The following is a 56,406-nucleotide window of genomic DNA, read 5'->3' as shown; positions in this document are numbered from 1 at the left end:
ACACCACCGGGGTGGGCTACCTGCTGAAGGACCGGGTGGCGCAGGTCGACGAGTTCCTGGACGCCCTGGACCGGGTGGGGGCGGGCGGCGCCGCGTTCGACCCGGAGGTGGTGCGGCAGCTGCTGACGCGCAGCTCGCACGCCGATCCGCTGAGCCGGCTGACGCCCCGCGAGCGCGACGTCCTGGGGCACATGGCGCAGGGCCGGACCAACGCGGCGATCGCCGAGCAGCTGTACATCTCGCAGAGCGCGGTGGAGAAGCACGCCAACGCGATCTTCGACAAGCTGGATCTGTCGCACGCGGCCGGCTACAGCCGCCGCGTGCTGGCAGTCCTCCGCTATCTGGGCTCCTGAGGGCTCCCGAAGCGCCCCTCCGGCCGAACGCGCAGCCGTTCTCGGCAATGCGTTTTCACTGAGCGGAAGGCGCGGATTGCCGCAGCCGGTGATTCATGTCACGGTGAGTGGTGAAACGGGGGGCGTACCGGCGGGCGCGGAGGCCACCATGGCGAAGCGTGAGAAGCTCATCGACCCGGGCAACTGGGCGAGCCTGAAGCCGTTCGGGATCGGCGAGAACCGGCCCAACAACTACGCCGAGCTGTGGCGCGCGGCCAAGGAGAACCGCGGCCGGCTGCGGTACGCGTGGCGGATCCTCAGGCAGGGCACCTGCGACGGCTGCGCGCTGGGCACCAAGGGCATGCACGACTGGACGATGGACGAGATCCATCTGTGCAACATCCGGCTGCGGCTGCTGCGGCTCAACACCATGCCCGCGCTCGACCCGGCGCTGCTCGCCGACGCCGCGGCGCTGTCCCGCAAGAGCGGCGCGGAGCTGCGCGAGCTGGGCCGCCTCCCGTACCCGATGGTCCGCCGCCGCGGCGAGCCCGGCTTCACCCGGATCGGGTGGGAGGAGGCGCTCGACCTGGCGGGCGGCGCGCTGCGCGAGGCGGCGCCCGGGAGGTTCGGCTTCTACATGACCAGCCGCGGCGAGCCGAACGAGAACTACTTCGCCGCGCAGAAGGCGGTGCGCGCGCTCGGCTCCAACTCCATCGACAACGCCGCGCGCGTCTGCCACTCGCCGAGCACGGTCATGCTCAAGGAGACGCTCGGGGTGGCGGCGACGACCTGCTCCTACGAGGACTGGATCGGCACCGACCTGATCGTCTTCATCGGCTCGAACGTGGCCAACAACCAGCCCGTCGCGATGAAGTACCTCTACCACGCCAAGAAGGCCGGCACCCGCATCGCGGTGGTCAACCCGTACCGCGAGCCGGGCATGGAGAAGTACTGGGTGCCCTCCAACGTCGAGAGCGCGGTGTTCGGCACCCGGATCGCCGACGCGTACTTCCAGATCCACACGGGCGGCGACGTGGCGTTCCTGACCGGCGTGCTCAAGCACCTGGTGGAGCGCGGCTGGGCGGACGAGTCGTTCGTCGCCGACCACACCACCGGCTTCGGCGAGACCCGCGACCTGCTCGGCAGGCTGTCGTGGGAGGAGCTGGAGACCGGCTGCGGCCTGGACTCGGCGGAGATGCTGCGGCTGGCGACGATGATCGGGCAGGCGCGCGGTGCGGTGTTCGTGTGGAGCATGGGCATCACCCAGCACGAGTTCGGCGAGGACAACGTCCGTGCGATCGTCAACCTGGGCCTGTCCAAGGGCTTCGTGGGCCGCGAGGGCTGCGGGCTGATGCCGATCCGCGGCCACTCGGGCGTGCAGGGCGGCGCCGAGATGGGCGCGTACGCGACGGTGCTGCCCGGCGGCAGCCCGCTCGCCGACGCGGCGCGCTTCTCGGAGCTGTGGGGCTTCGAGGTGCCCACGGCCAAGGGGCGGACCGCCCCCGAGATGATCGACGCGGCCCACGACGGCGAGCTGGACGTGCTGGTCAGCTCCGGCGGCAACTTCCTGGAGGTGCTGCCCGACCCCGCGTACACCCGCGCCGCGCTCTCCCGCGCACGGCTGCGCGTGCACATCGACATCTGCGTGTCCGGCCAGATGCTGGTCGACCCCGCCGAGACCGTGCTGCTGCTGCCCGCGCAGACCCGGTACGAGATGGTCGGCGGCGTCACCGAGACCTCCACCGAACGCCGCGTCATCTTCAGCCCCGAGGTCGAGGGCCCGCGGATCGAGGGGGCCTGGCCGGAGTGGAGGATCTTCACCGAGCTGGCGGCGCGGGCCCGTCCCGAGATCGCGGACAAGGTGCGCTACGAGGGGACTCCGCAGATCCGCGCCGAGATCGCCGCGGCCGCGCCCGCCTACGACGGCATCCAGAACCTGGCGCGCTTCGGCGACCAGTTCCAGTACGGCGGGCCGCGCCTGTGCGCCGGCTGGACGTTCCCGACGCCCGACGGCAAGGCCCGTTTCAGCGCCGTCAGCCCGCCGCCGCTCCGGCGCGCCGACGGCTCGTACACGGTGGCCACCCGGCGCGGCAAGCAGTTCAACTCCATGGTGCACGAGCGCAAGGACTCCCTGACCGGGGCCGTGCGCGACGCCGTCCTGATGAACCCCGCCGACGCCGACCGGGAGGGGTACTCCGACGGCGACCCGGTGGTGCTGAGCAGCGCGACCGGGGAGATGCGCGGCCGGGTGCTGCGCGCCCCGATCGCCCCCGGAAACCTGCAGGTCCACTGGCCGGAGGGCGAGGTCCTGCTGGACCGCTCCCGCCGCTCTCCGCAGGCCGGCATCCCCGACTACAAGAGCGCCGAGGTGATGATCAAGCACCCGAGCGACTGACCGGCGCCGGGCGCCGGGGGAGGGGGGCCGTACGGCCGTCCGCCCGGCCCCCGCCGGGGAGCGGCGGGAACCGGGCGGTTCCGTTAGTCCGGGCGGTCGTCGCGGGGCCGGCCCGCGGCGCCGCCCGGTGCCGGTTGCCTGCCGGTGCCGTGCGGCCCGGCGGCGTCGGGCGGCGTTCAGGAGGCGTCAGGCGGCGCGGCCCCGCGGCCTGCGGCTGCGCCTGGCCGGCGCCGCGCCGCCACCGCCGATCAGGCGGGACAGCACGCGGAAGGGCAGGGTGATGACGTTGACGATGGTCGCGATCACGGCCTGAAGCGCGGCGGCGATGCGTCGCATCCTTCTCAACTCCTCGTCTGTCGTGTTCGCGGTTCTTCGTGGTCGTTCGAGGTCTCCCTCACGCCGACTTCTACCCCGGGTCACGTTTCTACACATCGACGAAGATTTTCGGTGGCTTCCCGGGGTCAGGCGTACTGGAGGTCGGCCCTGGTGATCAGCCCGCGGGCGAGGGTGAAGTCGTAGTGGGCGCGCCAACCCGGCGAGCCGGACGGGGCCCAGTGGACCAGCAGCCGCTGCCCGTCCGGCCGGCGCTCGGCGATGGACAGCACGCGCAGCGCGCCGCCGATGACCTCGTCGCGCGCCCAGGCGCGGATGGCCTCGCGACCGGAGATCGTGCGCGAGACGTCGACGATCCGCGCGTCCGATGCGAAGGCCGCCGCCAGCGCGTCCAGGTCGCGCGCGCCGACGGCCGCGACGTACGCGCCGATCGCGGGGTCGACGCCCGCGACGGCCGGCGAGCCCGTCGTCCCCGGGCCCGCGCTCCCGCCGGGGGACGGGGCGGACGCGGGGCGGGCGCCCTCCTCGGCGCCGCCGCCGCATCCGCCCGCGAGCATCCCCGCCGCGAGGACCAGGGGCAGGACGGCGACCGGGCCCGGACGGGCCGGAAATAGAGGCATGTGTCCACGTTCGCCGGACCCGGCGCGCCCTGTCCAAGACATCTTGGTATAACCAGGGGTTATGGACGCGCATCTACGGGAGCTGCGCTATTTCGCCGCGGTCGCCGATGAGTTGAGCTTCACCCGGGCGGCGGCCCGGCTCTTCGTGTCGCAGCCCGCGCTGTCCAAGCAGATCCGCGCCCTGGAACGGCGGCTCGGTTTCGAGCTGTTCGAGCGCCGGTCGCGGGAGGTCGTCCTGACCGGGCAGGGCGCGGAGCTGCTCCCGGCCGCGCGGGAGGTCCTGGAGACCTGGGACGGCGCGTACGCGCGGGCGCGGGCCCTGGACCGGCCGCCGACGCTGACCGTCGGGATGCAGACCGCCGTCGGCCGCGACCTGCAGCGCAGGGCGCTGGCCCGGTTCCGCGAGCTGGCGCCGGGCTGGTCGGTGTCGCTGCGCCTGGTCGGCTGGGACGATCCCACCGCCGGGCTCGCCGACGGCTCCAGCGACGTGGCGTTCGTGTGGCTGCCCGTGACGTCCGCGGGGATCAGCGCCCGCACGCTGGCCCGGGAGCGCCGCTGGGTGGCGCTGCCCGACGACCACCCGCTGGCCGGGCGGACCGAGATCGCCTTCGCCGACCTGCTGGACGAGCCGTTCATCGCGCTGCCCCGCGAGGCCGGGCCGCTGCGCGACTTCTGGCTGGCCACCCCCGCCCGCGGCGGCCGTCCGCCGCGGATCGGCGCCGAGGCCGCCGCGCCCGACGAGGTGTTCGAGGCCGTGGTCTCCGGCCTCGGCGTGGTCCTGCTGGCCGAGGGGAACGCCGGTCTGTACCGGCGGCCGGGCGTGACGTGCCGTCCCGTGCTCGGGCTGGAGCCCGCCGAGCTGGCCGTGGCCTGGCGCGGCGCCGACGGGCGGGCGGCGCCGCGGCTGTTCATGGAGGGCCTGGAGTCCGTGGATCGTTTGTGACCTGTGCGGCGGTGCCCGTGGCGGGCCGCCGCGACGATGGCGGCGAGAGCCGTGTTCCGCGAGGGAGCGGAATCTTCCGGAAAGGGGAGGGACGCCCATGGTGGGGAGCCTGGAGTGGGGACCGGCGGCGGAGCGGCCCGGACTGCTCGCCGGGCCGGTCGCCGCGGTGATCGGCGCGCGGCCCGAGGCCCGGGTCGCCGAGATCGATCCCGAACTGGCCGACACGGCGGCGTTCTGCGAGCGGTACGGGGTGCCGCCGGAGGCCAGCGCCAACTGCGTGGTCGTCGCGGCCAAGCGCGGCGGCGAGGTGACCTACGCCGCCTGCATGGTCCCGGCCACCGGCCGGGCCGACGTGAACGGCGTCGTGCGGCGGCATCTGGGGGCCCGCAAGGTCTCGTTCGCGCCGATGGCGGAGGCGACCTCCCTCACCTCGATGGAGTACGGCGGGATCACCCCGGTGGGGCTGCCGTCCGGCTGGCCGATCCTGGTGGACGAGGCGGTCGCCGCCACCCCCGAGGTGGTGATCGGCAGCGGCGTGCGGCGCTCCAAGCTGCTGCTGCCGGGCAAGGCCGTCGCCGACCTGCCCGGCGCGGAGGTGCTGGCGCTGGCCCTGGGCGGGACGCGGTGACGGCCACCGAGGGGCTCCGCCGGGCCCTGGACGAGCCCGGTTTCCGCCCCCTCCCCGGACCGGTCACCGTGCTGCTGGAGGCCGTCGAGGCACCGCCCCGGCTGGCCGCCCACCTGCGGATCGTGCACGACGTGGCCTGCGACCTGGCCGGCTGGGTCGACGGGCGCTACCCGGCGGCGGGCGCCGACCCGGCCGCGGTGGCGTTCGGCGCGGCCACCCACGACATCGGCAAGGCACTGCACCCGGACGAGCTGTCGGGGCCGGGCGCCGAGCACGAGCCCGCCGGCTACGAGCTGCTGCTCTCCTACGGCGTGGACGAGCGGCTGGCCCGTTTCGCCCGTACCCACGCCGCCTGGCACGAGGACGGCATCGGCATCGACGACCTGCTGGTCAGCCTCGCCGACAAGGTGTGGAAGGCCAAGCGGGTGCGCGACCTTGAGCAGCTCCTCGTCGACCGGCTGGCGGTGGCGGCGGGGGAGGCGCCCTGGCAGGCGTTCCTGATGCTGGACGACGTGCTCGGCGGCATCGCCGAGGGCGCCGACCGGCGGATCGCCTACCAGTCGACTCATCCGGTGGCGGCCGCCTGACCGTCCCGCGGCGCGGTGGGCCGGCCGTCCTCCGGGTAGGGGCGGCCGCCCGCGGCGCGGGCGCGGGCAAGGAAGACCCGGTTGGCCTCGATCATCTCCTCGGTCGAGGCACAGCCGGGTGAGGCGGTGCGCAGCAGCCCGAACAGCACGGGATCGGGCACGCCGTCGATGCCGGTCAACGCCTTGACCAGCACGATCCCGCTGAGTCCGAGATCGGCCGGGCCCATGGCGGCCAGCGTGTCCTCGATGAGGCGGGCCGCCGCGGCTCCGGGCAGGAACGCCATCGCCCACGGGTGCGGCCGCGCCCACTCCCCGAGCACGATCAGCTCCTGCACATCGGGACGCATCCGGTCGGCGAAGCCGGGGTAGGGGAGCGCCTCGGCCTCGGTGCACTCCAGGCCCGGCGGCGGCTCGTCGGCGTCGTACAGGACGGCCTTCGCCTCGAACCGCCAGCCGCCGCCCTCCGACGGCCTGGCCTGCCCGGAGATGTGATCGGCGCGGGTCCGGGTCTGGACGGCCAGCAGCCCGGCGGCGTCGCGGCACGGCACCGTGCACGCCAGCACGCGCCGCGGCGCGGGCACCAGCCGCAGCGTGGCGGCGGTGATGACGCCGTGCCGGCCCATCCCGCCCCGCACCGCGCCGAACAGCGTCCGGTTCTCCGACGCCGAGCACCGGACGACCGCGCCCTCCCGGGTGACCACCTCCAGGTCGATCACGTTGGCGGTCTGCGGCCCGTGGACGTGGGAGGCACCGCCCACGCCGCCCGCCGAGAGGGTGCCGCCGACGGTCAGGTCGAGCAGGTCGGTGAGGACGGGCGGGGTCAGCCCGTGCGGGAGCGCGGCGTCCAGGACCTCCCGCCAGGTCGCGCCCGCCTCCACGCGCACCCGGTCGCCGCGGACCTCGCCGATCGCGGCGAGGGCGCGCATGTCGAGCGAGACGCCGCCGGTCAGGGAGCTCCCGTCGGTGGAGTGCCCGCAGCCGCGCGGCACCACGGCCTGGGCGCCCTGCCGGCCTCCCGGAGAGGGGCCGTGCCCGTCCCCGGAAAGCGGCCGCGCCGGGCCGTGCCGCAGCATCACGTCCGCGACCTCGCGGGCGGACGCGGGCCGCACCACCTCGACCGGGGTCCTCCGCACCATGTCGCCGAAGTCGCCCAGTGCCACCGGGCCGGTCACCGGGCCCGGAGCCGGTCGGCGACCCGGCCGAGGGCGTCGCCGAGCGTGTCGAGCTCGGCGGGGGTGAGCGGGCCGACCTCGTGCTCGACCAGAGGGGCGGCCTCCAGGAACGCGACCCGGGCGCGTGGTTCCCGGGCGTGTAGGGGACCGTCATCCATGCGTTGAGAGTAGTTGGTTTGTCTTTGAACCGGCCACTGGTACGGTCTCAAGAAGTTGAGCGCTCAAGCAACCGCGCATGCCCGTCCCGCCACGGAACGGAACCGGACGCCGGATGCGCGAACGGCGACAGCCGCCCTATCCAGACCTGGAGGACACATGCTCCCCGCCCGCCGCATCCCGTACCTGGCCGACGTGGGCCTGCTGGTCGGCCGTGTCGCACTCGGCGCGATCTTCATCGCGCACGGTTGGCAGAAGCTCATAGGAACCGGGCACGAGGGCGTCACCAAGGGCTTCGAGGGCATGGGCATCCCGCTGCCCGGCCTGGCCGCCCACTACGCCACCTGGGTCGAACTGGTCGGGGGGATCGCCCTGGTGGCCGGCCTCCTGGTGCCGGTGGCCGGGCTGCTGCTGGCGCTCGACATGATCGGCGCGTTCTGGTTCGCGCACATGGGCAAGGGCCTCTTCGCCTCGGAGGGCGGTTACGAACTGGTGCTCATCCTGGGCGCCACGGCCTTCCTGCTCGCCTGCACCGGCTCGGGCCGCTTCGGCCTCGACGCCGTCCTGTTCGGCCGGAGCGAGGCCCGAGACCGCTCCGGCCGGGACCACGCCCACGTCTGAACCCGCCTCCCGCCTCCCGCCTTCACGCGAGCCCCCGTGCGCCGGGGGCTCGCGTGCTTTCATGGACGGATGGACGAGGCGCTGGCCGAGGCGGTGTTCGCCGAGCACGCGCGCCTCGAGGAACGCCTCACCGACCCGGCCGTCCTCCGCGACCACCGGCTCGCCCGGCGCATGCGCCGCGCCGTGGCCGCCCTGGAGAACCTCCTGGACGACATCCAGGACGGCGAGACCGAGTGGGACCGCTACGACCCGTACGACGTGGTCCTCGCCATCGAGGCCGAGCCCGCGGACGTGGAGCTGCTCTGGCACCGCTACCGCGACCTGGCCGCGCGACGCCCGGAAGGCTGGCGGGCCGAGCCCCTCGACGGCGAGCCCGGCGGGCGGCGCCGGGCGGTCCTGGCGATCACCGCCGGGGAGGGCGGCCCGGGCGCATGGTCACTCCTCAAGACCCACAACGGCCTGCACCCCCTGACCCCCCATCCGGTTCCAGGCTCGGACGCCGGCCCGGACGCCGGCCCGGACGCCGGCCCGGGCGTCCGGTCGGCGCGGGTGACGGTGCTTCCTCATGCGGACGAGGGCGTGGCGCTGCCGGGCTCGGAGCGGGACTGGCGCATCGACCTCTACTGCACGCGCTCGCCGGAGCCGCCGTCCTCGATCACCATCACCCACCTGACGTCGGGCGCGCGCTTCCACGGTCAGGCGGCGACGCCTCGCGAGGCGCATGCCAACGCGGTGCGGCAGGCGCTCGCCCGCGCCCTGGCCGACTCGATCACGGCGGACGAGCCGGCGCACCGCCACCTCCACCCGGGACAAGAGCCGAAAAGGCATCCGAAACCGATCGAGCCCGCCTAATCCTGCCTACATCACCAACTTCACCAACTTTCTCCAGATCGGGTCGCCTCAAATTACATATCTCGCCTGTCCGTAATTGGGGGTGCGGCGAGATGGTGCGTCACTCTCCGTAGATGGCCGATGGGCTCACCGTGGCCCGGTATGGAGGGTGAATGCCGGTGACGTGCGCATTTGCGGCATCGGGGCCGTTCCGCCCGAGATCGGGGCGGAACGGGTCTCCGAGGCGCCGCGACACGCCGACCAGGCGATAACCGAAAACAAGCCGGCGAATCCCCTCTTCGGGGCGACCGAATCGAGATATCCGGTATAGGTCCAGGTCAGCGCCGTCATCGGCGTCGGTCGGCCGTCCCTGGTCCCGTCTTCCTGCTCGACCGTAATGGGTGGCCGCCGGTCCGGTGGCGGGGCGTCGATGACCGAGCCCGTGTCATGGGCGCAGTCAGAGAGCGCCGCTCCCGTCCGCGGGCCTCCGGTCACCCGATCGCTACAGTGCGAAACCGGGCCCGCGCCGCGTTCCCCGCACCGGGCCTGGAGCGGACGTCCGTCAGGTCTCGGTCAGGTCTCGGCCGGGCCGGACGACACCGGCCCGCTTCGCCGGCGCCGTCCCGCCCGAACGGCCGCGGGCCCGGCTCATGGCCGGGCTCCTGACTTCGGGGCGGCGGCCTGTCCCCGCCGGACGTGGCGTTGATCGAAATGAGGCGACCGATCCCTCTTTGCCCCACTACCGTGGGCGTTCCGTCATGACGAGGAGGTCGGATGGAGATCAACGCGGCCGAGGTCGCGGCCTTCGTGGCGCGCCTGCTCGGCGAGGGGCACGCCCTGGAGACGCGGGTCGAGGGCGCGGTCGTCCACCTGCCCGAGTCCGGGCTGCGCGTCGCCGTGGACGCCCCGGACCCCGAGTCGCATGGCAAGGTCATCCGGATCCCGATCGGGGTCAACCATCCGGCGTGGGGCGAGGCGTTCGCCTGGGACCAGGCCGTGGGCGTCGCCTCCGGTGAGCGCCATCCGGTCGCCGACGCCGTCGACGGCTGGGTGCACAACGTCTTCCCCGTCTTCGCCGCGATGGCGATGCCCGGCAGCGAGCTGGCGGGGCGGGCGCATCCGTTCGTCATCGCCAGCGGCGACCGCACCGCCGACGTCTACTGCGGGCCGCTGGCGATCCGCGACTTCGGCGGGCTGGCGGAGAGGCTGTGGCAGGCCGCCGCCGAACGGCCCCCCGCGATGGCCCTCGTCCAGGAGCTGTTCACCGGGTACGCGATCCCCGAGCGGCCGCTGTGGGCGTACGTGTACGCGGCCCGGATGCCCGACGGCCCCCGCACCGAGGTCACGCTGCTCAACGGCGACAGCAGCGAGGCGTTCGCGCACATCGCCGACTACCTCCCCTGGGAAGGCCACGGTTCCGTCAAATCCTGGGTGCTCGCCGTGCCGCACGCCTGAGGCGTCCCGTCCCGAATAACGCCGGAAAACGCGCTCTGGCCTGCGTGGACGCCTCGAGCAGGGGCGTCGGCCGGGACCGCGCGGCCGGTACCGCGCAACCGCCAGTTAACGTCAACCTGACACAATGGGCTAACAACGGCATTTCTGGGCACATGGTGATCGTTAACGCTCTCGGGAGGCTGGTCGCTCGTGTCGCAAGTCAGTGAGTTCGTGGTGGTCGCCAACCGGCTTCCGGTGGATCGGGTGCCGGGCACCGGGACGGGTGACGGGGCGGCGTGGCGGCGCAGTCCGGGCGGCCTGGTCAGCGCGATCGCCCCGGTCATGCGGCGCCGCGAGGGCACCTGGGTGGGCTGGCACGGGGCGCCCGACGAGGTCCTCGAGCCGTTCGAGACCGACGGCATGAAGCTGGTCCCCGTCCCGCAGTCCGCCCAGGACGTCGAGCTCTACTACGAGGGCTTCTCCAACGCGACCCTGTGGCCGCTCTACCACGACGTGGTCGCGCCCCCCGTGTACAGCCGCGAGATGTGGGACGCCTACGTCCGCGTCAACGAGAGGTTCGCGAAGGCGGCGTCGGAGGTGGCCGCCGAGGGCGCCATCGTCTGGGTGCAGGACTACCAGCTCCAGCTCGTCCCGGCGATGCTGCGCGGGCTCCGCCCCGACCTGCGCATCGGGTTCTTCCTGCACATCCCGTTCCCGCCGCTGGAGCTGTTCTGGCAGATGCCGTGGCGGCGGCAGATCCTGGAGGGGCTGCTGGGCGCCGACCTGGTCGGGTTCCAGCTCCCGGGGGCGGCGTCCAACTTCGTGCGGCTGTGCCGCCGGCTGCTGGACGCGCGCTACAACAAGCAGGACGTGTACTGGGACGACCGGGTCGTGCGGGCCCGCGCGTTCCCCATCTCCGTGGACGTGGACGAGCTGAACGAGCTCATCGCCCGGCCCTCGGTGCGGGAGCGGGCCGAGGAGATCCGCACCGACCTGGGGGACTCCACCGTCCTGCTGGGCGTGGACCGGCTCGACTACACCAAGGGGATCACCCAGCGGCTGGAGGCGTTCGGGGAGCTGTTCGGCGACGGGCACCTCAAGCCCGGCCAGGCGGTCTTCGTCCAGATCGCCACGCCGAGCCGGGAGCGGGTCGAGCAGTACCAGCTGCTGCGCGACCAGATCGAGCAGCAGGTCGGCCGGATCAACGGCGAGTACGGGGAGATCGGCTTCCCGGTGGTGCACTACATGCACACCTCCTACAACCGGGACGAGCTCGCAGCGCTCTACCTCGCCGCCGACGTCATGGTGGTGACGCCGCTGCGGGACGGGATGAACCTGGTCGCCAAGGAGTACGTGGCGTGCCGGTCCGACCTGCGCGGCACCCTGGTGCTCAGCGAGTTCGCCGGGGCGGCCGCCGAGCTGCGCCGCGCGTACCAGGTCAACCCGTACGACATCGACGGCCTCAAGGAGACCCTGCTGCGGGCGCTGAGCGCCGAGCCCGCCGAGCAGGCGCGGCGGATGCGGGCCATGCGCAAGCGGGTCATCGAGCACGACGTGGACCGCTGGGCCCGGGACTTCCTGAGCGCGCTGGAGGAGTCACGGCACCGTCCCGAGACCCTGGGCGCGGCAATGGGCTAACCGCCGGGTCACTGCATTAAGACCCTTTGGCGGGCCGTCTGGGCCGTCTGCGGCCGTCCCAAATCCGCCATTTGAGCCCGCCGGTGGCGCCGCTCGGCGCCCCCGGCGGGCCGGTCGGCCGCCGCCGACCACCTCTGTGGGGTTCTGGTTCCGCCTGGGCGGTGCTCAGGCCGCCCTGGAGCCGTTCCGCAGGTCGAAGGCCGCCCAGACCGCCTTGCCGCCGGTGGTGAGCGGAGCCCAGCCCCAGGCGCCGCTGACGGCGCCCACGACCAGCAGGCCGCGGCCGCCCTCGCCGAACCGGCCCGGCTCGATGTCGAGGGGCTCGGGCGCGCGCACCCCGGGGTCGGTGACGGTCACCAGCAGGCGCCGCGGGTGGCCCAGCAGCACCAGCTGGATCGGGCCGGCGGGCAGCGGCTTGGGCAGTCCGCGCAGACCGTGCTGGAGCGCGTTGGTCACCAGCTCGGAGACGGCGATGAGCACGTCGTCGGCGGTGTCGTCCAGGCCCCATTCGCGCAGCGTGGCGCTGGTGAAGGAGCGGGCCTCCTTCGGTGCGGTGTTCTCGGCCGGCAGGACCCGCCGCGCGGTGCGCGGGCTGCCCGCCGCGGGGGCGGGCCACAGCCCCGCCAGCCCCGGGACCGGCACCGGCGCGCCGGTGGCGTGCTGCGCCGCCGGCGGAGTGCGGAGGGCCGGGCGGGACGGGTGGTCCTGCGGCTGGTGATGGCGCGGGTGCCGGCGTCCGCGCGGGGCGGCCGGGGCCGCCACGTCGTCTGCCTGGTCAACGATCATTGTCAAACCCCAGAGGCGTGCGGGTCGGTACGGGCCGAGCGTTCGCTATCTTGCTCCCCATGTCGTGCAGATGCAAGACCGTCTGCATGAACCGATGCAAGAACGAATGCACGTGCATCTCGTACCATGACGTTGGGGTGGGGCGAGATCGCGGCCTCCCGCTGGGAGGCAGTACGCCTAGAGGGGGCAGAAGATGGACGGCGCCGAGCTGTCGGACGTCCGGCGAGCCGAACTCGCCTGGCAGAAGAGCCGCCGGAGCAACCCGAGCGGCAACTGCGTCGAGATGGCGGAGCTCCCGACCGGGGAGATCGCCGTGCGCAACTCCCGGTATCCGGAAGGGCCGGTCCTCATCTACACGCGAGAGGAGGTCGAGGCCTTCGTCGGCGGCGCCAAGGACGGTGATTTCGATCACATGCTGGTCTGAACCGTCCCGGGCCCGAGTAAACCGAATCCCATTCCAAATCAGTGTTCGGCCCGGTAGCGTGCGGTTTCATGCACCTGGGGCAGATCGCTGAACGGACCCCCGGCAAGCCCGCCGTCATCATGGCGGGCTCCGGGCTGGTCATCACCTACCGTGAGCTGAACGAGGCCTCCAACCGCCTCGCCCACCTCCTGCGCGCCGAGGGGCTGCGTCCCGGCGACCACATCGCCTTCATGCTGGAGAACCACCCGCTGTTCCTGGCGATCGCCTGGGCGGCCCAGCGGTCCGGGCTGTACTACACCGCCATCAGCTCCCGCCTCCAGGCCGACGAACTCGCCTACATCGTCGACAACTGCGAGGCCAAGGTCTTCATCGCCGGCCACGCGCTCGCCGAGACGGCCGGGGCCATCACCGAGCAGACCCCCGGGGTGCGGCTGCGCCTCATGCTGGACGGCACCGCGCCCGGCTTCCAGCCGTACGAGGACGCGGTGGCCGAGTACCCGGCGACCCCCATCGACGACGAGTGCGAGGGGGTGGACATGCTCTACTCCTCAGGCACCACGGGCCGCCCCAAGGGCATCAAGCCGAACCTGTCGCTCGCCCCCATGGGAACTCCCGGCCCGCTCTTCCAGCTCATCTCGCTGCTCTTCCAGCCGGACGAGAACTCGGTCTACCTCTCGCCCGCGCCGCTCTACCACGCCGCCCCGCTGCGCTACTGCCTCACCTTCCAGCGGTTCGGCGCCACGGTCGTGGTGATGGACAAGTTCGATCCCGAGCGCGCGCTGGAGGCCGTCGAGAAGTACGGGGTCACCCACAGCCAGTGGGTGCCGACCATGTTCATCCGCATGCTCAAGCTGCCCGAGGAGACGCGCTCCAGGTACGACCTGTCGACGCTGCGCTGCGCCGTCCACGCCGCCGCGCCCTGCCCCGTGCCGGTGAAGGAGCGGATGATCGACTGGTGGGGCCCGGTGCTCCACGAGTACTACGCCGGAACCGAGGGCAACTGCTTCGTCTACACCAACTCCGAGGACTGGCTCGCCCACAAGGGCACCGTGGGGCGCCCCCTGCTCGGCCAGATCCACGTGTGCGACGAGGAGGGCAGGGAGGTGCCGCCGGGCACCGCCGGCACCCTCTACTTCGGCGAGGGGCCCGTCTTCGAGTACCACGGGGACGAGGCCAAGACCAAGGCGTCCCGCGACCCCTGGGGACACGGCTGGAGCACGCTGGGCGACGTCGGCTACGTCGACGGGGACGGCTTCCTCTACCTCACCGACCGCCGCTCCTACATGATCATCAGCGGCGGGGTGAACATCTACCCGCAGGAGGCCGAGAACGTCCTGGCCGTCCACCCCAAGGTCGCCGACGTGGCCGTGTTCGGGGTGCCGGACACCGAGATGGGCGAGGCGGTCAAGGCCGTCGTGCAGCCCCAGGACCCCGCCGGGGCCGGTCCGGAGCTGGAGGCGGAGCTGATCGCCTACGCGCGCGAGCACCTCGCGCACTACAAGTGCCCCCGCACGGTCGACTTCCGGTCCGAGCTGCCCCGCCACCCCACCGGCAAGCTCTACAAGCGCCTCCTGCGCGACGAGTACTGGAAGGACCACAAGGGCACGCTGACGGCCTAGCGAGCCCCTCACGGCCGGTTGAGGGCCGTCCTGGACGTGACACGGAGCGCGAGGACCCCGCGGCCGGACCGGGCGGGCCCGGCGTTCACCCCGAGCTCCAAGCCCCGAGGCTCGACGCGGCGTTGAGACGGGAACGCCCCGTCCCGGAAACCCGGGACGGGGCGTCACGCGCCGTGCGGTCAGTGCATGACCATGGGCTTCTCGAGCGGGACGGCGTCGTCGGAGTCGGCGACCGGCTTCTTGCGCGGCAGCAGCAGCGCCGGCAGGAACGCCAGGACCAGCAGGCCCAGCGACCACCAGTAGGTGGTCTGGAACGCGTCCGCCATCTTGTCCATGATCTGCGCCATGATGTTCGGCGGGACCTGGGCGCCGGCGGGCGCCTCCGCGCCGAGGCCGCCGCCCATGTCCAGCCCCCGGTCGCGCAGCTGGGTGGCCAGCATGACCGCGATGAACGCGGTGCCGATGGAACCCGCGACCTGCTGGATGATGTTCAGCGAGGTGCTGGCCCGCGGGACCTCGTCGTGCTGCAGGGTCTGCATGGCCGCCGACATGGTCGGCATCATCGTCATGCCCATGCCCAGGCCCATCACGAACAGCGCCCCGCCCAGGGCCCAGTACGAGGAGTCCGGGGTGAGCTGGGTGGCGAAGCCCGCCACGCCCGCGACCACGAGCGTGAGGCCGACCAGGACCACCTTGCCCGGGCCCAGCCGGTCGGTCAGCCTGCCGCCGATCGGCATCGTGACCATCGCGCCGAAGCCCTGCGGCGCCAGTAGCAGGCCCGCGGCGAACGCGCTCTCGCCCCGGACCGTCTGGTAGTACAGCGGCAGGATCAGCATCGCGCCGAAGAACGCGCACGCGAACAGCACCAGCGTGCCGGACGCGGCGGCCACCGAGCGGCGCCGGAACAGCCGCAGGTCGATCAGCGGGTTGGTGTTGGAGCGGCGCAGCGCGTGCGCGATGAAGCCCAGCACCAGCAGCGCGCCGCCGATCGTGGTGATCAGCACGTCGGTGCGGCCGAAGTCCTGCTTCTCGGCGCCGGTGGCCAGTCCGTACAGCAGCGCGGCCAGGCCGGGCGACAGCAGCACCAGGCCCAGGAAGTCCAGCCGCTCGGCCGGACGGGGCTCGTCGCGCTTGAGGATCCGCGCCGCCAGCACCAGCGCCACCGCGCCGATCGGCACGTTGATGTAGAAGATCCAGCGCCAGGACACGTCGTCCACGAGCCAGCCGCCCAGGATCGGACCCGCGATCGGGCCGAGCAGCATCGGGATCCCCACGACGCTCATCACCTGGCCGACCCGCTGGGGTCCGGCGGCCTGGGTCAGGATCGTCATGCCGGCCGGCATGATCATGCCGCCGCCCAGCCCCTGCAGGATCCGGAAGGCGATCAGCGACTCGGCGCTCCACGCCATCCCGGCCAGTGCCGAGCCGATGACGAACAGGCCGATCGAGACCATGTAGAGGCGCTTGGTGCCGAACCGGGCCGAGGCCCAGCCGGTCACCGGGATCACCGTGGCCAGCGCGAGGGTGTAGCCGGTCGCCACCCACTGGATGGTCGCCAGCGGGGCGTTGAAGTCCTCGGTCAGATGCTTGAGCGCGACGTTGACGACCGTGACGTCCAGGATGGACATGATCGCGCCGAGCACCACGACCATGGCCACTGCCAGTACGCCGCGGTCAAGCCCTCCATCTGAGTCCGCGGTCTTTGGAGACGCGGTAGCGGTCAACTGTGCCTTCCAATCATCGGGCCCGGGCGTGCGGGCACGCGGGCAGCGTCAAGGGGGTCAAGAGGGCTGGGGAGGTATGCGCAGAAAATACTGCAGTGACTGACACTTTTGCGAACCATTAAACTTCCAGGGGTCAGGGAGTATTCCACCGGGGTCCGACAAAACCCCCGTGTCACCTCGCCACCCTCGAACCTCCAGTCGAGTGGAGGTCAAGCGCGTGTGACACAGGCGACACCGTCCCCCGGCGTCACCAGGGCAGACCCCGCGCGGCGCCGGGACTCATCGCCCGCCTCCGCGATGTGGCCCACCCCACACCTCCCGGTTCGTCCCGGTTTCAGCTCGGCTTCCGGTCGCGCGCCCGGAACCGGCACCGAGGCGCGCCCCGCGGCCGCCCGCCCTCGGGACGCCGATCAGAGGGCTGATACCGTTCCAGTTCAAGCGCGTCATGGAGCGAAGTCCGGTGCGATCCCGGCGCTGTCCCGCAACTGTGATGCCCCTCCGAGAACCTCCTCCGATGGGCGAGCCAGGTCGCCTCCCCGCGCGCCGACGATCATCGACCTCGCGGAGGGGCGATCCGTCCCCCCAATGGCGGCGGCTCCCTGCCCCCCCCGCGGCCATGGAGGCCCCCTTGAGACCCCTACGTGCCCTGGGCGCGGCCCTGCTGATCGGTGTCGTGACGCTCGCGGCCGGCTGCGGCTCCGGTGACGGAGACGACGGCGGCCAGGCCGGGGCGGGAGGCGGCGCGGTCACCGTCCAGGCCGCCAACGGCGCCGTCACCATCCCCGCCACCCCCAAGCGGATCGTGTCGCTGTCGCCCACCCACACCGAGACGCTCTTCGCCATCGGCGCGGGCCCGCAGGTGGTCGCGGTGGACGAGTACTCCAACCACCCCGCCAACGCGCCCAAGACGAAGCTGTCGGGGTTCAAGCCGAACGCCGAGGCGATCATCGGGCACAAGCCCGACCTGGTGGTGCTGTCGGACGACATGGACGGCATCGTCAAGGCCCTGGAGAAGGTCAAGGTGCCCGTGCTCCTGGAGCCCTCGGCCACCAAGCTGGACGAGGCGTACGACGAGATCCTCGACCTCGGCGCCGCCACCGGCCGCTCCGCCGAGGCCAAGCGCCTCACCGACGACATGCGGACCCGCATCCAGCGGACCGTCGCCGCCTCGTCCAAGGGCAAGGGGCTCACCTACTACCACGAGCTGGACAACCAGCTGCACACGGTGACGTCCAAGACCTTCATCGGGCAGGTCTACGGCCTGTTCGGCCTGGAGAACATCGCCGACAAGGCCGAGAAGGCCGCGGGAGGCTACCCGCAGCTGTCCCGCGAGTACCTCGTCAAGAGCGACCCCGACCTGGTGTTCCTGGGCGACACCAAGTGCTGCGGCCAGAACGCCGCCGCCGTCGCCAAGCGTCCCGGCTGGCAGGACCTCACCTCGGTGAAGAAGGGCGGCGTCATCGAGCTGGACGACGACATCGCCTCCCGCTGGGGCCCCCGCCTGCCCGAGTTCGTCCAGGCCATCGGCGACGCGGTGCAGAAGTCCCCGGCCGCCCAGTGACCGACCGCCGCCCCACGGGCGAACCGTCCGCGGCGGAGGTGGCCGCGGGGCCGATGCCCGCGCGGCTGCGGCCCCTGCCCCTGGCGGTGACGCTGCTCCTGCTGCTGGCCACCCTCGTGGCCGGGCTGCTGGTCGGCGCGGCGGAACTGCCCGCGGGCGGGGTGCTCAAGGCGCTGCTCGACCGGCTGCCGTTCGTGGACGTCGCGTCCGGACTGAGCGTCGTGGAGCAGAACGTGCTGTTCGAGCTGCGCCTCCCGCGCGTGCTGATGGCCGCGATGGTCGGCGGGATGCTCGCCCTGGCCGGCGCGGGCTACCAGGGCGTCTTCCGCAACCCCCTCGCCGACCCGTACCTGCTCGGCGCCGCCGCCGGAGCCGGGGTGGGCGCGACGCTCGTCATCGTCCTGATGCCCGGGGACCCGGGCTACAGCGTGCCGGTGGCGGCGTTCGCGGGCGCGATCGGCGGGGTGCTCCTGGCGTACGCGCTGGGCAACATGGCCGGGGGCGGCGGATCCGGCGCGGCCACGCTCGTCCTGGCGGGCGTGGCCGTCTCCAGCTTCCTCGCCGCGGTCCAGACTTTCCTCCAGCAGGCGCGGGCGCAGGAACTCCAGCGGATCTACTCGTGGATCCTCGGCGGCGTCGGCTCGGCCGACTGGCGGCAACTCGGCCTGGTCGCCCCGTACGCGCTGGTCTCCACCCTGGTGCTGCTCCTGCACGGCAGGCTCCTGGACGTGCTGGGCGTGGGCGACGAGGAGGCGTCGTCGCTCGGGGTGGCGGCCGCGCGCGTACGCCTGGTCGTGCTGGTCGCCGCGTCGCTGGCCACGGCCTGCGCGGTGGCGGTCAGCGGGCTGATCGGCTTCGTCGGGATCGTGGTGCCGCACATCGTGCGGCGCCTCGCCGGCGGCTCCTACCGGATCGTGCTGCCACTGTCGCTGCTGGGCGGGGCCGCCTTCCTCGGCCTGGCGGACCTGGTCGCGCGGAGCGCGGTCGCCCCCGGCGAGCTGCCGCTCGGCGTGGTGACGGCGTTCGTCGGCGGGCCCTTCTTCGTGGTGGTGCTGCGCGCCGTCCGCAGGGAGGTCGGGACGTGACGATCGAGGTGCGCGACCTCAGCGTCACCCTGGGCGGGCGGAAGGTCCTGGACGGCGTGTCCCTGGAGGCCCCGCCGGGCTCCTGGACGGCGATCATCGGCCCGAACGGCGCGGGCAAGTCCACGCTGCTGCGCGCCGTCCTCGGCCTGCGCCCCGGACCCGGCCGGATCACGGTCGCCGGCACCGACCCCCGCACCCTCAAGCCCCGGCAGCGCGCCCGGCTCCTCGCCTACGCGCCCCAGAACCCCCAGCTGCCCGTCGGGATGACGGTGTTCGACTACACGCTGCTGGGCCGTTCCCCCTACATCCCGCACCTGGGACGGGAGAGCACCGGTGACCGTGAGATCGCCCGGGACGTCCTGGAACGGCTGGACCTGACCGGGCTGGCGGCCCGCCCCCTCGACCAGCTCTCGGGCGGCGAACGGCAGCGCGTCGTCCTGGCCCGGGCCCTCGCCCAGCAGACCTCGGTCCTGCTGCTGGACGAGCCCACGACCGCGCTGGACATCGGGCATCAGCAGCAGGTGCTGGAGCTGATCGACCGGCTGCGGATCGCCGACCGGCTCACCGTGGTGACCACGATCCACGACCTGACGCTGGCCGGGCAGTACGCTGACCGGTTGCTGCTGTTGTCCTCGGGACGGGTGGCGGCGGCCGGGCCGCCCGCGCAGGTGCTCACGCGGGAGGCCGTCGCGGCGCACTTCGACGCCCGCGTCCAGGTCACGTCGGGCGCCGACGGCCGTCCCATCCTCTCCCCGGAGCGTCCATGAGACTGCAGACCACGTGGCGTGCCGAAGACGGCACCAGGCTCGCGTCCACCGTGTGGCGCGCGGGCCCGGGCATGCGCATGATCTCCTCGGCGATGCTGGGCGGTGGGATCGCCCCGGGCGGCTGGGTCCTCAACGCCCAGGTCGCGGGGGAGTACGCGCGGCTGGACCCCGCCGAGCACCTGCGCGAACTGGCCGCCGCGTCGGGACTGCGAGGTCCCGGCGTCGGCCTGCTCACCGCCGCCGCGGTGGACCGTACGGCGCGCGCTTCCGACGGCGGCGTACAGGCCGCGGCCACGGTAGGCCTCCGCGTCCCCACCTGGGCCGCCGCACCACCCGATGCCCGAGACCCGGAACTGGCCCCGATCAGCGCCCCCGCGACCGCCCCAACATCGAGCACCACCCCGCAACCAGTCCCAACCAGCGGCGCGGTCGCCAGAACACAACCGCTCCCGAGCGGCATGACCCGAACGAGCCAGGTTGAACGGACACAACCTGTTCCCAGCGGAAGAGCGGGGACGGAGCAGAGCCGAGGCGGCAGGACGCAACCAGACCAAGGCACCAGGGCACAGCCTGGCGGGTCGCAAATGAGCCAGCCAGGCGACCGGGCGCAAACCACCCCGAGCAGCGCTACAGGCCAGGGCGCCCGGATGGAGCCAGTCCCAAGTAGCGGAACACAGCCGAGCCGGCCTCAACGGACGCAACCCTCCCCGAGCAGCGTTACGGGCCAGGACGGCCAGGGGGAGCCCGTCAGCGGGGCGGATGGTGTGGCGGTGCCACGGTGGCGGCCGGGGACGGTGAACGTCGTGGTCGAGGTCCCGGTGGCGCTGTCGGACGCGGCGCTGGTGAACGCCGTCATGACAGCGACGGAGGCCAAAACACAGGCGCTCCTCGAAGCGGGCTACTCCTGCACGGGCACCGCCTCGGACGCAGTCTGCATCGCCGCGCCGATTCCCGCCGAGGTCGATGCGGAACCGTTCGCGGGGCCGCGTTCTCTGTGGGGCGCGCGCATCGCCCGGGCCGTACACGCCGCCGTCTATGAGGGCGCGCTTGACTACACCGAGTGGCTCAAAAACCGGAACGGCGAGACTGTCTAGAAGAGGCGCCTCCCAAGCCGAGCGCTGCCCGAGGCGGGCGTTGCCCGAGGCGAGCGCTCAAGGCAGGGGCGTCCCCAGGCGGGCGTTGCCCGAGGCGGGCGTTGTCTGAGGCGGGGGCTTCCCCAGGCGTGCTGCCCGAGGCGAGCGGCTCTCGAGGCGAGCGCTTCTCAAAGTGGGCGCTGCCCGAGCCGAGCTGCCCGAGCCGGGGAGGTGCTTCCCGAGGTGAGCGGCTCCCAAGGTGGGTGTTTCCCGAGGCGAGCAGTTCCCAAGGCGGGTGCTTCCCGAGGCAGGCGCTGCCCGAGGCGAGCGCCTCCCAAGAGAAGTGGCTCCCGAGGCGAGGTGGTGGGGCTGCCCGAGCCGAGGTGGGCGTGAGGTGGGCGCTTCCCCAGGCGAGTGTTTCCCAAGACGAGCGCTGCCCGAGGTGGGCGCTGTTCAAGGACCACGGAGCAAGGACCACGGACCAACGACCGAGGACCGAGGACCAACGACCGAGGACCGAGGACAGGCCCTTCCAGAACGCGCGCTTCTAGGGCGGAGGCGTCTTCCAAAGCAACGGCTTCCACGAGCAAGGGGCTTCTAGGGACGGAGGCGGGCACGCGCGTTGGTTTCGGCCTGGGCGTGGCAGGCGGGGCCGCCGCGCCACCCCGGTGCGGCGCGGCGGCCCACCAGGGCCGATGCTGTGTGTGGGAAGAGACCACCTCCTCTACGCCGACTCGGCCGGCATTGGGGACTCAGCCGGCGTGGGGGAGGCGCATGCCGTTCAGCCGGTGCAGGCCGGTGGGCGGCTCCTGCTCGGTCGGCGGGCGGGCGCCGTCGCGCGGGGTGTTCAGCTGGACGAGGGCGTCCACACGTCGGCGCGCGCGCTCGGCCTCGGCCCGTGCCGCGTCCCGTTCGCCGGTGAGCGCCGACACGGCGGCGCGCAACTCGTCGACGGTGTGGGACAACTGCCAGTTGTGCTGCTCGAATTCGTGCAGCCGCGCCTGCATCTGGTCGCGGTCGGCGACCGCGTGCCCGCGCTTGGTCTCGGCCTCCCGGATCTGGGAGCGCAGGTCCTCGGAGGCGCGGTGCGCGGCGGCGGCCTCGATGCGCTGGCCTTCCACGATGGTTTCCGACTCCGACAGCCGCGCGTGCAGGCTGACGAGCTCCGATCGTGCGTTCTCCAGGGCGGCCAGCAGTTCGCCCTCGCGTCCCCGCACGTGGTCGCGTTCGCTTTCGGCGGCGAGCCGCGCCGCTCCCGCCTGTTCGGCGGACTCCTTGGCCTGGACGGCTTCACGGACCGCGGCGTCCCGGTCCGCGACCGCCTTCTCCGCCTCGGCACGGGCCGCCGCCGCATCACGTTCGGCGTTCTCCGCACGCGCACGGGCCGAATTCGTCTCCCGCCATGCCGTTTCGACGTGGCGTTGGGAGGCGTCGCGTTCCTCTTGGGCGATGGCCACCTGCATGGCGGCTTCTGCGCGCGCGCTGGACACCTGGCGTTCGACGCCGGCGACGCTCAGCTCCGAGGACAGGGAACCGGCGAGCCGTTCCGTCATGGTCTGCAGCCGGTCGACCATCTCTCCGACCCAGGCGACCTGGCCGGTGAGGCTGGACGGATCGTGCCCGCGTTCGCGCCAGCGCTGTGCCTCGTCGCTGCACGCGCCGCCGTTGTCCTGGCAGTAGCGCACCGCGTGCGAGCCGTCCAGGGGCTGCTGTACGGGACGCCCACACGTGGCGCAGGGCCGGAACCGAAAGGCTACGGTCTCCTCCCCCGGCAGGCGGCAGGTGTCGATGGGCGTTGGAGCGGTCTCACGCGAACGCGTCGTCTCCAGATCGGTGACGGTCGCCCGTACGTTCTGCTGCTCGAAGCCCAGGATCGGCAGGTCTCGATGGGTGTCGTCAGGATCGCCCGCCGCCGGCCCTGCCCGTCCAAGACCCGCGTCGCTCGGCGAAGGCGCGGGCTCTGGACGGGACGAGCCGGGGGCCAGGGTCGGGAGGGGCATGGTGGTAGTGGACGTGAGGGAGGGCGAGGCGGCGCCTGAGGGACCGTTCGGCGGGGCGGCCGCCGAATGGCGGGCATGCCGGGCCGATGTCGCCGCCTCGCCGCGTGCGGTCCGGCAGGTGAGCGCGTCATCGCCGAGTGGAGCGACCTTCTGGTCCGTCATGTGCCGTTGTACGCAGGCGCGTCCCGAATCGTTCGACGCATCGCCCGACGAATTCGCCACTGCCGTCCCAATTCGCCGGCCGAACCGGGCCGTTATCCCCGCTCGCTCTGTTCCCGCAGGTAGTCCTCCCTGACCCGGCCGCGGCTCAGCTTGCCGGAAGGGGTGCGCGGCAGCGACGCCCGGAACTCGATCCGCCGCGGGTGCTTGAGCCGTGCCAGCCGCGGCTCGCAGTGCGCCAGCAGCGCCGCCGCGAGGTCCCCGCCCGGTGCGGCCCCGTTCGCCGGTTCGACCAAGGCGACGACGCTCTGCCCCCAGTCCTCGTCCGGGACGCCGATGACGGCGACGTCGCCCACCGCCGGGTGCTGCAGCAGGGCCGCCTCGATCTCCGCCGGGTAGATGTTCACACCCCCGGAGATGATGAGGTCGGTGCGGCGGTCGCTCATGTAGAGCCAGCCGTCCTCGTCCAGGTGGCCGATGTCGCCGGGGGTGTAGAAGTCGCCGAGCATGCTGGAGGCGGTCTTGGCCGGGTCCCCGTGGTACTCGAAGCCCGCCTGCCCGCGGGCGTAGATCAGGCCGGGCTCGCCGGGCGGCAGTTCCTCGCCCGCCTCGTCGAAGATCTTGACCTCGACGCCCTCGACCGCGCGGCCGACCGTGCCGGGGTGGGCGAGCCACTCCTCCGGCCGCGCCACCACCACGGGCCCGCTCTCGGTGGAGCCGTAGTACTCGTACAGCACCGGGCCCCACCAGTCGAGCATGCGCCGCTTGGTGTCCACCGGGACCGGCGCGGCGCTGTGGTACACCTGCCGCAGCGACGACACGTCGTACCGGTCGCGGACCTCGGCGGGCAGGTTCAGCATGCGGTGGAACATCGTCGGCACCATGAACGCGTTGGTGACGCCGTGCCGCTGGATCAGCTCCAGGGTGTCCTCCGGCTCGAAGTGCTCGCCGACGACCACCGCGTGCCCCAGATTGAGCGCGAGCAGCGCGTGCACGCACGGCGCCGAGTGGTAGAGCGGCCCGATGGCCAGGTGCACCTCGTCGCCCGGTTCGAGGGCCAGGTGCTGGGCGAGGGTTTGCCTCAACACGCTCATCGGCAGCTCGGGTGGGAAGTCGAGCTGCGGGCGCCGTACGCCCTTGGGCCTGCCGGTCGTCCCGGAGGTGTAGAGCATTATCGAGCCCATCGTGCGCTCGGCCGGCGGCTCACCCGACCCGCCCCGCACAAGCTCGGCAAGGCTCGTGTACCCGTCAGGCGCTTCGGTGGACGGACCGAGCGTGATCAGCACCCGCGAGGAACCCCCCACCCCACCACCCCCCGTCCCAGCACCAACCCCAACCCCACCGACCACATCCGCAGCACCCCCCGCCCCCATGCCACTTCCCGTGCCGCCCCCGGTGCCCGTGCTGCTCCCCGTCCCCGTGCCGGCCCCCGTCTCCGTGCTGCTTCCTGCACCCGTATTGATTGCCAAGCCGGTCTCCGCGCCCGTGCCGGTCCCCGTGCGCAGGCCAGTCTCGGTGTCTGGGGCAGTCGCCGTGCCTGTGATCGTCTTTGTGGCGCTTCCGGTGCCGGTTGCCGTGGCTGGGGCGGTTCCTGCGGTCGATTTGGTGGTCGCGTGCGGGCTGGGTTCCGTCACCGCGCCGGTCACGGTGTCCGTGTACGCGGGTTCGGTGATCACGGCCTTGGCGCCGCTGTCGGCGAGGATGTAGCCGATCTCGGGGGCGGTGAGGTGTCGGCTCACCGGGACCAGGTAGAGGCCGGTCTGCATGGCCGCCAGCAGCACGGTCAGGAACTCGGGCCGGTTGCCCAGGACGGTGGCCACCGTGTCGCCCTTGCCGAGTCCGAGGGCGCGCAGGCCGTGTGAGAGGCGGTTGACCTCGGCGTGCAGTTCTCCGTAGGTGACCGTTCCGGCGGGGGTGCCCAGGAACGCGGGCCGGTCGGGATGCGCGGCGGCGATCTCGTAGAAGCTGACGCCTTCGATTCCCATGCGGTGCTCCTCCGGCGGGGTGGGTGGTCCGTCCATGGAGCTACGCCACCGCCGGGAAGTCAAGGCTTGGATCGGTCCAAAGTAAGTGGCCGATTACCTCTCGGTCGACGATGGCGTCGGAGCGGCCGACGAGGAGGCGGCGGCGGACGCCGTGCCTGGTGCCGGGTGGCGAGACCGTCGGATGGGCGCCGGTGCTCAGTGAGAGGGGGGAGTGGCGCACAAGGCGGCGTGGGCCATGGTGTGGAGCAGGGACGCCATGGCCTCGCGGTCCAGGCCGCTGGCGCTGTGCGGGGTGGAGTTGATCAGCCCGAAGCAGGCGTGGACGGCGGCGCGGGCGCGGTCCACGGGCTCGTCCGGGCGCAGCCGTCGCAGGACGCCCACCCACTCCTCGACGTAGGCCCGCTGCAACCGCCGGACGCGATGGCGTTCGGCCTCGGGGACGTTGTCCAGTTCCCGCCCGTGCACGGTGATCAGCGCGGGCTCGTCGAGCGCGAACGCGATGTGCCCGCGCAGCAGGGCGTCCAGCGCCTCGGCCGGGTCGCCGGAGGCAGCCCGGCGGGCGCCCTCCGCGAGCAGCCGCTCGCTGATGTCCAGCAGCATCTCCGCCAGCACCGTCTCCTTGCTCCGGAAGTGCCGGTAGAGCGCGGGCCCGGTCAGGCCGACCGCGCGTCCTAGTTCCCCGATCGACACGCCGTGGTAGCCGCGCCGGGCGAACAGTTCGGCCGCCGCTCCCAGGATCTCGGTCCGCCGCGGATTCGCCGGGGCGGCCCGTCGCGTGCCGCCTCCGTCCGCAGGTGAGTCCGGTGCGCCCGGGGCAGGGTCGGGGCGCCCCTGGGCTGGGGTGGAGCCGCCTCTGGGGGAGCGGGCGGGGTCGCTGGTGGCCCGGGTCATGGGGACAGTCTAGACTGGCGTTGTTAATAGTGGTTAACATCGGCTTTGTTAATGACCATTAACTGTCGCGCCAGAGAACGAGGACGGGCGAGGACGGACGATGAGCGGACCACCTGAGCTGGGCACCCGCGCCGATCCCGGCGACGAGGCGTTCAAGCGCAACGTCGAGCACAACGAGGCCCTGGTCGCCGAGTTGCGCGAGAACATCGACCGGGCCGGGCAGGGCGGGCCGCCGCGCTCCCGCGAGCGGCACGTGGCGCGCGGAAAGCTCCTGCCGCGCGACCGCGTCGACACGCTGCTCGACCCCGGCTCGCCGTTTCTGGAGCTGTCCCCGCTCGCGGCGCACGGCATGTACGACGACGAGGCCCCCGGCGCCGGGATCATCACCGGGATCGGGCGGATCGCGGGCCGCGAATGCGTCGTGGTCGCCAACGACGCCACGGTCAAGGGCGGCACCTACTATCCGGTCACGGTGAAGAAGCACCTGCGCGCTCAGGAGGCGGCCCTCCACAACCGGCTCCCGTGCGTGTACCTGGTCGACTCGGGCGGAGCCTTCCTGCCCCGCCAGGACGAGGTCTTCCCCGACCGCGAGCACTTCGGGCGCATCTTCTACAACCAGGCCACCATGTCGCGCGAGGGCATCCCGCAGATCGCGGCGGTGCTGGGCTCGTGCACGGCCGGCGGCGCGTACGTCCCGGCGATGAGCGACGAGGCCGTGATCGTGCGCGGCCAGGGCACGATCTTCCTGGGCGGCCCGCCGCTGGTGAAGGCCGCCACCGGCGAGGTCGTCACCGCCGAGGAGCTCGGCGGCGGCGAACTGCACTCCCGCACCTCCGGCGTCACCGACCATCTGGCCGAGAACGACGCGCACGCGCTGGCGATCGTCCGCGACATCGTCGGCACGTTCGGCCCGCGCGAGCCGCGCCCCTGGGACGTCGCCGCCCCCGAGGAGCCCGCATACGACCCCGGGGAGCTGTACGGCGTCGTCCCGTCCGACGCCCGCACCCCCTACGACGTGCGCGAGGTCATCGCCCGGGTCGTCGACGGGAGCCGTTTCCAGGAGTTCAAGAAGGAGTACGGGACGACGCTCGTCACCGGCTTCGCCCGCATCCACGGCCACCCGGTCGGGATCATCGCCAACAACGGGATCCTGTTCAGCGAGTCGGCGCTGAAGGGCGCCCACTTCATCGAGCTGTGCGACCGCCGCTCGATCCCGCTGGTGTTCCTGCAGAACATCACCGGCTTCATGGTCGGCCGCGAGTACGAGGCGGGCGGCATCGCCAAGAACGGCGCGAAGATGGTCACGGCGGTGTCGTGCGCGCGCGTCCCGAAGTTCACGGTGGTGATCGGCGGGTCGTTCGGCGCCGGGAACTACGCCATGTGCGGCCGCGCCTACTCGCCCCGCTTCCTGTGGATGTGGCCGAACGCCCGGATCTCGGTCATGGGAGGCGAGCAGGCCGCCAGCGTCCTGGCCACGGTGCGCCGCGACCAGCTCGGCGACTCCTGGACGGCCGAGGCCGAGGAGGAGTTCAAGGCGCCGATCCGCGAGCAGTACGAGCACCAGGGCAACCCGTACTACTCCACCGCCCGGCTCTGGGACGACGGCGTCATCGACCCCCGCGACACCCGCCGCGTCCTCGGCCTGGGCCTGTCCGCCGCCGCCAACGCGCCGCTGGAGCCTGTCGGCTACGGCGTCTTCCGCATGTGAGGCGGCCCGGGATGCCGAGAAATCAACCCGACCTGCCGTGCACGGCCGTGAAGACCACGGCGTCCACGTCCGCGTTCGTGCGGAGGGTGTCGGGACGGAGCGTGCGGGCGGGATCGCCGGTATCGGGGAATGTGGAGGCCTGAGGGTGTGGGGAGCGTGATGTTCGAAAGCGTCCTGGTCGCCAACCGGGGAGAGATCGCGGTCCGGGTGTTCCGGACGCTGCGCCGCCTCGGAATCCGGTCCGTGGCCGTGCACACCGACGCCGACGCCGGGGCACCGCATGTGCGGGACTCCGACGAGGCGGTGCGGATCGCGTCCTACCTGGACATCGAGGCGATCATCGAGGCGGCCCGCGACGCCGGGGCCGAGGCGATCCATCCGGGATACGGGTTCCTCGCCGAGAACGCCGCGTTCGCGCGGGCCTGCTCGGCCGCCGGGATCGCCTTCGTCGGACCGCCCGCCGAGGCGATCGAGACGATGGGCGACAAGATCCGCGCCAAGCGGACCGTGGCCGCGGCCGGGGTCCCGGTCGTGCCCGGACGGGACGAACCGGGCCTGTCCGACGAGCAACTCGCCGAGGCCGCCCTCGCCATCGGGCTGCCCGTGCTGCTCAAGCCCTCCGCGGGCGGCGGCGGCAAGGGCATGCGGCTGGTCCGGGAGGAGGGCGAACTGACCGACGCGATCGCCTCCGCCCGCCGCGAGGCGCGCGCGTCGTTCGGCGACGCCACCCTGCTGGCCGAGCGGTACGTCGGCAACCCCCGGCACATCGAGATCCAGATCTTCGCCGACGCGCACGGCGGCGCGGTCCACCTCGGTGAGCGCGAGTGCAGCCTGCAGCGCCGCCACCAGAAGATCGTCGAGGAGGCCCCGTCGCCGCTGCTGGACGAGGCCGCCCGGGAGCGCATGGGCGCCGCCGCCGTCGCCGCGGCCCGCGCGGTCGGCTACACCGGCGCCGGAACGGTGGAGTACATCGTCTCCGCCGACCGGCCCGACGAGTACTTCTTCATGGAGATGAACACCCGCCTCCAGGTGGAGCACCCCGTCACCGAGCTGGTCACCGGCCTCGACCTGGTCGAACTCCAGCTCCGCGTCGCCGCGGGGGAGCCCCTCCCGATCACCCAGGACGAGGTCGCGCTGCGCGGGCACGCGGTCGAGGCCCGTGTCTACGCCGAGGACCCCGCCCGCGGCTTCCTGCCGACGGGCGGCCGCGTGCTGTCGCTGGACGAGCCGGCGGGCGAACACGTCCGCGTCGACTCCGGGCTCGCCGAGGGCACCGAGGTCGGCGGCTCCTACGACCCCATGCTCGCCAAGGTCATCACCTGGGGCGCGGACCGCGCCGAGGCCCTCGGCCGGCTCGACCGCGCGCTGGCCTCGTACACGCTGCTGGGCGTCCCCACCAACGTCGCCTTCCTGCGGGCCCTCGTGCGGCATCCCGAGGTGGCCGCGGGACGCCTCGACACCGGGCTGGTCGAACGCTCCCTCGACGACCTCACCGGGACCGCCGCCTCCGCGTCCGCCCCGCCCGAGGTCCTGGCCACCGCGGCCCTCGAACGGATGCTCGCGCTGGAGACCGGGGACCCCGACCCGTGGGCCGTACCGGACGGCTGGCGCCCCGGCGCGCCCGCCTGGACCCCGTGGATCATCACCCCGTCCGGCGGCGACCCGGTCGAGGTGCGCGTGCAGGGCCGCGCGCACGACGCCCGCGTGGCCGTCGGCGGTGACGCGCCCGTGCCCGCGTCCCTGCGGGCGGACGGACCGGCGCTGATCCTCGGCTTCGGAGGCAGGACGACCGTGTTCACCGCCGCCCGCGAGGACCACACGCTGTGGCTCGGCCGGGGCGGGCGCACCTGGGCGCTGGCCGAGCACGTCAGGGCGGAGACCGGCGCCGCCGCGTCCACCGCAGGCGACGGCGTGCTGCGCAGCCCCATGCCCGGGACCGTCCTGGCCGTCAAGGCCGCCGAGGGCGACCACGTCACCGAGGGCCAGCCGCTGGTCGTCGTGGAGGCGATGAAGATGGAGCACACGGTCACCGCGCCGGTCACCGGCGTCGTCGCGCAGCTGCCCGCCCGCACCGGGGCCCAGGTGGCCCTGGACGCCGTCCTCGCCGTGATCGAGAGCGCGGACCGATGACGCGCACCCGCCACCGGGCGGCCCCGCCGCGGGCGGCGGACGCCGGGACGCGACGACCGAGCCGGCCCGATCCGACCGGCGGCCGGAGAACGACATATGGAGGCGTGGGCGATGCAGGTTCCGCTTGACGGGCTCCCCGAACGGGTGACGATCTACGAGGTCGGCCCCCGCGACGGGCTGCAGAACGAGAAGGCGATCATCCCGGTCGCCGACAAGGCCGAGTTCATCGTGCGGCTCGCCGACGCCGGGCTGCGGACCATCGAGACCACCAGCTTCGTCCACCCCAAGTGGGTCCCGCAGCTCGCCGACGCGGAGGAACTCATCGGCGCGCTGCCCGGCACGGACGCGGTGCGGAGGCCCGTCCTGGTCCCCAACGAGCGCGGGCTCGACCGCGCGCTCGCCAACGGCGTCACCGACATCGCCATCTTCGCCAGCGCCACCGAGTCGTTCGCCCGCCGCAACCTCAACCGCACGGTCGACGAGTCCCTGGCCATGTTCGCGCCCGTGGTCGAGCGGGCCCGGGCCGAGGGGCTGTGGGTCCGCGTGTACGTCTCGATGGCCTGCGGCGACCCGTGGGAGGGCGACGTGCCGATCGAGCAGGTCGTCTCCGTGGCCAGGCGCGTGATGGACCTGGGCTGCTCCCAGCTCAGCCTGGGCGACACCATCGGCGTCGGCACGCCGGGCCAGGTCACCGCGCTCATCACCGCGCTCGCCGAGGCCGGGATCGGCCCCGACCGGCTCGCCGTCCACTTCCACGACACCTACGGCCAGGCCCTCGCCAACACCCTCGCCGCGCTCCGTGCGGGAGTGACCGTCGTGGACGCCTCCGCCGGCGGCATCGGCGGCTGCCCGTACGCGGAGAGCTCCACCGGCAACCTCGCCACCGAGGACCTGGTGTGGATGCTGCACGGGCTGGGCATCGAGACCGGTGTCGACCTGGAGAAACTCGCCGCCACCAGCCGCTGGATGGCGGGCCGTCTGGGACGTCCCAGCCCCTCCCGCGTGGTGCAGGCCCTGTCCCCCTGACCGCACCGAGTGAAGACCCCCGCCGCGACGACCCGCCCCGCGCGGGGCCGTGACACCGCTGAACGGGGAGCGCCCAGGGCGCGACCATCGACGACGAAGGAGTGACCCCCGATGATCGACTTCACGCTCACCGACGAGCAGGAAGAGCTGCGGCGCACCGTCGAACGGTTCGCCCGTGAGAGTGTCGCCCCCGTCATCGGGGACCTGTACGAGCGGGGCGAGTTCCCGTACGAGATCGTCGCCGCCATGGGCAAGATGGGGCTGTTCGGCCTGCCGTTCCCGGAGGAGCACGGCGGCATGGGCGGCGACTACTTCGCGCTCTGCCTCGCCCTGGAGGAGCTCGCCCGCGTCGACTCCTCCGTCGCCATCACCCTGGAGGCGGGGGTGTCCCTGGGGGCGATGCCCATCTACCGGTTCGGCTCCGACGCGCAGAAGGCCGAGTGGCTGCCCCGCCTGACCTCCGCCGAGCGGCTCGCCGCGTTCGGGCTCACGGAACCGGGCGGGGGCTCGGACGTCCCCGGTGGCATGCGCACCACCGCGCGGCTCGACGGGGACCAGTGGATCATCAACGGGACGAAGTCGTTCATCACCAACTCCGGCACCGACATCACCGCGTTCGTCACCGTCACGGCCCTCACCGGGGAACGCGAGATCTCCACGATCATCGTGCCGAACGGGACCCCGGGCTTCACCGTGGGGAAGAAGTACTCCAAGGTCGGCTGGTCGGCGTCCGACACCCGCGAGCTGTCGTTCGACGACGTCCGCGTACCGGCGGCGAACCTCGTCGGCGAGCGCGGCCGGGGCTACGCCCAGTTCCTGCGCATCCTGGACGAGGGCCGGATCGCGATCGCCGCCCTGTCGGTCGGGCTGGCCCAGGGCTGCGTGGACGAGTGCCTCCGCTACGTCCGGGAGCGCGAGGCGTTCGGCAAGGAGATCGGCCGCTACCAGGCCATCCAGTTCAAGATCGCCGACATGGAGCTGCGCGCCCACACCGCCCGTCTCGCCTACTACGCCGCGGCCGCGAAGCTGCTGGCCGGGCAGCCGTTCAAGAAGGAGGCCGCCATCGCCAAGCTCGCCGCCTCCAACGCCGCGATGGACAACGCGCGGGAGGCCACCCAGATCTTCGGCGGCTACGGCTTCATGAACGAGTACGCCGTCGGCCGGTTCTACCGGGACGCCAAGATCCTCGAGGTGGGGGAGGGGACGTCGGAGGTGCAGCGCATGCTCATCGCCCGAGCCCTGGGCCTCCCCGCCTCCTGACTCACGCCGAGGCCGACCCGCCGGGCGACTGGTCAGGTGGAGGAGTCCGGTGTGGCCGGCGCACTCGAACGCGGCTACCTCGCCACCGGGGCCGCGTCGCCGGCGGCGGGCGCGCGCCGGCTGTGCGGCAGTATGCGGCGCGGTCGGATGCGTCGCGGTCCGCAGCTCACCGCGGCCCCCCGCAGCGATCTCGGCCCGGTCGCGGGCCGAGATCGGGCTCGCGGGGGCGGTCACTCGCTTCCCAGGTAGAAGCGGCTGCCCTGGTCGTCGACGCATTCGGCGAGGGTGCCGTAGGGCCGCCGTTCCGGCTCGGTGGCGGTGCCGCCGGCGGCCCGGACGCGGGAGACGGCGGCGTCGATGTCGTCGACCGCGTACACGGGGACGATGGTGGGACGGTCGTGGCCGCCGTGCATGCCCGTCATGGGGTGGAGCTCACCGTCGTCGATCTGCACCGACCAGCCGTCGGGGACGCGGCCCGGGGAGAAGTTCCAGTCGAGCACCGTCCCGAAGAAGGCCCGGGCGCGCGCGGAGTCGGGGACTTGCAGGGTCAGGTAGGAGATCTCCCCCTGGGACGCGCTCACGGGCGGGGAGGGCCGGCCGGCGCCGGTGGAGGATGCCGGGGCGCTTCCGGGCTCGTTGAAGAGGGCGAAGTCCATTCCCTGGTCGTCGGTGCACTTCGAGACCCGCCCGAACGGCTCGTCGTGCGGCTCCTCGGCTGCTCCGCCGGCTGAGCGGACGCGCTCTGCGGCCGCGTGGACGTCGTCGACCGCGAAGTACAGGAACAGGGTGCGGTGGCCCTGGCCGCCCCACAGCCCGATGCGCTGGTGGGGGAGCCCCTGGACCCGGCGGCCCTGCGCGGCGCTGCCGGGGGCGAAGCGCCAGCCCAGGACGGAGCCGTAGAAGTCGGTGGCCCGTTCGACGTCGGGCAGCAACAGCGAGGCGTAGGCGATGTCGCCGTGCCGGGGACCGGGCGTGGGCGCGGGCGGGGAGGTGACCATCCAGCGGTGACCGAAGGGGTCGACGATCACGCCGTTGCGGCCGTGGGGGTAGTCGGCGACCGGCCGGGCGAGCTCGGCGCCCTCCTCGACGGCGCGGGCGACGACCGTGTCGACGTCGGGCACGGTGAGGTAGACGGACTGGCTGGGGCCGCCGCGCGTCTTGGGCCCCAGCAGCTCCAGCTCGGGCCATTCGTCGGCCAGCATCAGCACCGAGTCGCCGATCTCCAGCTCGGCGTGGCCGACGCGGCCGTCCTCCATCATCACCGGCTCGCCGCGCCGCCGGGCGCCGAGCACCCGGGCGTACCACTCGAGGGCGCGCGGGGCGTCGTCGACGCACAGATAGGGCGTGAGCGAGTGCACCCGGGCCTCGGGCTCCGCGGGCTCGGCCGGGGTCGCGGGGCCCGAGGCCCCGCCCGTGCGGGCGGTCGTGGTGGGCATGATGCCTCCCGTGTCGGCGCCCGTGGGGCGCAGGAGTTCCCGGCGCAGCCGCTCGCGCAGCCGGGCGGCGAAGACCGGATCGGGGTCGGCCGGGGTGATCGAGGCGCGGAGGGCCTCCAACGGGTCAGCCATCGCGGCCCTCCTCTCCGTGGCAGCGTTCGTTGTAGGCGCGCCGGAACGCGGCTCTCGCCCGTACCAGCAGCGCCTCGGTGGCGTGCAGGGTGCGGCCCAGGTGGTCGGCGACCTGCGGGACCGGGAGCCCGTCGAGGTAGCGCAGGGTCAGCGCCGCCTGATGGTGCGGGCCCAGCGCGGCCAGGACGTCCCGGGCCACCAGCGCGTCCAGCCGCTCCTCCCAGGGGTCGTCGGTGTCCGGGCGGCCGGCGTCGGCCTCGCGCAGCCCGCGCTCCTCGCGCGCCGCGCGCCGCCAGTGGTCGGCCAGCTTGTGCCGGGCCACCCCCACCAGCCAGGCCGCCGACAGGTCGGGCGGCGGCTCCTTGCGCACCGCCTCGACCGCGGCCAGGAACGTCTCCGCGGTCAGATCCTCGGCGAGGGCCCGCCGACCGCACCGGGACAGCAGGTAGCCGTAGACCTCGGGCAGCGCCTTGTCGTAGAGGGAGAGCAGCGCTGGGCCCGGGTCCGGTTCCACCTCCTGCCTCGGTCGTCCCATACCCCTCCATCGCTCGACGCCCGGGATCTCCGACGCCCGGACGCGGAAAAAATCCCATCACTCAGCGTAATCGATCAGCGCTTGATCGTGACCGGGCGTATTGTCGACGATGTCCGGGCCTCCGGACCGCCGCGACGGCCCGCACCGCTGCGACCGCCCGGCCCAGCCCGGCGATGTCGGGCGCGGGCCAGGCGGTCCCGTACGAGGCGTTAGGCGGGCTCGTTCGAGGCGTTCGGTTCGGGCTCGAAGACGGTGTTGCGGGGGCGGGGCAGGTCGTAGTGGTCGCGCAGCGTCGTGCCCGTGTACTCCTTGCGGAAGAGGCCGCGGCGCTGGAGTTCGGGCACCACGTGGTCGATGAAGTCGTCCAGGCCCCCCGGCAGGTACGGGGGCATGACGTTGAAGCCGTCGGCGGCGCCCGCCTCGGCCCATTCCTCGATCCGGTCGGCGATCTGCTCGGGCGTCCCGGTCACGACCAGGTGGCCGCGGCCCCCGGCGAGGCGGTACAGGAGCTCGCGCAGGGTGGGACGTTCCCGCTGGACGAGCTCGGTGATGAGCGCGGCCCGGCTCTGCGGCCCCTGCACGTCGCCGGGCTGTGGGAGCGCGTCGAGGGGGACGGGCTCGTCCAGCGGCAGGCCCGACAGGTCCACGCCGTCGAAGCGGGCCGACAGGTGGCGCAGCCCCACCTCGGGGACGGTCAGCTCGTTCAGTTCCCGCTCAAGCCGCCGGGCCTCCTCCTCGGTCGAGCCGATGATGGGGCTGATCCCCGGCAGGATCTTGATGTGCCGGGGGTCGCGGCCCGCGGCGGACGCACGGCGCCGGACGTCGGCGGCGAAGTCGCGCGCCGCGGCCAGATCCTGCTGCGCGGTGAAGATCGCCTCCGCGTACCGCGCGGCGAACTGGCGGCCCTCCTCCGACGACCCGGCCTGCACGAGGACGGGATCCCCTGCGGCGGCCGCGGGACGGTCAGCGCGCCGTTCACCCGGTAGTAGCGGCCCTCGAACCCGGCCCCCTTGATCCTGCCGGGGTCGGCGAAGCGCCCGGACTCCCGGTCGTGCAGGATCGCGTCGTCGGTCCAGCTGTCCCACAGCCTGGTGACGACCTCCATGTACTCGAACGCGCGGGCGTACCGCTCGTCGTGCGGGATGGGCCGGTCCAGCCCGAAGTTGCGCGCGGCGCCCCGCGCCCACGAGGTGACGATGTTCCACCCGATCCGGCCATGGCTGATGTGGTCGAGCGAGGCGAACTGCCGGGCGAGGTTGTACGGCTCGGTGTAGGTGGTGGACGCCGTCGCGATCAGCCCGATCCGCTCGGTCGCGGTGGCGAGCGCGGCCAGCAGCGTCAGCGGTTCCAGGCCGCTGCGGGGGCGGTGCTCGGTGTCGCCGCCCACGATGAGCTGGTCGGCGAAGAACACCGAGTCGAGCAGGCCCTCCTCGGCGCGTTGCGCCAGCCGCCTGTAGTGGGTGACATCGGTGATGGCGGCGGTGGTGGAACGCGGATGGCGCCAGGCCGCCTCGTGGTGGCCGTGGCCCATCACGAAAACGTTAAGGTGCAGTCGGTCCGGCGCCATCGCGGGCGTCCTCCTTCGTGATGCCCAGCCCTTGCAGCAGGGTCCTTCTCGTGGCCAGGAAGTCGGGGTGCTCGTGGTCCCTTGGCCGCGCCAGGCCGATCTGCAGGTCGACGGCGATGCGCTCCTCGTCCAGTACCAGGACGCGGTCGGCCAGGGTGATGGCCTCGTCCACGTCGTGTGTCACCAGAAGCACTGCGGGACGGTGCTTTGCGCAGTTGGTCAGTGCGTCCAGGGCGCCGAACGGCTCGTCGGCCAGGAGCAGTGCCGGTTCGCGCACCAGGGAACGTGCCAGCGCGACGCGCTGCTGCTCGCCGCCCGACAGTGCGTTGGGCCAGGCGCGTTCCCGTCCGGCCAGGCCCACGTCCGCCAACGCCTCGCGGCCCCGCACGGTGGAGTCGGGGGCGTCCAGGCCCAGGACGACGTTGTCGAGTGCCCGTGCCCAGGGAAGCAGGCGGGAGTCCTGGAACATCACTGAACGGTTCTCGGGGACCTCTAGGTGCCCGGAGCCCTTCACGTCCGGATCGAGCCGTGCCAGGGCCCGCAGCAGCGTGCTCTTGCCCGATCCGCTCCGGACCGCACGTCGGTCAGCCGCGCCGGGTCGGTCTCCGGATGCCGCCATGCCGCCTCGTGATGCCCGACGCCCTGGATGAAGGCGTTCAGATGCAGCCCCCGGCCGCTCGCCGCCGTCACATGCCCTCCTTCTTGCAGCCATATCCCTGGCTAGCTGACTATACATACCGTTTTTATAAGAAATTATCCGAGGTGGGCGGTTCGTACGCGTGGGCATCCTCTGGGCGAATCATGCGGAGGCCGATCACCCGCGTGCCGTCACCCGGCACAATCGACGCCATGGCGAGCGTCAGGTGTCAGCCCTGCGGCTGAAATCGCAGGACACGGCCGCTTGCGCGGGATGATCGCGCGCCCCAGAGGGGATGCTTGGGGCTGCGGGTTCTGAACGGGGGCGGGGATGGGCGGGTGGAAGCCGGACGATGGCGAGGCCGCCGAGGCGAAGCGGCATGCGGCATCGGGACCCGCTAATCGGACAAATCCGGAAGTTCGCGATGATACGGATGTGAGGGAAACCGAGCCGCTGACCCTGTTCACCCGCGACGGCGTTCGCATCGACGCGGGTCACACCCCGGGCGACCCCAGACTGTGCATCGTCCTGGCCCACGGGTTCACCTGCTCCTGGCGGCAGCCCCCACTGCGCCGGATCGCCGTCGTGCTCAGCGCCCACGGCGGCGTGCTCGGCCTCGATCTTCGCGGTCATGGACGGTCCGGCGGCCGCTCCACGGTGGGCGACAGGGAGGTCTTCGACATCGAGGCCGCCGTCGCCGCGGCCCGCCGCCGCGGATACGAACGCGTCGCCGTGGCGGGCTTCTCCCTGGGCGGAGCCGTGGCCGTACGGCACGCGGCCCTGTACGGCGGCGTCGATGCCGTCGTCTCCGTGAGCGCACCCGCACGCTGGTACTACCGCGACACGGTTCCCATGCGGCGCGTTCACTGGGTGATCGAACGTCGCGTGGGCCGACTCGCGGTGCGCCTGGCCCGGGGTACGCGCGTCGCCGCGAATGGCTGGAACCCTGAACCGGAGGCGCCGCACATGGTCGCCTCACGCATCGCCCCGACTCCGCTGCTGGTCGTCCACGGCGACGCCGACCCGTTCCTACCCCTGGAGCACGCCCACCAGTTGTACGACGCGGCGCGTGACCCACGTGAGCTGTGGATCGAACCCGGATTCGGGCACGCCGAGGTGGCGGCGACCCCAGACCTCATCAAGCGCATAGGCAAGTGGGCCCTCGCGCAACGCTAGGCCAAGCCACCCAAAGCCCCATCCCTGCACGGCCGCGTACTCGCCAAGGCGCAACGCCCAAGAGGAAGTGCCTTCCTCCAGACGCGACAGCCGCCCGGGGCACGGTCACTCAGGGCGCATCGTCAACAAGACGTGCATTCGGCCCACCTGTATGCAGACCGCGGTGTGCCAGGCGCGTCATTCAACGAGCCGGTCGTGCCTATGAGCCGCGTAATAGTCGACCTGGCGCGCCATCACCTCGCGCATGGACGAACCCCTGGGAAGCCCATATACCGTGCCGGGGAAGTCCATCTCGCGTTGGACCTCCCACAGCTCCTCATGCCGGTCCGGTGAGAACAGCTCCGCGGGGTCCCCTGCAGCGATCCACCCAATGGGCAGCACCGTCTCAGGGGCCAGCCGCGAATTGACGTGCAGCACGCTATTGATGCGCAGCTCCGATCCGGCCCCGGCGACCGCTCCGGGGAACACCGACACTCCTGTCGCGAGGAAGACCTCGTCCTCGATCGTCGCCCCGTTCACGTGCGCGTGAGGACCGACGAGCACCGCGTCGCCCACCGTTGCCGCATGCGCCGCCCGTCCCCTGACGAGCGCGTTCTCCATCACCACGACGTCCGAGCCGATCCGCACCTCGCCGTCCTCGGCCGTCAACACGGCCCCGTGCAAAACGCGGACGCGTTCGCCCAGTACCACCGCCCCGCACAACACCGCCGAGGGCGCAACGTACGCCGACTCCGGCACCACCGGCCGCCGTCCCCGATGCTCCATGATCATGCTTGTAGTCTCCCCGGTTATCCACAGTTCGCGGACCTTCTTCCGATCACCCGGCCCGGTCGGCAGCATCGACGTCATGACCACGACGAACCTCAGCTGGCGGTTCGCCGGCACCACCGTCGGTCCGCTCGACCACGACCAGGCGACCTCCACCGCAGCTCGTGCGGCCCTGATCGGCAGGCTCCGTCCGCCCAAGGTCGTCGCGCGCCGTACCGCCGCGTGGATCTGGGGCCTGGACGTCTTACCGCCCGGCCCGCCCGAGCCGGATCGGGAGATCGACATGACCTCCGGCGAGGATCTGCCGCCGTCCCACATCGTCGAGGAGGCGGGAGTACGGCTGACGTCCGTGTCCCGGACGGCCCTCGACTGCGCCCGCTGGCTTCCCCGCCTCGAAGCGATCGCGGCCCTCGACCAGTTCCTGCGCGCGGGAGTCGAGCCGGCCACGCTCAAACGCATGGCCCAAGATCTGAAAGGGCTTCCCCATTCCTCCCGTCTGTGCGAAATGCTCCGCTTGGGCGATCCGGGCGCCGCGTCCCCAGGTGAAAGCTGGACCCGTTTCGTCCTCGTCGACACGGGTTTTCCGAGGCCCCAGACGCAGATTCCCGTCATGGGCCCGCGCGGTGACCCTTTCTACATCGACCTCGGCTACGAGGAGTTCCGCGTCGGCATGGAGTACGACGGCGAACCGCACCACATCGGCCCCCGGGCGAGGGCCAGGGACGAGGGACGCCGCCGCTGGCTCGCCCGCCAGAAGGGATGGGAGATCATCCCCGTCACCAGGGACTTCCTCCCACGCCCGGGCCCCTACCTCGAGGCCCTGCTCACGGCTCTCCTCCACCGCGGCTGGAACCCGAACGACAAGACCATGGACCGCATAGCCGACCGCCTGGCCCGCCTCCACAGAGGCTTGGGGAGCAACGGATGAACCCCGCGTCCACGCTCCCACCCAACCAATGCGATCTCGCCCGTAGCGGACTCAGAAGGAGATCACGTGCGCGCTGCTGAACCGCCAACGCCTCCAGCATCGAGGAGGGACGAGGCCCCGCCGATGCTCTCCCTGCCGTCACACCATGACCTGCAGTTGGTGGCCGACGACGAACCAATACTCCACCAAATCGCCGTTCCAGACGCCAGCCCTCATTTGCAGACCGCCACCGATCAACGGGCGCTGGCCCGTTCAATGGAGTTTCCATCCAGCGGTGTGGTCGCCGGTGCAGGGGCCATCCCCGCTTTGACCTTGTTCTGCGAGCCGCAATCTCGTTCAGCGAGGCAACGGGCTGCGCCGTGATCGGCGGGCCCCTGGCGGCACGGGCCGCTCGACAGTCCAGGGGCCATGCTTCGGCCGCTGTCGGAGCCGGGAGTGTCTAATGAACGGCGGATCCGATGATCAAGGAGACGCCAGGTGACCGACACCGCCGCCGAGAACGAGTCCGCCGAGCAGCCGGTCCAGACGCCGCCGGGTGCGGGGTTGGGCGGTGGTGGTTGGCGGCTGGGATGGTCCTCGAGGGGGAGGCGGCCAGTGCTCGCGAGGGAAGCCGACCCGGTAGTGGGTGGCAGAGGGTGACGGAGCGAAGAGAGGAGCTTCATGTCGAACGAACTTGTCGTTGCCCCGTCACCGCCCAAGAGGATCGTGTGGGCGGCCTACGCCGTGCCGCTGTGCGTGTTGCCGTCGGCTCTGTGGCGGCTCGCACTGGTGGCCGGGCTCTTCGACGAAGACGAGGTGCACCCGATCGGCGGGTCGTTGGCGGAGCAGATCTACGTGCCGTCGCTCAGCGTCGTTTCCATGGTGCTGGCCCTGCTCACGTTGGGACTCGTCCAGCCGTGGGGAGAGGCGTTGCCGCGATGGATCCCGTTGCTCGGAGGCAGGCGGGTCCCCCCGATGGCGGCGGTTGTTCCCGCCGTCGCCGGAAGCATCTGCATCTTCGGGCTCTACGCCTACCTCTTGTTGAACAACATCTTCGACTGGGTGGACCAGGGCCCCGTTGTGATAGGTGGGGAGCAGCCCATCCCGCCGCCATCGGGGCTCGCCGGGCAACTGGAGGTGATCTGCTATGCCCCGCTGCTGGCTTGGGCGCCGCTCCTGATGGTCGTCACTGTCGACTACCACAGGCGCCGTTCCTGCGACCGTCGCGTCGCCCCGGCCGGTGTTTAGAGCCTGTCTCGGTGCGTCCTCGGTACCGCGCAAGCGCGATACCTGGGTGAGGCGGTGCCGGAGGCGAGCGTCACCGTCCAGATCGCGAAGCAAAACCGAGCCCGCCAAGACCCGGTAGGCGGCTGCCAGTGAGGTGAGCGCCGCCAGGCGTGCCGCCGCAGGTCAGGGCTTTGGCGCACGGTGAGCCCCTGGGCCGCGGGTGCGTCCTCGTCAAGGCTGGCGCTGCGGTCGGTGGAAGCGTCTCGCGGCCTTCTGCGGTTAGGGAGGTGGCCGGGCGGCCGTGGTGAGGGGGAGGGGTACCGACTGGGGGCTTCTCTAGGGTTGTAGAAGAATGTTCTAGTAGAACAGAATTCAGCTCTATGGGACGGGAGCGGATTCTTCGGGCCGCGCTGGAGCTGTTCGGGCGGGACGGGGTGAACGGGACGACGCTGAGCCGGTTGCGGGAGGCCGGCGGTGTCAGCGTCGGGAGCTTCTACCACCACTTCGCGTCCAAGGAGCAGGTCGCCGAAGCGCTGTTCGTGGAGTGCATCGAGTTCTACCAGGCCGACTTCCTGGTGGAACTGCGTGAGCATGCGGATCCGCATGAGGGTGTCGCCAGCGTGGTGGCGTTCCACGTGCGGTGGTGCATGGAGCATCCGGAACGGGCCAGGTTCCTGTTCACCGAACGGCCGCCTGGGGGGAACGTCCTGCGGGGGCGCAACCGGTCGTTCTACGGGGAGGTGCAGGGCTGGTGGCGGGCGCACGCACACCATGGCGCCTTGCCCGAGCTGGATCTGGTGACCGCCTTCGTGCTGTGGCTGGGGCCGGCCCAGGAACTGTGCCGGCTCTGGCTCAACGGGGAGATTCCCGCACCGGACGACCGGCAGATCGCGCGGCTGGGGCAGGCCGCCTGGAGGTCTCTGGAAGGAGACAAGGATGATCGTTGACGCGTGGATGCAGCACGGCACGGTCCGGTTCCTGCAGCACGAGATGCTCGACTCGCTGTGGCGGTGGATCGGGCGGAAGCCTTCGGACGAAGAGGTCCCGGTCGATGTCACCGTGGCCGCGATGGACTCCGGGGGCGTTGACGTCGGGCTCATCAGCGCCTGGTACGGGCCCGAGGGCGACCTCGTGAGCAACGACGAGGTGGCCGGGTTCGTGGCGGTGGCGCCGGACCGGCTGGTGGGAGTTGCCTCGGTCGACCTGCGGAAACCCATGGAGGCCGTACGGGAATTGCGGCGTTGCGTGAATGAGCTCGGTTTCAAGGCGCTGCGCGTGGTGCCCTGGCTGTGGGAGCGGCCGCCCACCGACCGGCTCTTCTACCCGTTGTACGCGGAATGCGTCGAGCTGGGCATTCCGTTCTGCACGCAGGTGGGCCACACCGGGCCGTTGCGCCCGAGCGAAGTTGGACGGCCCATTCCGTACATCGATCAAGTCGCGCTGGACTTTCCCGAGCTGGTCATCGTCGGGGGCCACATCGGCTACCCGTGGACGGAGGAGATGGTCGCGGTATGCCGCAAGCATCCGAACGTCTACATCGACACTTCGGCGTACACCGTGGAGCGCTATCCACCTGAGCTGGTGCGCTACATGAAGCAGCGCGGCCACAAGGTCATGTTCGGCACCAACTTCCCGATGATCACCGCGGAGCGGGCACTGCGCGGTTTGGACGACCTGGGGCTGGAGGACGGGCAGCGAGAGGCGTTCCTGGCAGGGAACGCGCAAAAGGTTTTCAGCTTGTGATCTACAATGTAAAGGCACCGGCCGGAGACGAACCCTTCGAGCATGTGCGCCGATCCGTGTGGAAGGTACCCGCGGAACAGTCTGATCGTCGGTGAGTCGGCACTTCAGAGCTTCCCGAGAAGGGGAAGTGCCGTGGCGGCATACTCGGAGAGCGCTCCTGCGCTGTTGGGTGTGCTTCCTGGTGAACGGCTGGGGTTCGATGAGGTCGGGTGGGACTGATTGGCGTTTCGGTGGGTGCGAAATCGACTGAAGTGCTATATGCCCTCAGTGGAGATGGCCATGAAGTGGCGATTCGGTGGCTTCGTGGCTCGGACGAGGGACGTTCCTCGTTGCCCAGCCGTTCTTGCCTGGCTCGTTCAAACGAATCGGGGGGTGGGGAGACTGGAACACTCGAGCGTTCGGCCTTGTAGCGAGTCCTTCAATGCGCCAGGGAGTCGGTACATGATAGGCGCCGGATCGATCCGAGGTCGCTGGCCCTGGTTGAAGGAGGGTTTCCCTCTCGGGGGAGGCGATGAAAGCGGTGCCCTCTCGTTGAAAGGGTGGAAGGTGCCGGGCCGAGTTGTAGTGAAGACTGGTTTGCGTCGGCCGCGTGGGTGAGTGCGGCGAACGGGCTTCTGTATGGCTTGTACCGATGCACGGGTAGTTGATGTGGGTCGGCCATCAGGCTCATCGTCTCGGTGGGTCGCACGGGCCGGGCATGGTTTGAGAGGCAGCGGTCTCTGGCGGCGTGGTGTCAAGTGGGAATGGCCTCGTGACCTCCATTCGCATGATGTTTGCAGGCTTCCCGGGAATGTCGGAGGGGGCCCCTAGGCTGAGCCCGTCCGGTGGACGACAAGCGCCGAAGGGCGGAGAACATGAAGTGGTTCGGCAGGCGCGACTCGGCCCGAGGTGGAGCAGGAAATGCCGGTGACGGCCGTGACGGTGACGTCGGGGGAGGGGCCGTGGTGGACGTCACCAATGATCCGCTCGTCGGGTTGGTGTGCGCGGTGGTCGAGCACCACGGGTACGGGTTCACGGTCGTCGACGGTGACGAGCTGGAACTCCGGCGGCAGGGGCGTGAGGAGCCGGTGCGCATGTACCTCACCAACCTGCGGCAGTGGGTCGCGCGAGAGCCCGAGGGCCAGTGGCCCGCGATCGTGGCCGACTTCGTGGGGACGCTGATCGCCACGACCGAGGTCGAGGGCGACGACGCGCTCGACCTGGGCGACTACGCGCTGGTTCGTCCCCTGCTGCGGATGCGGCTGTACGCCGACGACTTCCAGGCCGGTCTGGAGATCGTGCAGCGATCGGTGGCGCCCGGCCTGGTGGAGGTGCTGGTCATCGACAAGCCGACCTCATTGCTGATCGTGAGTACCGACATGGCGGCGGAGTGGGAGACCGAGTCGGACGAGCTGTTCCGCGTCGCACGTGACAACGTGCGGGCCGACGGCCCGCTGGAGATGGAGGACGGCGACTTCGACGGGGTGCGGTTGTGCTCGCTCGGCGGGGAGACCGCATACGTCACGGCGCATGCGCTGTGGGCGGGCGACTATTCGGTGACCGGTCCGCACGGGGCGCTGGTCGTCGTGCCCGCGCAGGGCGTGGTGCACGCCGCTCCGGTGCGCGGCGACGACGTGCCGGGCGCCATGAACATGCTGATCAGGCTGGCGTGGGCGGGCTTCCAGGAGGGTCCGCGTTCGGTCAGCCCGAACGTCTACTGGTGGCAGGAGGGGGAACTGCGGCTGGCGGGCGCGGTCGAGGAGCAGGACGACACCCTGGCCGTGTCGATCAGCGCGGAGTTCCAGTCGCTTCTGGAGCAGCTGGTTCGGGACTGATCCGGGTGCGGAGCGTGCGCCAGGTGAGCAGCCCGACCGGCACCGGTGCCCAATAGGTGATGGCGCGGAAGAGCAGCACGGCCTGCAGGGCCGTACCGGCGCCGATGCCCACCGCGGCGAGCGCGCCGACCAGCGCGGCCTCGGTCGAGCCGAGCCCCCCGGGTGCGGGCAGTGCCGCGCCGGCGGCGGCGCCCACCAGGTAGGCGGCCAGCAGCGGCAGGATGTCGTTCGGTGTGGCGGTTCCCGGGACGGCCAGGACGCTGAGCGCGAAGGCCAGCCCGAGCACGAACGTGGTCGCGGCGGAGGCCGTGAGGGTGAGGGCAAGGTCTCCGGGGCGGCGGCACAGGTCGGTCATCCCGGTGAGCGCCTGGCCGACCGCGGGGGAGCGCATGGCCCGTCGGACGAGGAGGACGGTCACGGGCAGCAGCAGGGCAGCGGCGAGCAGCGCCGGGAGGGGAGGGAGGAGGTCGACGATCTTGGCGGCCTGGCCGGCCACCGTCTCCAGCATGCGCGAGTCCTGGGCGATCAGCAGCACGATGATCAGCAGGATGAGGTCGGCCGGTGCTCCGGCCACCTGGAGGGAGGCGACGCTCACGGCCGCCTTGCGGAGGGGCATGCCCCTGCACACCAGGTAGCGCGTGTTGACGGCCACGGCTCCCAGACCGCTGGGCGTGACGCGGTTGGCGGCGGCCGCTGTGAACTGGGTCAGGGTCGTCTCGTACAGCGGGAGCCTGTGCCCGGCTGCGCCGCGCAACGCGATGGCGGCCAGCACGTAGTGCAGGACCGACAGCACCGCCAACGCGGGCACGAACTCCCAGCGGACGTTGCGAAACGCCGCCGCCATGGAACGCCAGGGGTCGTCGCCATAGAGCGCGAACAGTGCGGCGAGCAACCCGAGCACGACCGCTGCGCCCAGCACGCAGTGCAGGACCCAGTTCCAGCGGCGGAGTGGGCGGGAGGGCGACTTGGAACGCCTCTGCCCGCTTGTCGCGATGCGCTCGTAGCCACGTGCAAAGGGTCCTGGTAGGAGCCGGGCAAGCATCGTGCGCGGGTGCACGCGGCTGGCCACAGTTCGCAGGCGACCCGAGGCGGCTGGTGAACTTGCGGTGCCATCTTGCGGGCACACGGAGGCGCCTTGCATCTGCACCTCACCAACCTGCGGGTGTTCGCAGGTGGCCGGCGGAGGTTCACAGGTCTCCGGCTGGCATGCGGTGGAGTTGTGCAGACCCGTGGTGGGCACCTGTGGCCCCGAAAGTTCACCTTGCGCAGGTGCCGGGGTGGGCTCTGCGGTTGCCAGGACGCCCGCCGTTGCCGGGCTGTGTTGCGTTGTTGTCGGGGTGCCCTGCGCGGTTGTTGGGCCGCTTTGCGTCCTTGCCGAGGCGCGTTGCGCCGTTGTCAGGGCGCGTTGCGCGGTTTCGGGACCGTCTTGCGTTGTCGGCGGGGTGGCCTGTGCGGTTGCTGGGTTGCGTTGCGCGGTTGTTGGGACGTCTTGCGTGGTTGTCGGGGCGGCCTCTGCGCTTGCTGGGCAGCCTTGCGCGGTTGCCGCGGCGCTCTGCGCGGTTGTGGGGGCGGCCTGTGCGGTTGCTGGGTTGCGTTGTGCGGTTGCCGGGGCGGCCTGCGTGGTTGTGGGGGTGGTCTGTGCGGTTGTCGGGGTGTGTTGCGCGGTTGGTGGGTCGCTTTGCGCCGTTGCCTGAGTGCTTTGCGCAGTTGCCGAGGTGTCCTGTGTGGTTGCTGCGCCGCCTTGCGCGGTTCCCGGGGGACCTTGCGCGGTTGTGGGGGCGGCTTGCGCGGTTTCAAGGGCGTCTTGCGCCGTTGGCGGGGCGGCCTGCGCGCTTGCTGGGCAGCCTTGCGCGGTTGCCGGGGCGCTCTCCGTGGTTGTTGGGGCGCCTCGCGGCTGTGCGGTGCCTTGTGCATGCCTGCGTGCGTCGTGTGGACGTGCGGACGCGGGGGTGGCGGGCGTCTGGTCGGGAGACGCTTGGAGCGGCTGCGGTGTTGTGGGGGTGGTCGTGATGTTCGCGGCGTCACCGTTGGGGGCCGGGAGCCCGGCGGACACCGCGCGTTCGGCGCCGGCGGCGATCGTCTCCACACCTTCAGTTGTCGGCTAGTTGTCTGAAGAGTATGCGACTGCCCGCTACACCTCAGACGAACAACAAGGCACGCTCCATCACCTAGCTCGCCACCAGGCAAGACGCGCCGATCCCAATGCCGTCGTTTCCGTACGACAGTGTTGCAACGCAGGGGCGGTGCGCTTTGCGAGGGCGTTTACAGCGCGGCGTTCTTCGGAACGCTGGGCGGCTCGGACCTGGGCTGGTCAGCACGTGAACGGCGCGGGCGCGTGGGTTGTCGGGGACGCTCGTGGTTTGGCGCTGGTGCTTCGGGGCGCGGGCTTACGAGGCTTGGGTCAGCACTGGTCGAGGGGCGCGGGTTGTCGTGGGCGGAGGCTGGTCTTTGTCTTCGGGGGGCGGCCTCCTGGGCGCGGAGGTTCCAAGCGTGGGGAGGGGAGGGCGTGCGTGGCGCGGGCGGGCAGCCCCGGCGTAGATGACCGGGCGCAGCTGGTGTGAGGGGAAGCGGTGCGGTGGGCGCAGCCCGAACTGGGCGGGCGCGCCCCGAGAGCGGCGGCCGACGCGCCGGGCCCCACCGGGCCTAAGCGTGGGTGGGTGGGCGCGGGTTTCCAAACGGCACCCTTTGGGCGCGGGAGCCCTTGGGTGCACGCTGGGGAGGGTGGGGTGGCCTCGGGGTCCGGATGTCGGTCGGGAGGTCGGCCGCTGCTCAACGGGTGGGGTGGTGCGTGGGGTTCAAACTGGCGATGTCCTTGGCGCGGGGGTTTGGGTGTGTGTGTGGAAAGGCGGAGATGACTCTTGGGGGCGACGTTGGTTGGGAGGTCGGCCCATGTTCAGCGGGTGGGGGCGTGGGGTTCAGGTCGGGGGTGTCTTTGGCGCGGGGGTTTGGGTGTGGGTGGGGAGGGCTGAGCGGCTCTTGGGGGTGGGAGGGTGGCCCCGCTTAGCGGGTGTTTGGTGCTCGGTGTGTGGGGTCGATGGCGGGTTGGGGCTGATGGGCACGGGATGTGTTGCGGATGAGCACGTTGCTCGGCTCAAGAGTGGGTCTTGCCCGGTTCCTACCTGGGGCACCTCGACGATGACTGGGCGTCCTGTTCAGCGGCGGGGGCGGGTCAGGCGGCGGGTTGGTAGCGGGCGGGGCGGGTTTGGGAGCCGATGTAGCGGAGGGTGCTGCGGAGCGTCCAGTGGTTCAGGCGGGTGGGGACGACCCGGTAGCCCTGGCGGTTGGCCAGGGCCAGGGCGGAGAAGCGGACCTGGTCGGCGGGGGACCACGGGATGTCGAAGCGCTCGCGGACGATCGAGGGCAGGCAGCCGAAGGTGAGCAGCCGCAGAGGGCGTTCGGCCACGAAACGGCCGGCGCGTTCGAGGCGGGCGCCGCCGACGGGCATCAGGGAGACGGTCTCGGAGCCGTGCTTGGCGATGTCGAGGGCGCGGGCGGCGGCCGGGGTGAGTTCCAGCCGCTTGGCGCAGATGTGCCAGAACTTCGACTGGAACGAGGCGTAGTCGGGCGGTACGGGGCGCATGCTGATGCCGTAGCGGGAGTACCAGGTGACGGTCTCGGCGTAGAGCTGCTCGTGGTCCTCGGCGGTGAGGGCGCGGGGGTGGAAGAGTTCGGCGGCCTTGAAGATCTCCCAGGTGAACGTGGCGTGCGCCCACCAGTAGGTCTCCGGTTCGAGGGCGTGGTAGCGGCGGCGGTGCTCGTCGACGCCGCCGATGGCGCGGTGCAGGTCGCGGATGCCGCGGGCGCGCTGCTCGCCGTCGGGGGCGAGGACGGTGGCCCAGATCTGCGGGACGGACCGGTAGATGCGGTCGAACGGGGCGTCGAAGAACTGCGAGTGCTCGGAGACGCCCGCGCCGATGCCGGGATGCATGAGCTGCATGAGTCCGGCGGCGGCTCCGGGGAGTAGGGAGCGCATGTCCGCGGCGTACGACCACAGGAGTGAGCCGGGGCCGAGCGGGGCCATGTGGGTGGTGGGCGTGGACATCGCACCTCCAGTGACGGCGAGCCGCTGACGCCATGATGAGACAAGAGAAGTAATTTGTCTAATGTCTAGATCTGGCGCGGGCCAGGTGCGGGCCCTCCCCGTTCCCGGGGGGCGGGTGAGTTCCGGGAACGGGGGTGGAGTGCTTCAGGAGGCGGGCTTGTAGACGGCCACCGCGCAGGCGCTGCCCAGGCCGATGTTGTGCTGGAGGGCGACGCGGGCGTTCTCGACCTGGCGCTTGCCGGCCTCGCCGCGCAGCTGCCAGGTGAGTTCGGCGCACTGGGCGAGGCCGGTGGCGCCGAGCGGGTGGCCCTTGGAGATGAGTCCGCCGGACGGGTTGACCACCCACCTGCCGCCGTACGTGGTGGCCTCGTCGTCCACGAGCTTGTGGCCCTCGCCGGCCTCCGCCATGCCGAGGGCCTCGTAGGTGATGAGCTCGTTGGCGCTGAAGCAGTCGTGCAGTTCGATCACGTCGACGTCGTCGATGCCGACCTGCGCCTCGTCCATCGCCTTCCGCGCGGCGCGCTGCGAGCACCCGAACCCGACGACGCGGATGGAGGAGTGGTCGGCGAAGCTGTCGGGGGTGTCGGTGGCGATGTGGTGTCCGGCGATCTCGATGGCGCGGCCCCACAGGTCGTGCTCGTCCACGAACCGCTCGCTGACCACGATGGCCGCGGCGGCGCCGTCGGAGGTCGGCGAGCACTGCAGCTTGGTGAGCGGCTCGTAGATCATCGTGGCGTTCTTGACGTCGTCCAGGGAGTACTCGTCCTGGAACTGGGCGTAGGGGTTGTTCACCGAGTGCTTGTGGTTCTTCCAGCCGATCCAGGCGTAGTGGTCGGGGGTGGAGCCGTACTTCTCGATGTGCTCGCGGCCGGCGTTGCCGAACATCTGCGGCATCGGCGCCTTGTCCATCTCCCACGGGCGCCCGGCGACCATCGAGTTGAGGTGGTGGTCGATGATGGTGACCTTGGACTTGCCCATGCCGGCGCCGAGCGAGCCCTTCTCCATCTTCTCCATGCCGAAGGCGAGCGCGCACTCGGCGAGGCCGCCCTTGACGGCCTGCCGGGCCATGAACAGGGCGCTGGACCCGGTGGCGCACGCGTTGGAGACGGTCATCACGGGGATGCCCGTCATGCCGGTCTCGTAGAGCGCGCGCTGGCCCATCGCGCCGTAGGCGGATCCGGCGTACGCCTGCTCCACCTGGTCGAAGGCGACGCCCGCGTCCTCCAGGGCCTTGCCGACGGCCTCCTTGGCCATGTCGGGGTACTCCCAGTCGCGGGAGCCCGGCTTCTCGAACTTGGTCATGCCGACGCCGACGACGAACGTGCGCTGGCCCATCAGGCCCGCCTCCTCATACCGAATCCAGTTCGGGTTCACGATAACGCGCGGCCCGATCGAGCGCTCGCTCGGGCGGGACGTCAGCCGCGCGGCGCCGGTTCGAACAGCTCCACCGGGTTGCCCGCGGGATCCTCGATCAGCAGCTGCCGCCCGCCCCGGCCCTCGACGATCGCGCCGCGGAACGTCACCCGCGCCTCCCGGAGCTCCTCGGCCGTCCGGGCCAGGTCCGCGACCTCGATCTGGAAGCGGTTCCACCCGCCCGGCTCGGGGCGCCTGCCGTCTGGCATGGGCTGGGACGCCCCGCCCGGCCCCGACACCGCGCTCAGCAGCAGCCGCAGGTCGCCCCGCGACAGCATGGCGAACCCCGGACCGGGCTGGAACTTCACCTCGAAGCCCAGCCGATCGCGGTAGAACGCGGCGGCGGCGTCGACGTCGTCCACGATGTAGCGCACGCTCACAGTTCCCATGCGCACGAGAGTGCCCGCCCCGGCTCCCCGCAACCCCGGTGCCACCTGCGGAGACGTTCCACCCCAGGACGCTGCGGTGTGCCAGGCCAGTGCTGTGCGGTCGTTTTGCCCGCCCACCGGATCGCAGCCGCTTTGGTGCCCTGCGGCCGTCCTCGATGAGGTTGGCCGTGGTACTTGCCGCATCTGCTCGCGCCCTCGGCGCTGTGCCCAGGGGATGCCGTACGTCGGGGCGCTGCGGGACGCAGGGTGTGATTTGTCGGGGCAGTGCTGTTCGCCGGGGATGCGGTGTGCCCGCGCGGCTATGCGGGGGCGCGGTGCGTTCGGTTGGGGCGGGGTGTCGGGCCGCTGGTGGGTTAGGTGGTCATTTCGTCGGTGAGGGCGCGGGCGAAGGCGGCGATGTCGTCCTCGGTGGTGTCGAAGGCGCACATCCAGCGGACCTCGCCGGTGTGCTCGTTCCATGTCGAGAAGGCGTAGCGCTTGCGCAGCCGGTCGGCCACGTCCGGCGGGATGATGGCGAACACTGCGTTCGCCTGCACCGGCTGGGTGATCCGCACCCCCGGTACGGCGCGTACCGCCGAGGCCAGGTGCTGGGCCATCGCGTTGGCGTGCGCGGCGTTGCGCAGCCACAGATCGCCCTCCAACAGGGCGATCAGCTGCGCCGACAGGAAGCGCATCTTGGACGCCAGCTGCATCCCCATCTTGCGCAGGAACTCCATGCCCCGCACGGCGGACGGGTCGAGCACGACGATCGCCTCGCCGACCATGAGGCCGTTCTTGGTGCCGCCGTACGACAGGACGTCCACCCCGGCGTCGGTGGTGAACGCCCGCGGCGGCAGGTCCAGCGCGGCCGCGGCGTTGGACAGGCGGGCGCCGTCCATGTGCAGCAGCATTCCGCGCTCGTGCGCGCACGCGGCGAGCGCCGCGACCTCCTCGGCCGTGTAGAGGGTGCCCATCTCGGTGCTCTGGGTGATGGACACGATCCTGGGCTGGGCGTGGTGCGGGTCGCCCCAGCCCCACGCGTACCGGTCGACCAGTTCGGGGGTCAGCTTGCCGTCGGGTGCGGGGATCGGGATGAGCTTGAGCCCGGCGACCCGCTCGGCGGCGCCGCACTCGTCCACGTGGATGTGGGACGTCTCGGTGCACAGGACCGAGCTCCACGGGTCGGCCATCGCCTGCAGCCCGACCACGTTGGCGCCGGTGCCGTTGAACACCGGGTACGTCTCGGCCTGCTCCCCGAAGTGCCGCCGCATCACCTCGCGCAGCCGGACGGTGTACGCGTCGTCGCCGTAGGCGGGCTGGTGGCCCTCGTTGGCGGCGGCGAGCGCGGCGAGGACCTCGGGGTGGACGCCCGCGTGGTTGTCGCTGGCGAAACCCCGGAACGGTCCAGAGAAGGCCTGCGGATCCACGGCGCCCCCACCGGATGCTGTTGTGGACGTCGGGGAGGAGCCTGCGGACGGGCGGTCGGCGTGAGAGGTCAAGGCGCTATCCGTTCAGTTCGGCGGCGGGACGTCGTCGATAGGCGTGAACCCCGATGGACGAGGCGCCCGCGTCTCGATGACCCGGATGGTGGCGTCGGCCTTCGACGCCGCCTTGTCCGCGTCCTGAGCGCGGTGCGCAGGTGCTGCCGGGCCTGGAAGTCCCGGTCGGCCGGGGCCGTGTCGCCGGACCCGCGGCTGCCCAACGGGCGGCTCGGGTCGTCGACGTGTTCCGGCTTTGCGGCCGTACGGGACTTCTGCGTCATGCCTTCATTGTCCCGCAGGCCGTCGGTTCCGGCAGGAATGCTCGGATGGCGGGGTCGGGTCAGGAGGCCTGGGAGTGGGCGTCGCTGCTGTTGAGCTGCTGCGGGCTACTTTCACCGATGCGCTCGGCGACGGGGGAGGTGGGCGGAGCGGCCTGCGGTGCGGGCGCGGGACGGAGGTTCAGCCGCGTGCGCAGCGTGTCGACGTCGTCGCCCAGCCGGGCCATCGTGGCCTGCAGGTCGCGCCACAGCCCGGCGCGCTGCTCCATCCGGACGAGCCGGTCGCGCAGGTCGGCCACCCGGTTCTCGAGCGTCTCCAGGCGGGAGCGGGTCGCCGCCGCCTCCCGGCCGGACCGGACCAGGCCGGTGGCCAGCGCGGTGAGGTCGCGCTCGGTGTCGTCCATCCGCTCGTCGATCCGGGGCAGCAGCCGGTCGTTGAGCTGGGTGATGAGCGAGTCCAGTTCGGTGCGCAGTGTGCCCAGATCGCGGTCGTGGTCCTCCAGGACACGCTCGAGGGTCTCCTCCAGCCGCGCGATCCGCTCCTCCTGCGCCGCGCGTGCCTCCTTCTCCCGCTGCAGGTCGGCCGTGCGTTCGGGATCCTCGGCGATCGCGGCGAGCAGATCGACGCCCGCGCGCAGTCGGCGCTCCGCCTCCAGGGCGGTGCGGCGGACGAGGCCCGAGAACACGGTCATGAAGGCTCCTGGAGGGTGGAGTGCGAAAAGGGGGCTGCCCCTTAAACTTTAGGCGAACCTGAAGCGAACAGAGCATGTCGCCGCGGTGTTCTCAGGATTAACGCCATCGGCCGCCGCGCCTGTTCCGAGGCCGCGTTTTTCCGGCGTTTCCGCTGGTGGTGCGGGTGCTTCGCATTCAGGTGGCGCCGCGGTGTTCCGTCCGTCCGGTTCCGTTTCACCGGACGCCGTGCGACCGGGCCGGAACAGGCCGACCGGCGCCGGTGCCCACGGGAGGTCCGGGACGCGGGCCCGCGCAGACGCACAGGCCATGGTGAACGATCAGCCGTGCGCGCCGCGCCGTGTACTCGCCCAGGCGTGCGGCCGGACGCACCCGGCGGCAGGTCAAGCACAACAAGACTAAAGCCCTCCCCCACGAAAAGCCCTCAGAACGTCCCCAAAACCTCTCAAGTCCCATTAAGTGGACATCGGCCATCGGCTGACCGGCCGGCGCGGCGTCCCAGGTGCATCCCCCCCGAAACGCACCTGGGACGCCGACGTCCTCACGGCCGGAACCGGACAGCCGACGGTGCCCGTACCGTATGCCCCGCAAGGTTGCGCGCACGTTGCAACCGATCGATGACTGTTCGTGACAGCGGGTGCGGTCGTCCAGTTCACGGGAATCGGTTGCGCACTGATCGCCCGCCAGAGATTCTCAGCGTTGTCCACGGGTTCTCATCTGGGGGGAGAGTGCCAATGGAACGCCGCTCCGGCGTGCCATCGCCGCATGCCTGCCGTGACCCGCGCGATCTGGTGCGCGCGACCGCGGCGCTTGACGACGCGGTGCACAGCTCGAGCCCGCCCCTGGTGGGGGGCGGCACCGGCGAGCCCGTCCAGCCGGGCCGCAACCCCGGTCCGTGGGGCCCGGCCCGTGAGCCGCGGACAGCGGCCGAGCGGGCAAGTGGAACGAGAGGTTCGCCCGCCCAGGGCCGCGGCACCTCCCCGGCAGGACCCGGGGGCGGCGGCCTTCGGCGCCGCGGCGGGTCCGCCGGCCCGGGACGTCCGGACGACCGCGACCTCGTGGATCGCCGTCCCGGCGACCCGGAGGATCCGGTCCGCGTCCTGCGGCCGCCCATCTCCGAATCGTGGCGGCGCTCGCGCGAGGCCGGGATCACCGTCGCGATCTCCGCCGCCCCGCAGGTGTACGACCGCGGCGACCTGGCCGAGGTCCGCGCCGGGCACCTCCTCGTCTCGCACGTCCCGGCGATGCGCGGCCTGCTGCGCTCCTACACCGACGAGACCGGGCACCTCATGGTGGTCAGCGACGCCGACGGCCACGCGCTGTGGAGCGAGGGCGCCCCGGCGGCGCTGCGCGAGGCGGCCCGGATCGGGCTGCTGGAGGGGTTCTGCTGGTCGGAACGCTCGATCGGCACCAACGGCATCGGCACCGCGCTGGCGACCGGCGCCCCGCAGTACGTCTTCTCCGCCGAGCACCTGGTCCCGGCCCTGCACCGCTGGTCCTGCGCCGGCGCGCCCATCACCGACCCCGACACCGGCCGGGTGATCGGCTGCGTCGAGGTCAGCGGCACCGCCGAGGCGCTGCACCCCGCGGCGGTCGCGCTGGTCGGCGCCGCCGCCGCGCTCGCCGAGGCACGCCTGGAACTGGAGATGCGCCGCCGCGACGAGGCGATGCGCGAACGCCACCGCCGCCATCTGGACGCGCTGCGCGGCGAGCCCGGCGCGCTGGCGACCCCCACCGGCAGGATCCTGCTGGCCGAGCCCGCCGAATGGTGCGGGCGGCGCCTGCACGTGCCGGTGTCCGGCGGCCCCGCGGCCCTGCCCGACGGGCGGTGGGCCCTGGCCGAACCCGTCGGCGAGGTGTTCCTGCTCCGGGCGCCTCCCGGCGGGCGCCGAAGACCTCCGCCGCAGAGCCCGTCCGCTCCGGGACCCGTGACCGTGCGGCCGGACGCCGAGGATCCGCCCTCGTCCGAGGACACCGGTACGCTCCGCGCCGAGCCGACGGCGCCTCCGCCCGGCTCGATGCGGCACACCGCGCACGCTCCCGCGGGAGACCTCTCCGGCGCCACCGCGCCCGCCGCCCCGGGCGTGCCGATGCTGGCCCTGGCGTTCCTGGGCGACGACCCGCCCTCGGCCTGGCTGGACGGCCGGCGCCTGCCGCTGTCACTGCGGCACGCCGAGATCCTCGCCCTGCTGGCCCTGCACCCCCGCGGCCTCAACGCCGACCGGCTCTCCCTGCACCTGTACGGCGGCGAGGGCAGCCCCGTCACGGTGCGCGCCGAGATCCACCGGCTGCGCGCCCAGCTCGGCGACTTCGTGGGCGCCAAGCCGTACCGGCTCGACTGCGCCGTCGACGCCGACTTCCTGGCCGTGCGGCGGCTGCTGGAAGCGGGCGAGGTCGCCGGCGCGGTACGGCTGTCGCGCGGCGACCTGCTGCCCCACTCCGACGCCCCCGCCATCCGGGCCGAGCGCGACGAGCTGTCGGTGCTGCTGCGGAGCCGGCTGCTGGAGCACGGCGGCGTCGAATCCCTCTGGACGTACGCGTGCACCGAGACCGGACGCGACGACCTGGAGGTCATGGAACGCCTCCAGGAACTGCTGCCGCCCGCCGACGTCCGCCGCGACACCGTCGCCGCGCGCCACCACCGGCTCCTCACCGAAGACGACTGACGGCCTCCCCGGGCCGGCGGTCAGGCGGTGGCGACGCCCGCGCCGGTCAGGTGCGCGCAGTCGTTGTACGACACCGCGCGCAGCCGTCCCTCGTCCTGCCGCCACCGGGTCACCGAGCAGTTGGCGATCGGAGTCTTCTCGATCTCCAGCACCTCCCGCTCGGAGAGGTCCTCCACCAGGTAGCGGGTCATCACCACGATCGCGTCGTGCGCGGCCACCAGCACCCGCTCGCCCGCCGCCTCGTACTCCAGGTCGCGGTACAGGCTGCGCAGCCGCAGCGCCAGGTCCGTCCACGACTCCCCGCCGGGCGGCCGGTAGTAGAACTTGCCGATCCGGCGCAGCCGCTCGGCCTCCTCGGGGTGCCGGCGCCGGACCCCCAGCGGTGTGAGGCCCTCCAGCACGCCCTGGTCGCGGTCGCGCAGCCGCTCGTCCACACGGATCTCCACGTCGATGGGCGCCTGCGCCAGCGCGATCCGCGCCGTGTCGACCGCGCGCACGTAGGGGGAGGTCACCACGCGGGTGGGGCGCTCGTCCTCGGGCAGCCCGGCCAGCCAGCGGCCCAGCGCCGCCGCCTGCTCGCGGCCGGTGTCCGACAGCGGGATGTCGGCGTCGCGCTCGGCGATGCCGGTCTCCTCCGCGTCGGTGCCCTGGACCGCCTGGTAGGCCAGGTTCCCGGTGCTCTCGCCGTGCCGGACGAGGGTCAGCCACTGGAGCGCGTTCACGCGAGCCATGATCCCACGCCGGTGGGGGTGGAACGTCCCGATCGCCGGTTCGCACGGGCCGGAACGCCGTCCTCTACAGCCGGTAGTAGTCTCGGTGTCCTATGACGAGCGTCCTGGCCAACGTGATCATCGTGGTGTCGCTGCTGGCGGCCCTCTACGCCCTGGTCGGCGCCTGGCGGGACCGTCCCATGGACTGGTGGCACCTGGGCGCGCTGGGCGTGCTGGAGGCGCTGCTGGTCGCCCAGGCCGTGACCGGTTTCGTCAAGCTGTCGGGGGACGAGGGGCCGGCCGACGGGGCGACGTTCGTCGGCTACCTGCTCGGGGTGCTGCTGATCCCCGCGGCGGGCGCCGGATGGGGTCTGCTGGAACGCACCCGCTGGGGTCCCGGGGTGATCGTGGTCGCCTGCCTGTCGGTCGCCGTGATGATCGTCAGGATGAACCAGATCTGGGAGGGCACCGTTGCCTGACACCGGGTCCGACGCCGCCCGCACGGACACGCCCGCCGGGACGGAGTCCGCTGCCGGAACCGATACAGGAGCCGCCGCGGTGACGGGGGCGGCGGTGACGCGGAGCGGGCCGGGGCGGCTGCTGGTGGCGGTGTACGCGATCTTCGCGCTGGCCGCCGGGGCCCGGGCGGGCGTGCAGATCGCCACCCGGTTCTCCGAGGCGCCCGTCGCCTACGCCCTGTCGGCCTTCGCCGCCGTCGTCTACGTGCTGGCCACGGTCGCGCTGGCGCTGGGCGGGCGCACCTCCCGCCGGATCGCGCTCGCCTCGCTGACGATCGAGCTCGTCGGCGTCCTGGTCGTCGGGACGCTGAGCCTGGCCGACCCCGCCGCGTTCCCCGACGCCACGGTCTGGTCGGCCTACGGGCGCGGATACGGGTTCATCCCGCTGGTGCTGCCGATCGTGGGCCTGT

50 protein-coding genes, 1 pseudogene and 1 riboswitch (2 of these 52 running past the window's edge) are annotated in these 56,406 nt (G+C 72.1%); of the genes and pseudogenes, 28 read left to right on the top strand and 23 right to left on the bottom strand.

Annotated features, from left to right (window positions below; genetic code table 11):
• Positions 1–353 carry the 3' portion of a response regulator gene (locus ACZ466_RS03645; protein ID WP_378283384.1) on the top strand. It extends 298 nt beyond the left edge of the window, so 353 of the gene's 651 nt are visible here — the last part of the coding sequence; its start codon lies off the left edge, out of view; its stop codon occupies positions 351–353.
• A 148-nt stretch (positions 354–501) separates the two neighbouring features.
• The gene (locus ACZ466_RS03640; protein ID WP_378283385.1) at positions 502–2,727 is read left to right on the top strand and encodes an FdhF/YdeP family oxidoreductase; all 2,226 of its coding nucleotides are present in this window, start codon (positions 502–504) and stop codon (positions 2,725–2,727) included.
• 186 nt (positions 2,728–2,913) lie between these two features.
• Here the strand turns inward: ACZ466_RS03640 and ACZ466_RS03635 are convergent, their stop codons facing one another.
• A complete protein-coding gene (locus ACZ466_RS03635) occupies positions 2,914–3,063 on the bottom strand; it encodes an LPFR motif small protein (protein ID WP_378283386.1) in 150 nt (49 codons plus the stop codon).
• A 125-nt stretch (positions 3,064–3,188) separates the two neighbouring features.
• Positions 3,189–3,680, bottom strand: coding sequence for a nuclear transport factor 2 family protein (locus ACZ466_RS03630; protein WP_378283387.1), 492 nt, complete (start codon positions 3,678–3,680; stop codon positions 3,189–3,191).
• A 61-nt stretch (positions 3,681–3,741) separates the two neighbouring features.
• On the opposite strand from ACZ466_RS03630, the gene ACZ466_RS03625 reads away from it, so the two are divergent.
• The 3 genes from ACZ466_RS03625 (at position 3,742) to ACZ466_RS03615 (ending at position 5,838) form a co-directional block, all read left to right on the top strand.
• Positions 3,742–4,623 (top strand): LysR family transcriptional regulator, encoded by an 882-nt coding sequence (locus ACZ466_RS03625; RefSeq protein ID WP_378283388.1) that lies wholly within the window; start codon positions 3,742–3,744, stop codon positions 4,621–4,623.
• Positions 4,624–4,720: 97 nt separating this feature from the next.
• Positions 4,721–5,251, top strand: a complete 531-nt coding sequence (locus ACZ466_RS03620) for a YbaK/EbsC family protein (protein WP_378283389.1) — start codon at positions 4,721–4,723, stop codon at positions 5,249–5,251.
• Entirely contained in the window at positions 5,248–5,838 is a 591-nt protein-coding gene (locus tag ACZ466_RS03615; RefSeq protein WP_378283390.1) for an HD domain-containing protein, read from the top strand. The genes ACZ466_RS03620 and ACZ466_RS03615 overlap by 4 nt, the downstream gene beginning before the upstream one ends.
• On the opposite strand, the gene ACZ466_RS03610 is transcribed toward ACZ466_RS03615, so the two are convergent.
• Positions 5,817–6,998 (bottom strand): FAD-binding protein, encoded by a 1,182-nt coding sequence (locus ACZ466_RS03610; protein WP_378283391.1) that lies wholly within the window; start codon positions 6,996–6,998, stop codon positions 5,817–5,819. The two genes, ACZ466_RS03615 and ACZ466_RS03610, sit on opposite strands and share 22 nt — an antisense overlap.
• Positions 6,999–7,006: 8 nt before the next feature.
• Positions 7,007–7,168, bottom strand: coding sequence for a hypothetical protein (locus ACZ466_RS03605; RefSeq protein ID WP_378283392.1), 162 nt, complete (start codon positions 7,166–7,168; stop codon positions 7,007–7,009).
• Between the two features lie 157 nt (positions 7,169–7,325).
• Here ACZ466_RS03605 and ACZ466_RS03600 point away from each other — a divergent pair, with 157 nt between their 5' ends.
• The 4 genes from ACZ466_RS03600 (at position 7,326) to ACZ466_RS03585 (ending at position 11,690) form a co-directional block, all read left to right on the top strand.
• The gene (locus ACZ466_RS03600) at positions 7,326–7,787 is read left to right on the top strand and encodes a DoxX family protein (RefSeq protein WP_378283393.1); all 462 of its coding nucleotides are present in this window, start codon (positions 7,326–7,328) and stop codon (positions 7,785–7,787) included.
• Between the two features lie 69 nt (positions 7,788–7,856).
• Positions 7,857–8,639, top strand: a complete 783-nt coding sequence (locus tag ACZ466_RS03595) for a hypothetical protein (protein ID WP_378283394.1) — start codon at positions 7,857–7,859, stop codon at positions 8,637–8,639.
• A gap of 753 nt (positions 8,640–9,392) precedes the next feature.
• Positions 9,393–10,073 (top strand): DUF6348 family protein, encoded by a 681-nt coding sequence (locus ACZ466_RS03590; RefSeq protein WP_378283395.1) that lies wholly within the window; start codon positions 9,393–9,395, stop codon positions 10,071–10,073.
• A gap of 189 nt (positions 10,074–10,262) precedes the next feature.
• The gene (locus ACZ466_RS03585; protein WP_378283396.1) at positions 10,263–11,690 is read left to right on the top strand and encodes an alpha,alpha-trehalose-phosphate synthase (UDP-forming); all 1,428 of its coding nucleotides are present in this window, start codon (positions 10,263–10,265) and stop codon (positions 11,688–11,690) included.
• Positions 11,691–11,855: 165 nt separating this feature from the next.
• Here the strand turns inward: ACZ466_RS03585 and ACZ466_RS03580 are convergent, their stop codons facing one another.
• Entirely contained in the window at positions 11,856–12,476 is a 621-nt protein-coding gene (locus ACZ466_RS03580; RefSeq protein WP_378283397.1) for an ATP-binding protein, read from the bottom strand.
• 193 nt (positions 12,477–12,669) lie between these two features.
• Between ACZ466_RS03580 and ACZ466_RS03575 the strand changes: the two genes are divergently transcribed.
• Entirely contained in the window at positions 12,670–12,900 is a 231-nt protein-coding gene (locus ACZ466_RS03575) for a DUF397 domain-containing protein (RefSeq protein WP_378283398.1), read from the top strand.
• Positions 12,901–12,968: 68 nt separating this feature from the next.
• On the top strand, positions 12,969–14,519 hold the full coding sequence (locus ACZ466_RS03570) for an AMP-binding protein (RefSeq protein WP_378283399.1): 1,551 nt from the start codon (positions 12,969–12,971) through the stop codon (positions 14,517–14,519).
• A 179-nt stretch (positions 14,520–14,698) separates the two neighbouring features.
• On the opposite strand, the gene ACZ466_RS03565 is transcribed toward ACZ466_RS03570, so the two are convergent.
• Positions 14,699–16,171, bottom strand: coding sequence for a DHA2 family efflux MFS transporter permease subunit (locus tag ACZ466_RS03565; RefSeq protein WP_378283468.1), 1,473 nt, complete (start codon positions 16,169–16,171; stop codon positions 14,699–14,701).
• A 528-nt stretch (positions 16,172–16,699) separates the two neighbouring features.
• Positions 16,700–16,771, top strand: a riboswitch (cobalamin riboswitch).
• A 100-nt stretch (positions 16,772–16,871) separates the two neighbouring features.
• Here ACZ466_RS03565 and ACZ466_RS03560 point away from each other — a divergent pair.
• From ACZ466_RS03560 to ACZ466_RS03545, 4 genes are read left to right on the top strand one after another with little or no spacing between them, the layout of a single operon-like run.
• Positions 16,872–17,804, top strand: coding sequence for an ABC transporter substrate-binding protein (locus ACZ466_RS03560; protein ID WP_378283400.1), 933 nt, complete (start codon positions 16,872–16,874; stop codon positions 17,802–17,804).
• 53 nt (positions 17,805–17,857) lie between these two features.
• The gene (locus ACZ466_RS03555) at positions 17,858–18,889 is read left to right on the top strand and encodes a FecCD family ABC transporter permease (protein WP_378283401.1); all 1,032 of its coding nucleotides are present in this window, start codon (positions 17,858–17,860) and stop codon (positions 18,887–18,889) included.
• Positions 18,886–19,656, top strand: a complete 771-nt coding sequence (locus ACZ466_RS03550; RefSeq protein WP_378283403.1) for an ABC transporter ATP-binding protein — start codon at positions 18,886–18,888, stop codon at positions 19,654–19,656. Before ACZ466_RS03555 ends, ACZ466_RS03550 begins: the two co-directional genes overlap by 4 nt.
• The gene (locus tag ACZ466_RS03545) at positions 19,653–20,750 is read left to right on the top strand and encodes an adenosylcobinamide amidohydrolase (RefSeq protein WP_464042819.1); all 1,098 of its coding nucleotides are present in this window, start codon (positions 19,653–19,655) and stop codon (positions 20,748–20,750) included. Before ACZ466_RS03550 ends, ACZ466_RS03545 begins: the two co-directional genes overlap by 4 nt.
• A gap of 731 nt (positions 20,751–21,481) precedes the next feature.
• Here ACZ466_RS03545 and ACZ466_RS03540 read toward each other — a convergent pair.
• From ACZ466_RS03540 to ACZ466_RS03530, 3 genes are all read right to left on the bottom strand, one after another.
• Entirely contained in the window at positions 21,482–22,729 is a 1,248-nt protein-coding gene (locus tag ACZ466_RS03540; RefSeq protein ID WP_378283405.1) for a coiled-coil domain-containing protein, read from the bottom strand.
• Positions 22,730–22,983: 254 nt separating this feature from the next.
• Positions 22,984–24,873 carry an AMP-binding protein gene (locus ACZ466_RS03535; RefSeq protein ID WP_378283406.1) on the bottom strand — a complete coding sequence of 630 codons (1,890 nt, stop codon included), beginning with the start codon at positions 24,871–24,873 and terminating at the stop codon, positions 22,984–22,986.
• Between the two features lie 195 nt (positions 24,874–25,068).
• Positions 25,069–25,764 carry an SACE_7040 family transcriptional regulator gene (locus ACZ466_RS03530; RefSeq protein ID WP_378283407.1) on the bottom strand — a complete coding sequence of 232 codons (696 nt, stop codon included), beginning with the start codon at positions 25,762–25,764 and terminating at the stop codon, positions 25,069–25,071.
• Positions 25,765–25,864: 100 nt separating this feature from the next.
• On the opposite strand from ACZ466_RS03530, the gene ACZ466_RS03525 reads away from it, so the two are divergent.
• The 4 genes from ACZ466_RS03525 (at position 25,865) to ACZ466_RS03510 (ending at position 31,888) form a co-directional block, all read left to right on the top strand.
• Positions 25,865–27,472 carry a carboxyl transferase domain-containing protein gene (locus tag ACZ466_RS03525; RefSeq protein WP_378283408.1) on the top strand — a complete coding sequence of 536 codons (1,608 nt, stop codon included), beginning with the start codon at positions 25,865–25,867 and terminating at the stop codon, positions 27,470–27,472.
• Positions 27,473–27,631: 159 nt separating this feature from the next.
• Entirely contained in the window at positions 27,632–29,602 is a 1,971-nt protein-coding gene (locus ACZ466_RS03520) for an ATP-binding protein (protein WP_378283409.1), read from the top strand.
• A 111-nt stretch (positions 29,603–29,713) separates the two neighbouring features.
• Positions 29,714–30,628: a hydroxymethylglutaryl-CoA lyase gene (locus ACZ466_RS03515; RefSeq protein WP_378283410.1), complete on the top strand. Its 915-nt coding sequence runs from the start codon at positions 29,714–29,716 to the stop codon at positions 30,626–30,628.
• 111 nt (positions 30,629–30,739) lie between these two features.
• On the top strand, positions 30,740–31,888 hold the full coding sequence (locus ACZ466_RS03510) for an acyl-CoA dehydrogenase family protein (protein WP_378283411.1): 1,149 nt from the start codon (positions 30,740–30,742) through the stop codon (positions 31,886–31,888).
• 230 nt (positions 31,889–32,118) lie between these two features.
• Here ACZ466_RS03510 and ACZ466_RS03505 read toward each other — a convergent pair whose 3' ends face one another.
• From ACZ466_RS03505 to ACZ466_RS03480, 6 genes and pseudogenes are all read right to left on the bottom strand, one after another.
• Positions 32,119–33,456, bottom strand: coding sequence for a VOC family protein (locus ACZ466_RS03505; protein WP_378283412.1), 1,338 nt, complete (start codon positions 33,454–33,456; stop codon positions 32,119–32,121).
• Positions 33,449–33,991, bottom strand: a complete 543-nt coding sequence (locus tag ACZ466_RS03500; protein ID WP_378283413.1) for an RNA polymerase sigma factor — start codon at positions 33,989–33,991, stop codon at positions 33,449–33,451. Before ACZ466_RS03500 ends, ACZ466_RS03505 begins: the two co-directional genes overlap by 8 nt.
• Positions 33,992–34,200: 209 nt before the next feature.
• On the bottom strand, positions 34,201–35,076 hold the full coding sequence (locus tag ACZ466_RS03495) for an LLM class flavin-dependent oxidoreductase (protein ID WP_464042815.1): 876 nt from the start codon (positions 35,074–35,076) through the stop codon (positions 34,201–34,203).
• Positions 34,974–35,522, bottom strand: a pseudogene (locus tag ACZ466_RS03490) (LLM class flavin-dependent oxidoreductase); the annotation flags it as partial. The pseudogene ACZ466_RS03490 and the gene ACZ466_RS03495, both read right to left, overlap by 103 nt.
• A 10-nt stretch (positions 35,523–35,532) precedes the next feature.
• On the bottom strand, positions 35,533–36,072 hold the full coding sequence (locus ACZ466_RS03485; RefSeq protein ID WP_378283415.1) for an ATP-binding cassette domain-containing protein: 540 nt from the start codon (positions 36,070–36,072) through the stop codon (positions 35,533–35,535).
• Positions 36,069–36,248 carry a hypothetical protein gene (locus tag ACZ466_RS03480; protein WP_378283416.1) on the bottom strand — a complete coding sequence of 60 codons (180 nt, stop codon included), beginning with the start codon at positions 36,246–36,248 and terminating at the stop codon, positions 36,069–36,071. The genes ACZ466_RS03485 and ACZ466_RS03480 overlap by 4 nt, the downstream gene beginning before the upstream one ends.
• Positions 36,249–36,630: 382 nt before the next feature.
• On the opposite strand from ACZ466_RS03480, the gene ACZ466_RS03475 reads away from it, so the two are divergent.
• Positions 36,631–37,371, top strand: a complete 741-nt coding sequence (locus ACZ466_RS03475; RefSeq protein ID WP_378283417.1) for an alpha/beta hydrolase — start codon at positions 36,631–36,633, stop codon at positions 37,369–37,371.
• A 177-nt stretch (positions 37,372–37,548) separates the two neighbouring features.
• On the opposite strand, the gene ACZ466_RS03470 is transcribed toward ACZ466_RS03475, so the two are convergent.
• Entirely contained in the window at positions 37,549–38,220 is a 672-nt protein-coding gene (locus tag ACZ466_RS03470) for a gamma carbonic anhydrase family protein (RefSeq protein WP_378283418.1), read from the bottom strand.
• Between ACZ466_RS03470 and ACZ466_RS03465 the strand changes: the two genes are divergently transcribed.
• The 5 genes from ACZ466_RS03465 to ACZ466_RS03445 all read left to right on the top strand — a co-directional run bounded on the left by ACZ466_RS03465 (position 38,219) and on the right by ACZ466_RS03445 (position 43,830).
• Positions 38,219–39,067, top strand: coding sequence for a hypothetical protein (locus tag ACZ466_RS03465; RefSeq protein WP_378283419.1), 849 nt, complete (start codon positions 38,219–38,221; stop codon positions 39,065–39,067). The genes ACZ466_RS03470 and ACZ466_RS03465 overlap by 2 nt on opposite strands.
• Before the next feature lie 660 nt (positions 39,068–39,727).
• Positions 39,728–40,294, top strand: coding sequence for a hypothetical protein (locus tag ACZ466_RS03460; RefSeq protein ID WP_378283420.1), 567 nt, complete (start codon positions 39,728–39,730; stop codon positions 40,292–40,294).
• Between the two features lie 359 nt (positions 40,295–40,653).
• Complete coding sequence (locus tag ACZ466_RS03455; RefSeq protein WP_378283421.1) at positions 40,654–41,220, top strand: TetR/AcrR family transcriptional regulator; 567 nt, start codon at positions 40,654–40,656, stop codon at positions 41,218–41,220.
• Positions 41,210–42,016: an amidohydrolase family protein gene (locus ACZ466_RS03450; RefSeq protein WP_378283422.1), complete on the top strand. Its 807-nt coding sequence runs from the start codon at positions 41,210–41,212 to the stop codon at positions 42,014–42,016. Before ACZ466_RS03455 ends, ACZ466_RS03450 begins: the two co-directional genes overlap by 11 nt.
• Before the next feature lie 944 nt (positions 42,017–42,960).
• A complete protein-coding gene (locus ACZ466_RS03445) occupies positions 42,961–43,830 on the top strand; it encodes a DUF1444 domain-containing protein (protein WP_378283423.1) in 870 nt (289 codons plus the stop codon).
• Here the strand turns inward: ACZ466_RS03445 and ACZ466_RS03440 are convergent.
• The 6 genes from ACZ466_RS03440 to ACZ466_RS03415 form a co-directional block, all read right to left on the bottom strand.
• Entirely contained in the window at positions 43,784–44,749 is a 966-nt protein-coding gene (locus ACZ466_RS03440) for a lysylphosphatidylglycerol synthase domain-containing protein (protein ID WP_378283424.1), read from the bottom strand. The genes ACZ466_RS03445 and ACZ466_RS03440 overlap by 47 nt on opposite strands.
• A 2,250-nt stretch (positions 44,750–46,999) precedes the next feature.
• Positions 47,000–47,872 (bottom strand): oxygenase MpaB family protein, encoded by an 873-nt coding sequence (locus tag ACZ466_RS03435; RefSeq protein ID WP_378283425.1) that lies wholly within the window; start codon positions 47,870–47,872, stop codon positions 47,000–47,002.
• Between the two features lie 144 nt (positions 47,873–48,016).
• Positions 48,017–49,207: a thiolase C-terminal domain-containing protein gene (locus ACZ466_RS03430; protein ID WP_378283426.1), complete on the bottom strand. Its 1,191-nt coding sequence runs from the start codon at positions 49,205–49,207 to the stop codon at positions 48,017–48,019.
• 80 nt (positions 49,208–49,287) lie between these two features.
• On the bottom strand, positions 49,288–49,674 hold the full coding sequence (locus tag ACZ466_RS03425; RefSeq protein WP_378283427.1) for a VOC family protein: 387 nt from the start codon (positions 49,672–49,674) through the stop codon (positions 49,288–49,290).
• A 353-nt stretch (positions 49,675–50,027) separates the two neighbouring features.
• Positions 50,028–51,080 carry a threonine aldolase family protein gene (locus ACZ466_RS03420; RefSeq protein ID WP_378283428.1) on the bottom strand — a complete coding sequence of 351 codons (1,053 nt, stop codon included), beginning with the start codon at positions 51,078–51,080 and terminating at the stop codon, positions 50,028–50,030.
• Between the two features lie 394 nt (positions 51,081–51,474).
• On the bottom strand, positions 51,475–52,104 hold the full coding sequence (locus ACZ466_RS03415; protein WP_378283429.1) for a hypothetical protein: 630 nt from the start codon (positions 52,102–52,104) through the stop codon (positions 51,475–51,477).
• A 1,056-nt stretch (positions 52,105–53,160) separates the two neighbouring features.
• Here ACZ466_RS03415 and ACZ466_RS03410 point away from each other — a divergent pair.
• Complete coding sequence (locus tag ACZ466_RS03410; RefSeq protein WP_378283430.1) at positions 53,161–54,768, top strand: helix-turn-helix domain-containing protein; 1,608 nt, start codon at positions 53,161–53,163, stop codon at positions 54,766–54,768.
• A 20-nt stretch (positions 54,769–54,788) separates the two neighbouring features.
• Here ACZ466_RS03410 and ACZ466_RS03405 read toward each other — a convergent pair whose 3' ends face one another.
• Positions 54,789–55,499, bottom strand: a complete 711-nt coding sequence (locus ACZ466_RS03405; RefSeq protein ID WP_378283431.1) for a histidine phosphatase family protein — start codon at positions 55,497–55,499, stop codon at positions 54,789–54,791.
• Positions 55,500–55,591: 92 nt separating this feature from the next.
• On the opposite strand from ACZ466_RS03405, the gene ACZ466_RS03400 reads away from it, so the two are divergent.
• Positions 55,592–55,957, top strand: a complete 366-nt coding sequence (locus tag ACZ466_RS03400; protein WP_378283432.1) for a hypothetical protein — start codon at positions 55,592–55,594, stop codon at positions 55,955–55,957.
• 79 nt (positions 55,958–56,036) lie between these two features.
• Positions 56,037–56,406, top strand: partial view of a hypothetical protein gene (locus ACZ466_RS03395; protein WP_378283471.1) — the 5' portion only. The gene runs 41 nt beyond the window's last position; the window shows 370 of its 411 coding nt (coding positions 1–370); the start codon lies at positions 56,037–56,039; the stop codon falls past the right edge of the window.

The sequence above is a fragment of the Actinomadura rugatobispora genome, assembly GCF_055379765.1.
Note: the sequence above shows the minus strand (reverse complement) of the source record. Positions and strands in the feature narration are given on the sequence as shown.

Coding starts and splice junctions, on each gene's coding strand:
- ACZ466_RS03465 (WP_378283419.1), top strand. CDS start 38,219: ATGACCACGACGAACCTCAGCTGGCGGTTCGCCGGCACCACCGTCGGT.
- ACZ466_RS03580 (WP_378283397.1), bottom strand. CDS start 12,476: ATGATCGTTGACCAGGCAGACGACGTGGCGGCCCCGGCCGCCCCGCGC.
- ACZ466_RS03460 (WP_378283420.1), top strand. CDS start 39,728: ATGTCGAACGAACTTGTCGTTGCCCCGTCACCGCCCAAGAGGATCGTG.
- ACZ466_RS03450 (WP_378283422.1), top strand. CDS start 41,210: ATGATCGTTGACGCGTGGATGCAGCACGGCACGGTCCGGTTCCTGCAG.
- ACZ466_RS03630 (WP_378283387.1), bottom strand. CDS start 3,680: ATGCCTCTATTTCCGGCCCGTCCGGGCCCGGTCGCCGTCCTGCCCCTG.
- ACZ466_RS03415 (WP_378283429.1), bottom strand. CDS start 52,104: ATGACCGTGTTCTCGGGCCTCGTCCGCCGCACCGCCCTGGAGGCGGAG.
- ACZ466_RS03500 (WP_378283413.1), bottom strand. CDS start 33,991: ATGGGACGACCGAGGCAGGAGGTGGAACCGGACCCGGGCCCAGCGCTG.
- ACZ466_RS03555 (WP_378283401.1), top strand. CDS start 17,858: ATGCCCGCGCGGCTGCGGCCCCTGCCCCTGGCGGTGACGCTGCTCCTG.
- ACZ466_RS03575 (WP_378283398.1), top strand. CDS start 12,670: ATGGACGGCGCCGAGCTGTCGGACGTCCGGCGAGCCGAACTCGCCTGG.
- ACZ466_RS03565 (WP_378283468.1), bottom strand. CDS start 16,171: ATGGTCGTGGTGCTCGGCGCGATCATGTCCATCCTGGACGTCACGGTC.
- ACZ466_RS03400 (WP_378283432.1), top strand. CDS start 55,592: ATGACGAGCGTCCTGGCCAACGTGATCATCGTGGTGTCGCTGCTGGCG.
- ACZ466_RS03510 (WP_378283411.1), top strand. CDS start 30,740: ATGATCGACTTCACGCTCACCGACGAGCAGGAAGAGCTGCGGCGCACC.
- ACZ466_RS03525 (WP_378283408.1), top strand. CDS start 25,865: ATGAGCGGACCACCTGAGCTGGGCACCCGCGCCGATCCCGGCGACGAG.
- ACZ466_RS03540 (WP_378283405.1), bottom strand. CDS start 22,729: ATGCCCCTCCCGACCCTGGCCCCCGGCTCGTCCCGTCCAGAGCCCGCG.
- ACZ466_RS03620 (WP_378283389.1), top strand. CDS start 4,721: ATGGTGGGGAGCCTGGAGTGGGGACCGGCGGCGGAGCGGCCCGGACTG.
- ACZ466_RS03425 (WP_378283427.1), bottom strand. CDS start 49,674: ATGGGAACTGTGAGCGTGCGCTACATCGTGGACGACGTCGACGCCGCC.
- ACZ466_RS03505 (WP_378283412.1), bottom strand. CDS start 33,456: ATGGCTGACCCGTTGGAGGCCCTCCGCGCCTCGATCACCCCGGCCGAC.
- ACZ466_RS03600 (WP_378283393.1), top strand. CDS start 7,326: ATGCTCCCCGCCCGCCGCATCCCGTACCTGGCCGACGTGGGCCTGCTG.
- ACZ466_RS03430 (WP_378283426.1), bottom strand. CDS start 49,207: ATGGGCCAGCGCACGTTCGTCGTCGGCGTCGGCATGACCAAGTTCGAG.
- ACZ466_RS03405 (WP_378283431.1), bottom strand. CDS start 55,499: ATGGCTCGCGTGAACGCGCTCCAGTGGCTGACCCTCGTCCGGCACGGC.
- ACZ466_RS03595 (WP_378283394.1), top strand. CDS start 7,857: ATGGACGAGGCGCTGGCCGAGGCGGTGTTCGCCGAGCACGCGCGCCTC.
- ACZ466_RS03625 (WP_378283388.1), top strand. CDS start 3,742: ATGGACGCGCATCTACGGGAGCTGCGCTATTTCGCCGCGGTCGCCGAT.
- ACZ466_RS03470 (WP_378283418.1), bottom strand. CDS start 38,220: ATGACGTCGATGCTGCCGACCGGGCCGGGTGATCGGAAGAAGGTCCGC.
- ACZ466_RS03545 (WP_464042819.1), top strand. CDS start 19,653: ATGAGACTGCAGACCACGTGGCGTGCCGAAGACGGCACCAGGCTCGCG.
- ACZ466_RS03570 (WP_378283399.1), top strand. CDS start 12,969: ATGCACCTGGGGCAGATCGCTGAACGGACCCCCGGCAAGCCCGCCGTC.
- ACZ466_RS03435 (WP_378283425.1), bottom strand. CDS start 47,872: ATGTCCACGCCCACCACCCACATGGCCCCGCTCGGCCCCGGCTCACTC.
- ACZ466_RS03635 (WP_378283386.1), bottom strand. CDS start 3,063: ATGCGACGCATCGCCGCCGCGCTTCAGGCCGTGATCGCGACCATCGTC.
- ACZ466_RS03530 (WP_378283407.1), bottom strand. CDS start 25,764: ATGACCCGGGCCACCAGCGACCCCGCCCGCTCCCCCAGAGGCGGCTCC.
- ACZ466_RS03535 (WP_378283406.1), bottom strand. CDS start 24,873: ATGGGAATCGAAGGCGTCAGCTTCTACGAGATCGCCGCCGCGCATCCC.
- ACZ466_RS03590 (WP_378283395.1), top strand. CDS start 9,393: ATGGAGATCAACGCGGCCGAGGTCGCGGCCTTCGTGGCGCGCCTGCTC.
- ACZ466_RS03605 (WP_378283392.1), bottom strand. CDS start 7,168: ATGGATGACGGTCCCCTACACGCCCGGGAACCACGCGCCCGGGTCGCG.
- ACZ466_RS03455 (WP_378283421.1), top strand. CDS start 40,654: ATGGGACGGGAGCGGATTCTTCGGGCCGCGCTGGAGCTGTTCGGGCGG.
- ACZ466_RS03515 (WP_378283410.1), top strand. CDS start 29,714: ATGCAGGTTCCGCTTGACGGGCTCCCCGAACGGGTGACGATCTACGAG.
- ACZ466_RS03640 (WP_378283385.1), top strand. CDS start 502: ATGGCGAAGCGTGAGAAGCTCATCGACCCGGGCAACTGGGCGAGCCTG.
- ACZ466_RS03520 (WP_378283409.1), top strand. CDS start 27,632: ATGTTCGAAAGCGTCCTGGTCGCCAACCGGGGAGAGATCGCGGTCCGG.